Source organism: Parasphingomonas caseinilytica, assembly GCF_036663755.1.
Taxonomy (GTDB): domain Bacteria; phylum Pseudomonadota; class Alphaproteobacteria; order Sphingomonadales; family Sphingomonadaceae; genus Sphingomonas.
In genome coordinates this window covers 1,251,148-1,308,818 of record NZ_JAXOJL010000001.1, presented here as the reverse complement: position 1 = coordinate 1,308,818, position 57,671 = coordinate 1,251,148, and the positions used below count along the sequence as shown (strand labels likewise).

At 64.9% G+C, this 57,671-nt stretch carries 53 protein-coding genes (2 of these 53 only partly in view); 39 read left to right on the top strand and 14 right to left on the bottom strand.

All coding sequences use genetic code 11. The features are described 5' to 3' along the window. Window positions 1-1,002, top strand: partial view of a peptide chain release factor 2 gene (prfB, locus tag U1738_RS06235; protein ID WP_332788137.1) — the 3' portion only. It extends 126 nt beyond the left edge of the window; only the last 1,002 of its 1,128 coding nucleotides appear in the window; its start codon lies off the left edge, out of view; it ends in the stop codon at window positions 1,000-1,002. Further along, window positions 1,002-1,736: a class I SAM-dependent methyltransferase gene (locus U1738_RS06230; protein WP_332788136.1), complete on the top strand. Its 735-nt coding sequence runs from the start codon at window positions 1,002-1,004 to the stop codon at window positions 1,734-1,736. The genes prfB and U1738_RS06230 overlap by 1 nt, the downstream gene beginning before the upstream one ends. 3 nt (window positions 1,737-1,739) lie before the next feature. Here U1738_RS06230 and U1738_RS06225 read toward each other — a convergent pair whose 3' ends face one another. Further along, window positions 1,740-2,147: a JAB domain-containing protein gene (locus U1738_RS06225; protein ID WP_332788135.1), complete on the bottom strand. Its 408-nt coding sequence runs from the start codon at window positions 2,145-2,147 to the stop codon at window positions 1,740-1,742. Between the two features lie 86 nt (window positions 2,148-2,233). On the opposite strand from U1738_RS06225, the gene U1738_RS06220 reads away from it, so the two are divergent. From U1738_RS06220 to U1738_RS06185, 8 genes are all read left to right on the top strand, one after another. Continuing rightward, window positions 2,234-3,028, top strand: a complete 795-nt coding sequence (locus U1738_RS06220; protein ID WP_332788134.1) for a thymidylate synthase — start codon at window positions 2,234-2,236, stop codon at window positions 3,026-3,028. Between the two features lie 76 nt (window positions 3,029-3,104). Further along, the gene (locus U1738_RS06215) at window positions 3,105-3,623 is read left to right on the top strand and encodes a hemerythrin domain-containing protein (RefSeq protein ID WP_332788133.1); all 519 of its coding nucleotides are present in this window, start codon (window positions 3,105-3,107) and stop codon (window positions 3,621-3,623) included. A gap of 42 nt (window positions 3,624-3,665) precedes the next feature. Continuing rightward, the gene (locus tag U1738_RS06210) at window positions 3,666-4,133 is read left to right on the top strand and encodes a dihydrofolate reductase (RefSeq protein WP_332788132.1); all 468 of its coding nucleotides are present in this window, start codon (window positions 3,666-3,668) and stop codon (window positions 4,131-4,133) included. Between the two features lie 19 nt (window positions 4,134-4,152). Then, window positions 4,153-5,349 (top strand): dipeptidase, encoded by a 1,197-nt coding sequence (locus tag U1738_RS06205; protein WP_332788131.1) that lies wholly within the window; start codon window positions 4,153-4,155, stop codon window positions 5,347-5,349. An 8-nt stretch (window positions 5,350-5,357) separates the two neighbouring features. After that, on the top strand, window positions 5,358-6,290 hold the full coding sequence (locus U1738_RS06200) for a bifunctional riboflavin kinase/FAD synthetase (RefSeq protein ID WP_332788130.1): 933 nt from the start codon (window positions 5,358-5,360) through the stop codon (window positions 6,288-6,290). A 50-nt stretch (window positions 6,291-6,340) separates the two neighbouring features. Continuing rightward, window positions 6,341-9,196, top strand: a complete 2,856-nt coding sequence (ileS, locus tag U1738_RS06195; protein WP_332788129.1) for an isoleucine--tRNA ligase — start codon at window positions 6,341-6,343, stop codon at window positions 9,194-9,196. Next, on the top strand, window positions 9,193-9,735 hold the full coding sequence (gene lspA / locus U1738_RS06190; RefSeq protein WP_332788128.1) for a signal peptidase II: 543 nt from the start codon (window positions 9,193-9,195) through the stop codon (window positions 9,733-9,735). The genes ileS and lspA overlap by 4 nt, the downstream gene beginning before the upstream one ends. Then, on the top strand, window positions 9,728-10,147 hold the full coding sequence (locus U1738_RS06185) for a DUF3035 domain-containing protein (protein ID WP_332788127.1): 420 nt from the start codon (window positions 9,728-9,730) through the stop codon (window positions 10,145-10,147). The genes lspA and U1738_RS06185 overlap by 8 nt, the downstream gene beginning before the upstream one ends. Before the next feature lie 144 nt (window positions 10,148-10,291). Here the strand turns inward: U1738_RS06185 and U1738_RS06180 are convergent, their stop codons facing one another. The 3 genes from U1738_RS06180 to sseA all read right to left on the bottom strand — a co-directional run bounded on the left by U1738_RS06180 (window position 10,292) and on the right by sseA (window position 13,472). Beyond that, complete coding sequence (locus tag U1738_RS06180; RefSeq protein ID WP_332788126.1) at window positions 10,292-11,065, bottom strand: TorF family putative porin; 774 nt, start codon at window positions 11,063-11,065, stop codon at window positions 10,292-10,294. A 371-nt stretch (window positions 11,066-11,436) separates the two neighbouring features. Next, on the bottom strand, window positions 11,437-12,678 hold the full coding sequence (gene metC, locus U1738_RS06175) for a cystathionine beta-lyase (protein ID WP_332788125.1): 1,242 nt from the start codon (window positions 12,676-12,678) through the stop codon (window positions 11,437-11,439). Beyond that, entirely contained in the window at window positions 12,633-13,472 is an 840-nt protein-coding gene (gene sseA, locus U1738_RS06170) for a 3-mercaptopyruvate sulfurtransferase (RefSeq protein ID WP_332788124.1), read from the bottom strand. The genes metC and sseA overlap by 46 nt, the downstream gene beginning before the upstream one ends. Before the next feature lie 134 nt (window positions 13,473-13,606). On the opposite strand from sseA, the gene queF reads away from it, so the two are divergent. The 4 genes from queF (at window position 13,607) to U1738_RS06150 (ending at window position 18,398) form a co-directional block, all read left to right on the top strand. Further along, on the top strand, window positions 13,607-14,065 hold the full coding sequence (gene queF, locus U1738_RS06165; protein WP_332788123.1) for a preQ(1) synthase: 459 nt from the start codon (window positions 13,607-13,609) through the stop codon (window positions 14,063-14,065). Window positions 14,066-14,244: 179 nt separating this feature from the next. After that, a complete protein-coding gene (locus U1738_RS06160) occupies window positions 14,245-16,515 on the top strand; it encodes a glycosyltransferase family 4 protein (RefSeq protein ID WP_332788122.1) in 2,271 nt (756 codons plus the stop codon). A 46-nt stretch (window positions 16,516-16,561) separates the two neighbouring features. Continuing rightward, entirely contained in the window at window positions 16,562-17,848 is a 1,287-nt protein-coding gene (locus tag U1738_RS06155) for a glycoside hydrolase family 130 protein (RefSeq protein WP_332788121.1), read from the top strand. Between the two features lie 34 nt (window positions 17,849-17,882). Beyond that, the gene (locus U1738_RS06150; RefSeq protein ID WP_332788120.1) at window positions 17,883-18,398 is read left to right on the top strand and encodes a hypothetical protein; all 516 of its coding nucleotides are present in this window, start codon (window positions 17,883-17,885) and stop codon (window positions 18,396-18,398) included. A 46-nt stretch (window positions 18,399-18,444) separates the two neighbouring features. Here the strand turns inward: U1738_RS06150 and U1738_RS06145 are convergent, their stop codons facing one another. From U1738_RS06145 to U1738_RS06135, 3 genes are all read right to left on the bottom strand, one after another. Continuing rightward, on the bottom strand, window positions 18,445-20,427 hold the full coding sequence (locus U1738_RS06145) for an OPT family oligopeptide transporter (RefSeq protein WP_332788119.1): 1,983 nt from the start codon (window positions 20,425-20,427) through the stop codon (window positions 18,445-18,447). Window positions 20,428-20,515: 88 nt separating this feature from the next. Then, window positions 20,516-21,730 (bottom strand): M20 metallopeptidase family protein, encoded by a 1,215-nt coding sequence (locus tag U1738_RS06140; protein ID WP_332788118.1) that lies wholly within the window; start codon window positions 21,728-21,730, stop codon window positions 20,516-20,518. A 255-nt stretch (window positions 21,731-21,985) separates the two neighbouring features. Then, window positions 21,986-22,417 (bottom strand): copper chaperone PCu(A)C, encoded by a 432-nt coding sequence (locus U1738_RS06135; protein WP_332788117.1) that lies wholly within the window; start codon window positions 22,415-22,417, stop codon window positions 21,986-21,988. Window positions 22,418-22,590: 173 nt separating this feature from the next. Here U1738_RS06135 and dnaK point away from each other — a divergent pair, with 173 nt between their 5' ends. From dnaK to U1738_RS06120, 3 genes are all read left to right on the top strand, one after another. Next, complete coding sequence (gene dnaK / locus U1738_RS06130) at window positions 22,591-24,498, top strand: molecular chaperone DnaK (RefSeq protein WP_332788116.1); 1,908 nt, start codon at window positions 22,591-22,593, stop codon at window positions 24,496-24,498. A gap of 134 nt (window positions 24,499-24,632) precedes the next feature. After that, the gene (gene dnaJ / locus U1738_RS06125; RefSeq protein WP_332788115.1) at window positions 24,633-25,751 is read left to right on the top strand and encodes a molecular chaperone DnaJ; all 1,119 of its coding nucleotides are present in this window, start codon (window positions 24,633-24,635) and stop codon (window positions 25,749-25,751) included. 154 nt (window positions 25,752-25,905) lie between these two features. Then, the gene (locus tag U1738_RS06120) at window positions 25,906-26,208 is read left to right on the top strand and encodes a hypothetical protein (RefSeq protein WP_332788114.1); all 303 of its coding nucleotides are present in this window, start codon (window positions 25,906-25,908) and stop codon (window positions 26,206-26,208) included. Between the two features lie 150 nt (window positions 26,209-26,358). On the opposite strand, the gene U1738_RS06115 is transcribed toward U1738_RS06120, so the two are convergent. Both U1738_RS06115 and purB read right to left on the bottom strand, forming a co-directional pair. Next, window positions 26,359-27,867, bottom strand: a complete 1,509-nt coding sequence (locus tag U1738_RS06115) for a glycosyltransferase family 39 protein (RefSeq protein ID WP_332788113.1) — start codon at window positions 27,865-27,867, stop codon at window positions 26,359-26,361. Window positions 27,868-28,201: 334 nt separating this feature from the next. Continuing rightward, complete coding sequence (purB, locus tag U1738_RS06110; protein WP_332788112.1) at window positions 28,202-29,512, bottom strand: adenylosuccinate lyase; 1,311 nt, start codon at window positions 29,510-29,512, stop codon at window positions 28,202-28,204. A 125-nt stretch (window positions 29,513-29,637) separates the two neighbouring features. Here purB and U1738_RS06105 point away from each other — a divergent pair, with 125 nt between their 5' ends. Further along, window positions 29,638-30,213 (top strand): EF-hand domain-containing protein, encoded by a 576-nt coding sequence (locus U1738_RS06105; RefSeq protein WP_332788111.1) that lies wholly within the window; start codon window positions 29,638-29,640, stop codon window positions 30,211-30,213. Window positions 30,214-30,354: 141 nt separating this feature from the next. Here the strand turns inward: U1738_RS06105 and radC are convergent, their stop codons facing one another. After that, on the bottom strand, window positions 30,355-31,038 hold the full coding sequence (gene radC, locus U1738_RS06100) for a RadC family protein (RefSeq protein ID WP_332788110.1): 684 nt from the start codon (window positions 31,036-31,038) through the stop codon (window positions 30,355-30,357). 92 nt (window positions 31,039-31,130) lie between these two features. Here radC and U1738_RS06095 point away from each other — a divergent pair, with 92 nt between their 5' ends. The 16 genes from U1738_RS06095 to U1738_RS06020 all read left to right on the top strand — a co-directional run bounded on the left by U1738_RS06095 (window position 31,131) and on the right by U1738_RS06020 (window position 48,120). Next, window positions 31,131-34,283 (top strand): intermembrane phospholipid transport YdbH family protein, encoded by a 3,153-nt coding sequence (locus U1738_RS06095; RefSeq protein WP_332788109.1) that lies wholly within the window; start codon window positions 31,131-31,133, stop codon window positions 34,281-34,283. Beyond that, window positions 34,280-34,474, top strand: a complete 195-nt coding sequence (locus tag U1738_RS06090; protein ID WP_332788108.1) for a YnbE family lipoprotein — start codon at window positions 34,280-34,282, stop codon at window positions 34,472-34,474. The genes U1738_RS06095 and U1738_RS06090 overlap by 4 nt, the downstream gene beginning before the upstream one ends. After that, the gene (locus U1738_RS06085; RefSeq protein ID WP_443026971.1) at window positions 34,474-34,863 is read left to right on the top strand and encodes a YdbL family probable chaperone protein; all 390 of its coding nucleotides are present in this window, start codon (window positions 34,474-34,476) and stop codon (window positions 34,861-34,863) included. The genes U1738_RS06090 and U1738_RS06085 overlap by 1 nt, the downstream gene beginning before the upstream one ends. A 226-nt stretch (window positions 34,864-35,089) precedes the next feature. Beyond that, window positions 35,090-35,440, top strand: coding sequence for an AtpZ/AtpI family protein (locus U1738_RS06080; protein ID WP_332788107.1), 351 nt, complete (start codon window positions 35,090-35,092; stop codon window positions 35,438-35,440). Window positions 35,441-35,460: 20 nt separating this feature from the next. Continuing rightward, entirely contained in the window at window positions 35,461-36,219 is a 759-nt protein-coding gene (locus U1738_RS06075) for a F0F1 ATP synthase subunit A (RefSeq protein WP_201781333.1), read from the top strand. A 74-nt stretch (window positions 36,220-36,293) separates the two neighbouring features. Continuing rightward, window positions 36,294-36,506, top strand: a complete 213-nt coding sequence (locus U1738_RS06070; RefSeq protein ID WP_055777096.1) for a F0F1 ATP synthase subunit C — start codon at window positions 36,294-36,296, stop codon at window positions 36,504-36,506. 48 nt (window positions 36,507-36,554) lie between these two features. Next, complete coding sequence (locus U1738_RS06065) at window positions 36,555-37,049, top strand: F0F1 ATP synthase subunit B family protein (protein ID WP_332788106.1); 495 nt, start codon at window positions 36,555-36,557, stop codon at window positions 37,047-37,049. Beyond that, entirely contained in the window at window positions 37,042-37,596 is a 555-nt protein-coding gene (locus U1738_RS06060; protein ID WP_332788105.1) for a F0F1 ATP synthase subunit B family protein, read from the top strand. The genes U1738_RS06065 and U1738_RS06060 overlap by 8 nt, the downstream gene beginning before the upstream one ends. Window positions 37,597-37,860: 264 nt before the next feature. Further along, on the top strand, window positions 37,861-38,178 hold the full coding sequence (locus U1738_RS06055; protein WP_332788104.1) for a hypothetical protein: 318 nt from the start codon (window positions 37,861-37,863) through the stop codon (window positions 38,176-38,178). A 107-nt stretch (window positions 38,179-38,285) separates the two neighbouring features. Beyond that, window positions 38,286-40,211, top strand: a complete 1,926-nt coding sequence (gene uvrC, locus U1738_RS06050) for an excinuclease ABC subunit UvrC (protein WP_332788103.1) — start codon at window positions 38,286-38,288, stop codon at window positions 40,209-40,211. Between the two features lie 90 nt (window positions 40,212-40,301). After that, the gene (locus tag U1738_RS06045) at window positions 40,302-43,100 is read left to right on the top strand and encodes a DUF3857 domain-containing protein (RefSeq protein ID WP_332788102.1); all 2,799 of its coding nucleotides are present in this window, start codon (window positions 40,302-40,304) and stop codon (window positions 43,098-43,100) included. 276 nt (window positions 43,101-43,376) lie between these two features. Further along, window positions 43,377-44,327 carry a polysaccharide deacetylase family protein gene (locus U1738_RS06040; RefSeq protein ID WP_332788101.1) on the top strand — a complete coding sequence of 317 codons (951 nt, stop codon included), beginning with the start codon at window positions 43,377-43,379 and terminating at the stop codon, window positions 44,325-44,327. Continuing rightward, window positions 44,324-45,253, top strand: coding sequence for a GNAT family N-acetyltransferase (locus U1738_RS06035; protein WP_332788100.1), 930 nt, complete (start codon window positions 44,324-44,326; stop codon window positions 45,251-45,253). The genes U1738_RS06040 and U1738_RS06035 overlap by 4 nt, the downstream gene beginning before the upstream one ends. A gap of 27 nt (window positions 45,254-45,280) precedes the next feature. Further along, window positions 45,281-45,907 carry a DNA repair protein RecO gene (recO, locus tag U1738_RS06030; RefSeq protein ID WP_332788099.1) on the top strand — a complete coding sequence of 209 codons (627 nt, stop codon included), beginning with the start codon at window positions 45,281-45,283 and terminating at the stop codon, window positions 45,905-45,907. A gap of 51 nt (window positions 45,908-45,958) precedes the next feature. Further along, complete coding sequence (gene leuB, locus U1738_RS06025; protein WP_332788098.1) at window positions 45,959-47,023, top strand: 3-isopropylmalate dehydrogenase; 1,065 nt, start codon at window positions 45,959-45,961, stop codon at window positions 47,021-47,023. Further along, complete coding sequence (locus tag U1738_RS06020) at window positions 47,020-48,120, top strand: glycosyltransferase family 2 protein (protein ID WP_332788097.1); 1,101 nt, start codon at window positions 47,020-47,022, stop codon at window positions 48,118-48,120. Before leuB ends, U1738_RS06020 begins: the two co-directional genes overlap by 4 nt. A 9-nt stretch (window positions 48,121-48,129) precedes the next feature. On the opposite strand, the gene U1738_RS06015 is transcribed toward U1738_RS06020, so the two are convergent. After that, window positions 48,130-49,383 carry a phospholipid carrier-dependent glycosyltransferase gene (locus tag U1738_RS06015; RefSeq protein ID WP_332788096.1) on the bottom strand — a complete coding sequence of 418 codons (1,254 nt, stop codon included), beginning with the start codon at window positions 49,381-49,383 and terminating at the stop codon, window positions 48,130-48,132. A 220-nt stretch (window positions 49,384-49,603) separates the two neighbouring features. Here U1738_RS06015 and U1738_RS06010 point away from each other — a divergent pair, with 220 nt between their 5' ends. The 5 genes from U1738_RS06010 (at window position 49,604) to U1738_RS05990 (ending at window position 53,026) form a co-directional block, all read left to right on the top strand. Further along, entirely contained in the window at window positions 49,604-50,812 is a 1,209-nt protein-coding gene (locus U1738_RS06010) for a trans-sulfuration enzyme family protein (protein WP_332788095.1), read from the top strand. A gap of 118 nt (window positions 50,813-50,930) precedes the next feature. Beyond that, the gene (apaG, locus tag U1738_RS06005) at window positions 50,931-51,329 is read left to right on the top strand and encodes a Co2+/Mg2+ efflux facilitator ApaG/CorD (RefSeq protein WP_055777125.1); all 399 of its coding nucleotides are present in this window, start codon (window positions 50,931-50,933) and stop codon (window positions 51,327-51,329) included. 133 nt (window positions 51,330-51,462) lie between these two features. Beyond that, window positions 51,463-52,254, top strand: coding sequence for a LysR family transcriptional regulator (locus tag U1738_RS06000; protein WP_332788094.1), 792 nt, complete (start codon window positions 51,463-51,465; stop codon window positions 52,252-52,254). Then, window positions 52,251-52,769, top strand: a complete 519-nt coding sequence (locus tag U1738_RS05995; RefSeq protein ID WP_332788093.1) for a GNAT family N-acetyltransferase — start codon at window positions 52,251-52,253, stop codon at window positions 52,767-52,769. Before U1738_RS06000 ends, U1738_RS05995 begins: the two co-directional genes overlap by 4 nt. After that, a complete protein-coding gene (locus tag U1738_RS05990; RefSeq protein WP_332788092.1) occupies window positions 52,766-53,026 on the top strand; it encodes a hypothetical protein in 261 nt (86 codons plus the stop codon). The genes U1738_RS05995 and U1738_RS05990 overlap by 4 nt, the downstream gene beginning before the upstream one ends. 129 nt (window positions 53,027-53,155) lie before the next feature. Here the strand turns inward: U1738_RS05990 and U1738_RS05985 are convergent, their stop codons facing one another. From U1738_RS05985 to parE, 3 genes are all read right to left on the bottom strand, one after another. After that, window positions 53,156-54,472, bottom strand: coding sequence for a serine hydrolase (locus tag U1738_RS05985; protein ID WP_332788091.1), 1,317 nt, complete (start codon window positions 54,470-54,472; stop codon window positions 53,156-53,158). A gap of 279 nt (window positions 54,473-54,751) precedes the next feature. Beyond that, window positions 54,752-55,897, bottom strand: a complete 1,146-nt coding sequence (locus U1738_RS05980) for a hypothetical protein (RefSeq protein WP_332788090.1) — start codon at window positions 55,895-55,897, stop codon at window positions 54,752-54,754. Window positions 55,898-55,920: 23 nt separating this feature from the next. Continuing rightward, a protein-coding gene (parE, locus tag U1738_RS05975; RefSeq protein ID WP_332788089.1) for a DNA topoisomerase IV subunit B crosses the window boundary here: on the bottom strand, window positions 55,921-57,671 show its 3' portion. The gene runs 232 nt beyond the window's last position; the window shows 1,751 of its 1,983 coding nt (coding positions 233-1,983); its start codon lies beyond the right edge, outside the window; the stop codon is at window positions 55,921-55,923.

The window sequence follows — 57,671 nt, the reverse complement described above, 5'->3', positions numbered from 1 at the left end:
GCGCTGTGGAACGATCCCAAGGCCGCGCAGGAGGTGATGCGCGAACGCCGTCGCTTGGACGAGGCGATCGGCGCGACACGTGCGATTGAGAGCGAGTTGAGCGATACGGTCGAGCTGATCGAGATGGCTGAGGCCGAAGGCGATACCGAGATGGAGGCGGACGGCGTGGCCTCGCTCGCCGAACTCGCCGCGCGTGCCGACAAGGACAAGGTGAAGGCGCTGCTGGCCGGCGAGGCCGATGGCAACGACACCTATGTCGAGATCAACGCGGGTGCCGGTGGCACGGAGAGCCAGGATTGGGCCGGCATGCTCAGCCGCATGTATCAGCGCTGGGGCGAACGCCACGGGTTGAAGGTCGAACTGATCGATCATCATTCGGGTGAACAGGCCGGGATCAAGTCGGCCACGCTGTTGCTCAAGGGCGAGAACGCCTACGGCTATGCCAAGACCGAAAGCGGCGTTCACCGTCTGGTGCGCATCAGCCCGTATGACAGTGCGGCGCGGCGGCATACGTCGTTCGCGTCGGTCTGGGTCTATCCGGTCGTCGACGACAATATCCAGGTCGAATATAACGAGAGCGACCTGCGCATCGACACCTACCGCGCCTCCGGGGCGGGTGGGCAGCACATCAACACCACCGATTCCGCCGTGCGCATCACCCACGTGCCGACCGGCATCGTCGTACAGTGCCAGAACCAAAGATCGCAGCATAAGAACAAGGCCGAGGCATACAACCAGTTGCGCGCGCGCCTGTACGAACGCGAACTCGCGATCCGTGAAGCGGCGGCCAATGCCGAGAATGCCGGCAAGACCGACATCGGCTGGGGCCACCAGATCCGCAGCTACGTCCTGCAGCCATATCAGATGGTCAAGGATCTGCGCACCGGCGTCACCTCGACCGCACCGTCGGATGTACTGGATGGTGATCTCGACGCGTTCATGGCGGCGGCGCTGTCGCAGCGGGTGACCGGCGAGGCGGTCGAAATCGAGGACGTGGATTGATGGTGCGGGGGGCCGTCATCACCGTTCTGCTGGGCGCGCTGGCACTGCTCGCGGCTTGCGAGGCCGCGCCGGTGATCAAGACGGCCAAGGACAAGACCGGCCCGTTCCCCGCCGCCGACCGCCCTGTCGCACACATCGTATCGTCACGCTGGTCCACCGAGGAGGCGCGCGACCGTCTGAACGAAGCGGGTCAGGTGATGGCCAAATCCGGCATCACCAAGGGCATGACCGTTGCCGATATCGGTGCGGGCGAAGGCTATTACACCATCCGTCTCGCACAGCGTGTCGGCAAGGATGGACGCGTTTTGGCCGAGGATATCGTCGCGGCTGTACGTGATGCACTGGCCGAGCGTGTGGCGCGCGAACGGCTCGACAATGTCAGCGTGCGGCTGGGTAATCCGGCCGATCCCAAACTGCCCGACAACAGTTTCGACCGCATCTTCATGGTGCATATGTACCACGAGATCGACCAGCCGTACGAGTTCCTGTGGCGGATGCGCCCGTCGCTGCGCCCCGGCGGTCTGGTCGTGGTGGTCGATGCCGATCGCCCCACGCAGGATCACGGCACGCCGCCGGAACTGCTGAAGTGCGAATTCGCCGCGGTCGGCTACGTGCAGGTCGATACTGCCGACATGCCATCGGCGGGGGGGTATCTCGCGACATTCCAGGCGGTGGGCCCGCGACCCGAGCCCGAAGCGATCCGGCCCTGCCAGTTGGTGAGCCACGGCGCCTAACGCCTATAACAGCCCGATCGCCCGAAAGCTGCTCGCGCCGCCGCCCGCCGCCAGCACGAGATGATCGACCAGTCGCACTTCCACCGATCGTAGCGCGCGGGCCAGCCGGCGCGTCGCGGCCTGGTCCGCTTCGCTCGGCGCGGGATCGCCGCCGGGATGGTTGTGCGCCATCACCACCATCGCGGCATCGAAGGCCAGCGCATCGGCCACCACCAGCCGAACCGGCACCTCGGCCGAATCCACGCCGCCGGCCTGCGTGTGGCGCATGCCCAACAACATCCGTTTCGGATCAAGATAGGCGAAGGCGATCATCTCATATGGGAGTGCGGCAAGCGTGCCGAACAGGCCGAGCGCCGCATCCATATCGCGAACATGTCGGATTACCGTCGATATGGTGAGGACGGGGGCCATATGAGAACGCTGGGCAGGGTGCCCGTGCGGGGTAAAGCACCGCCGGGTCCATTGCTGCGCTAATCCCCATCGGCTAATCCGGTGCGATGCAGCCTTATCTCGAACTGATGCAGCGCGTGCTCGATTCGGGCGCGGAGCAGATGGACCGCACCGGCACCGGCACGCTGAGCGTGTTCGGTGCGCAGATGCGTTTCGATCTCGCCAAGGGCTTCCCGGTGCTGACCACCAAGAAGCTGCATCTGCGATCGATCATCGTCGAGCTTTTATGGTTCCTGCGCGGCGACACCAACGTGCAGTGGCTGCGCGATCGCAAAGTGAGCATCTGGGACGAATGGGCCGACGAGAATGGCGATCTCGGCCCGGTCTACGGTAAGCAATGGCGCGATTGGGCCAGCGCGGACGGCCAGCATATCGACCAGATCGACGGGCTGATCGACCAGATCAAAAACAATCCGGGTTCGCGCCGCCAGATCGTCACCGCGTGGAATCCGGGCGAACTGCACGCGATGGCGCTTTCGCCCTGCCATTGCCTGTTCCAGACCTATGTCGCGAACGGCAAGCTGTCGCTGCAACTGTATCAGCGCAGCGCGGACATCTTTCTGGGCGTTCCGTTCAACATCGCCAGCTATGCCCTGCTGACGCACATGTTGGCACAGCAATGCGATCTGGAGGTCGGCGAGTTCATCTGGACCGGCGGCGATTGCCATCTCTATTCCAACCATCTGGAACAGGCCCGCGAGCAATTGTCGCGCACGCCGGGGCCGCTGCCGACGCTGAACATCCTGCGCCGGCCGGATGCGATGGACGGGTATGAATATGAGGATTTCGAACTGAGCGGCTATGTCGCTCAGGCGCATATCAAGGCACCGGTCGCCGTCTGAGCGAGAGTGAATCGCAACAGGAACCGTCCGCCGTACATATGGTTCAGCCCTGTAACGATTGTACAGGAACGCCACGATGGACATAACGCAACTCATTCTCGACGAACACGCCCAGCAGCGCAGCCTGTTCGCGCAGATCGACAGTATCGACCCCAAGGATATCGAGGCGCTGACCGCGATCTGGGGACGACTGAAGAATTTGCTCGATTCACACGCCGAGGCGGAGGAACGCTATTTCTATCCGCGGCTGATGAAGATCGGCACCGGCGGCAACGATGCTCCGTCCGCGGCCGAAGAGACCGAGGACGCGATCGAGGATCACAACGATATCCGCGATACCGGCGAGGCGGTGCAGAAGCACAAGGTCGGTTCGAAAGCGTGGTTCGAGGCGGTCGGCGAATGCAACAAGGCGAACAGCGACCACATGGCCGAGGAAGAACGCCAGGGCCTGACCGATTTCCGCAAGCACGCCACGCTGGAGGAGCGTCACGCCCTCGCGGTGCAGTTCGCGACTTTCGAGGCCAAGCATCTGGACGGCGTGAAGGTGGTCGACAAGGATCCCGAGGAATATGTGAAAGAGCACGCGCCCAGCTGACCGCGGCTCGCCTTCTCGCGCCGTTGCGGGCATGAGGCGGGGATGATCACCTTCATTCTCGCGCGTGCCGATAACGGCGTTATCGGCATAGACGGCAAGTTGCCCTGGCACCTGCCGGCCGATCTGAAGCGCTTTAAGGCGCTGACGATGGGCAAGCCGATGATCATGGGGCGCAAGACCTTCGAGAGTTTTCCCAGCCCCTTACCCGGCCGGCGCCACATCGTGCTGACGCGCGATGCGGCTTGGTCGGCGGTGGGTGCGGAGGTCGTGCATGCGATCGAGGATGCGATGGCGCTGGCCGGGGAGGATGCGACGGTGATCGGCGGCGCTGAGATCTTCGCGCTGTTTCTGCTTCGCGCCGACCGTATCGAATTGACCGAGGTGCACGCCGCGCCGCAGGGCGACGCTCACGTCCCGCCCTTCACCGGCTGGCAGGAAGTGGCGCGGCAGGATATGCCCGACGAAGGAGATCGGCCCGCTTACAGCTTCGTGACGCTGGAGCGCGGTTGACCGGCAGGAGGGGCGCAGCATGAAGAAATGGCTTTACGGGATCGGCGCGTTGATCGTCGTCGGGGTCGGTGCCTTCCTGATCTTCGCCCCCGGTATCGTCGAGCGATCGATGAACAAGGTCGTGCCCGTCGCGCTGAAGATCACGCCGGAAGCGCGCGCGTTGCATGCGAAGTTGCAGATCGCCGACATGCATGCCGATACGTTGCTGTGGAAACGCGATCTGCTGACGCGGTCGACGCGCGGGCAGGTCGATCTGCCGCGCCTGCTCGAGGGCAATGTTGCGCTGCAGGTGTTCTCGTCGGTCACCAAGACGCCGAAGGGGCAGAATTACGACGCCAATTCCGCCGACACCGACAATATCACTACGCTGGCGATCGCCGATCTCCAGCCGGTGCGGACATGGGATTCCTTGCTCCAGCGCTCGCTGTGGCACGCGACTAAGCTCGATCGCTTCGCCGCCGCGTCCGATGGCAAGTTGCGGGTGATCCACACGCCTGCCGATCTCGACGCGTTGCTGGCGGCCCGCGCGCAGGGCAACAAAGTCACCGGCGGGATGTTGTCCATCGAGGGGTTGCAGGATCTGGAGGGTAAGCTCGCCAATCTGGATACGCTTTATCAGGCCGGCTTCCGCATGGCCGGCATGGCGCATTTCTTCGACAACGAAGTCGCCGGATCGATGCATGGCGAGAAGAAGGGCGGCCTGACCCCGCTCGGCCGGCAGGTGATCGCGCGGATGGAGCAGATCGGCATGATCGTGGACATCGCGCATTCCAGCCACGCGACGATCGCCGAGATCCTGAAGATCGCCACGCGCCCGGTCGTCGCCAGCCATGGCGGCGTGCAGGCGACGTGCAAGGTGAACCGCAACTTGACCGACGACGAGATCCGCGGTGTCGCGGCGACCGGCGGGGTGATCGGCATCGGTTATTGGGATGCGGCCGTGTGTGGCACGTCGCCGGTGCAGGTCGCCGCCGCTATCGCGCATGCGCGGGATGTGGGCGGGATCGATCATGTTGGGCTCGGCTCCGATTTCGATGGCGCGGTAACGACCGGCTTCGACACCAGCCAATTGGCGGCGGTGACGCAGGCGTTGATGGATCGCGGGTTCTCGCGTGGAGATATCGCCAAGGTGATGGGCGGCAACGTATTGCGCGTGCTGCGCGCGGGGATCGTGCCGCGTTCGTCCTCTAGCGCGGTGCCGCACGCGCCCGTATAGCCACGCACATGCAGCGGCTGGACGGCAGCGCAGCGGTCCCCGCCCACCTTGCTGGCGGCATCGTGGCGCTCGGTAATTTCGACGGGTTTCATCTCGGCCATCAGGCGGTGGTCGGTCGCGCGGTTCGGCGTGCGCGGGCCGAGGGGCGGCCGGCTTTGGTCGCGACGTTCGATCCGCATCCGGTGCGCTACTTCAAGCCGGATGCGCCGCCGTTCCGCCTCACCACGCTCGATCAGCGGCAGGAATTGTTCGCGGCTGCCGGTGCAGATGCGATGGTGGTGTTCGATTTCAACCAGGCGTTGGCCCAGCTGACCGCCGAACAGTTCGTGACGGAAAGGTTGATCGGCTGTCTGGGCATTGGCGGCGTAGTGACGGGCGAGGATTTCACCTTCGGCAAGGCCAAGGCAGGCGATGCGCGCGTGCTGGCCGAGTTCGGGACGGCGCTGGGCTTTTCGACGGAGACTGTCGGCGCAGTGATGCTCGATGGCGCGATTGTATCATCGACGCACATTCGCGATGCGCTGATCGCAGGCGATCCGCGCGAAGCAGCACGATTGCTGACGCGGCCGTTCGCAATCCGGGGGATGGTGCAGCATGGCGACAAATTGGGGCGCACGATCGGTTATCCCACGGCGAACGTCGACATGGGCAAATATCTGCGCCCGGCTTACGGCATTTATGCGGTGCGCGGGCGGTTGCCTGACGGGCGCGTGCTGAACGGCGCGGCGAACCTCGGCATCCGCCCGACCTTCGATCCGCCGAAGGAATTGCTGGAGCCGTATTTCTTCGATTTCGCCGAGGATCTGTACGGGCAGGAGATCGAAGTGGAGCTGATCGAATTCCTGCGGCCCGAGGCGAAGTTTGACAGTCTGGAGGCGTTGATGGCTCAGATGGATTCGGATTGCGCGCGGGCTCGCGAGATTTTGAAGTCGTCATCCTGAAACAAGTTCAGCATGACGCAGGAACGATCCCACGCTAAAGCCCGCCTCCTATGACCGACAGCCCCGCCCAAGATTACCGCGACACCGTCTTCCTGCCGAAGACCGATTTCCCCATGAAGGCGGGTCTCGCCCAGAAAGAGCCGGCGATTCTGGCGCGCTGGGCGGCGCTTGGCATCTACGACCGGCTGCGCGAACAGCGTGCCGGGCGCGAGCGGTTCATCCTGCATGACGGCCCGCCCTACGCCAATGGCGACATCCATATGGGCCATGCGATGAACAAGGTGCTGAAGGACATCATCGTCCGCAGCCAATCGTTGATGGGCAAGGATGCGCCGTACGTGCCGGGCTGGGATTGCCACGGCCTGCCGATCGAATGGAAGGTCGAGGAAGCGTATCGCGCGAAGAAGCTCAACAAGGACGAAGTACCGGTCGCGCAGTTCCGCGCCGAATGCCGCGCTTATGCCGAGAAATGGGTCGCGGTGCAGCGTGAACAGTTCGAGCGGCTGGGCGTGATGGGCGACTGGGCCGATCCGTATCTGACGATGAAGTTCGATGCCGAGGCGGCGATCGTGGGCGAGCTGCTGAAGTTCGCGGAGAGCGGCCAATTGTATCGCGGCGCGAAGCCGGTGATGTGGTCGCCGGTCGAGAAGACCGCCTTGGCCGAGGCCGAGGTGGAATATGAGGACGTGGTGTCGACGCAGATCGACGTGGCGTTCGAGATCATGGACGCGCCAAACGCGCCGGAACTGGTCGGCGCGCATGCGGTGATCTGGACGACGACGCCGTGGACGATCCCGGTGAATCAGGCGCTGAGCTATGGGCCGGAGATCGAGTATGTTTTGGGTGAGTGGGAAGGTAGAACTTACCTGTTCGCAGACGATCTAATCGAAAAGGTTTATCAGCGGATCGGACCGGTGCGACTTACTGGCTTCGGATTGGTGGGTAGTAAACTTGAAGGCGCGACCGCGCGCCATCCGATGCACGCGCTTGGCGGTTTCTTCGCCAAGCCGCGGCCGTTCCTGCCCGGCGATTTCGTCACCACCGATGCCGGTACCGGCCTCGTGCACATGGCCCCCGATCATGGCGAGGACGATTTCCTCCTTTGCAAGCAATACGGCATCGATCCGGTCTTTGCGGTCGATGGTGCGGGGATGTACCGCGCCGATTGGGCGTGGCTCGGCGGGCAGGGGAGCGTGATCAATAAGAAGTTCGTCGCTGCCGACGGACCGATCTGTTCGGATCTGCGCGCGGCGGGCGCTTTGCTCGCGGCGAGTGACGATTTCGCGCATTCCTATCCGCATAGCTGGCGCTCGAAGGCGAAGGTCATCTTCCGCGCGACGCCGCAATGGTTCATTCCGATGGATCGGGATACGTCCGCCGCCCCCAACACCGTCATCCCAGCGCATGCTGGGATCTCAGGCGATGGCGCGGGACAGGAGCCGCACGGGACCCCAGCCTTCGCTGGGGTGACGAACGTGGGTAATGGGGCGACCCTGAGAGAGGTGGCGCTAGACGCGATCGCCCGCACCCGCTGGGTGCCGGCGCGATCCGAGAACCGCATCCGCGCGATGGTCGAGGGGCGGCCGGACTGGGTCATCAGCCGCCAGCGGGCGTGGGGCGTGCCGATCGCCTTGTACGTCAACCGCGCGAGCGGCGAATATCTCAACGACGCCGCCGTCAACGCCCGCATCGTCGCCGCATTCAAGGCTGGCGGCGCGGACGCTTGGTTCGCCGCCGATCATCAGGCATTGCTCGGGGCCGACTACAACCTCGCGGATTATGATGTCATCACCGACATTCTCGACGTGTGGTTCGACAGCGGCAGTACGCACGCCTTCGTGATCGAGGCGCGCTATGGCGAGGGCACGCGCGCCAACCTGTATCTCGAAGGGTCAGACCAGCATCGTGGCTGGTTCCAATCCTCGCTGCTGGAATCCTCCGGCACGCGCGGGCGTGCACCGTACGATGCGGTCCTGACCCACGGCTTCGCGCTGGACGGGCAGGGGCGTAAGATGTCGAAATCGCTCGGGAACGTCGTCGATCCGCTGAAGATCATCCAGGAATCGGGTGCCGATATCCTGCGCATGTGGGTCGCCTCGACCGATTATTTCGACGACGTGAAGATCGGCAAGGAAGTGCTCGGCACGGCCAGCGATGCCTATCGCAAGCTGCGCAACACTTTCCGCTATTTGCTCGGCGCGCTGGACGGGTTCAGCGATGCCGAGAAGGTCGCGGTCAAGGACATGCCGGAGCTGGAGCGCTACGTCCTCCACCGCCTCGGCATGATCGACGTCGAACTGAAGACGGCGGCGACGGGGTATGAGTTCAACCGCTATCTGCGCCTGCTGACCGATTTCGCGCAGGACGATCTGTCGGCGTTCTTCTTCGATATCCGCAAGGATTCGCTCTATTGCGACGCCGCGACGGACATCAAGCGGCGGTCGTATCGCACCGTGCTGGATATCCTGTTCCACGCGCTGGTGCGCTATGCTGCGCCGATCCTGTGCTTTACCGCCGAGGAGACTTGGCAGGCGCGTTACCCGAGTGAGGACGGGTCGGTCCATTATCTCGAATGGCCGGAACTGCCGGCGTTGCCCGGGGACGACGCGGCGCTGACGCAATGGGGCGACGTGCGGGCGTTGCGCGTGCAGGTGACCGAGGCGATCGAGCCGTTGCGGCGTGAGAAGCGCGTGCGGTCCAGCCTGGAGGCGGAAGTAACCGTGCCGAAGGCGACGCTGTCGAACGAGGCGCTCGCCGAGCTGTTCATCGTCGCGAAAGTGACGACGGCCGATGAGATCAGCGTGACCCCGACCGACTTCCACAAATGCGGCCGCTGCTGGCGCCATCTGCCCGAGGTGACGGCGGACGGGACGCTCTGCGATCGCTGCACGGAAGTGGTGGCATGAGCGCGCTACCGAAAGCCGGCGTGATCGCCGCAGCGACATTGTTCGTGATCGATCAGGCGGTGAAATATGCCGTCACCGGGCCGCTCGGCATCGATCATTTGGGCGCGTACAGGGAGATCGTGTCGTTCTTCGATCTGCGCTTCGTGCCTAATATCGGCATCTCGCTCGGGCTTTTGCCGGCGGGCGGCGATACGATGCGCTGGGCGCTCGTCGCGCTGACGGCGGCGATCGCGTTCGGCGTAGGCATCTGGATGACGCGCGAGACCAATCGGCAGGACCAGATCGCATTAGGCCTCGTGCTGGGCGGGGCGATCGGCAATATTCTGGATCGTATCCGGTTCGGCTATGTGGTCGATTTCGCCGATCTGCATTTCGGCACATGGCGACCGTTTTTGGTCTTCAATGTCGCGGATGCGGCGATTACGATCGGCGTGCTGGTCTTGCTCGTACGCGCGCTTCTGATACGCGATAAATCCGGGACTGATTCCAGCGACAAGCAGGGGGCCGGTGCGGCACCAGTGGAGAATTCTAATGCGTAAGTTCGTTATAGTCGCCACCGGCCTGGCGCTGGCCGCCACGCTCTCCGCCTGCGGCAAGCGCGGCTACGATCGTGCGCGGCCCGACGAATTCGCCGTCGCGCGCCAGGCGCCGTTGGTGATCCCGCCCGATTTCTCGCTCGTCCCTCCATCCGCCGGGGCGGCACCGACAACGGCGGGCAATCCCAACGCGCAGGCGCTCGACGCCCTGTTCGGTGGCACGGCGGCACGCAGCGCGTCCGAGGGCGCGGTGGTCGATGCGGCGGGCGGCGATACGGCAGCGGACGGCATCCGTTCGGATGCAGGCGATCCCGGCACAAACGTGGTCGACAAGGCCGGCACGACACGCGACATCGTCGCGGCACCGGAAGGCGACGGGCAGGACGCCCGCGCGAGCACCCCGCCGAAGAACTGATCCTGAGCCTGTCGAAGGGCGCGTTCGTGGCACGTGCTTCGGCAAGCTCGGCACGAACGGTCTGTGTGAGGGCAGGCTCACCGAACTGGCACGAAAAAGGGGACGGCCCGTGAGGCCGTCCCCTTCTTTGCGTGTCGGCGATGCTTAGAAGCTGACGCCGATCGAGCCGACGAAGCCGCCGGACGTGATGTTGCGATTGTGGCCGAGGCCATCGACGATGAAGTAGTTCTTGTTGGTGTCGACATAATTGGCACCGACCGTGACGTGGTTCCAAGTGTAGCTCGCGCCCAGCCCCCAGTCGGTATAGCCCTTATACCCGAGCGACAGCACGCTCGGCCCGAAGGTGTGGCCGAGATGCGCGGTCACGCTGAACGGGGTCTTGGGGATCGCGGCCGACAGATCGCCGGCGAGATAGGTGCTGTCCTGGTTATGGACACCGTCGAGCGACTGCGCCGATTGCTTGGGCGTGTAGTTGGCCGTGATCTTGCCGGTCAGCGGGCCATAGGTGGCCGAGACGTCGATATAGGGCTCGACGAAATCGGTCTTGTTGTGGCCGCCGCCGGGATAGTAATAATAGAGTACGCCGCCATCGATCTTCACACCGCTTTTGAAGGTGTGCGAATAGCCGGCGATCAGATCGATCTCCTGATCACTGCCGAAAGCGACATAATCGTCGATCGAGGAGCCCCAGACCGACGCGTACAGGCCGGATTCGTGCGTGATCGTGAAGGTGCCCTGAAGAGCGACCTTCTTGTCGGTCTGCGAGATGCCGCGGAAGCGGTAATCGGAGACGACCGTCGCGCCGCCGGTGACGGTGATCGCCGGCGGAGGTGCGGTCGGCCCAGCCGCATCCTGTGCGAATGCGGGGGTGGCGGTGGCGAGCAGCAGTGCGCTCAGGCTTAGCGTGGAAATGCGCATCAATGTCCCTTTCGACGTAGAAATGCGTGTAGTCCCCGCCTGCTTCGTCAAGATTTGCCGCATCTGTCGGGCGCTGGAAGCACCCCGCGCGGCTGATCCCCGACGCAACGCAATTGCCGAATGACGCTGCACTGCACAACTTAATTCTGAAACGTGTCCGAAACATTGCTGTTGTGTTGCTGGCGCGCCACAGTGGCGTGGTGGCTCATCGCGCATTCATCTTTGGCGGTTGGTGCGGCGCGGTGGGAGCTCGCTAAGCTGCCGAGCCACTCTCCACCGTTTCTCCGCCGTTCGTGCTGAGCTTGTCGAAGCACGTGCCCTGAGCACGCCTTTGACAGGCTCAGGACGAACGGTTGGGTTATTCGAGGGTGTTAAGCTGTAGCCGCGTCGAACCGTGCGAGGCCGGCGGCAAGGTCTGCGATCAGATCGTCCGGGTCCTCTAGGCCGATCTGCAGACGGACTATCGGCCCGGCATCGTCGCGCTTCGTGACGCTGCGATAGCGCTGCGGATCGACCGGCAGCGCGAGGCTTTCGAACCCGCCCCAGCTATAGCCGATGCCGAACAGGTCGAGCCCGTCGATCAGCGCCGCACGGCTTTCTTCGCTGCCACCGTTCAGGACGAAGGAGAACAGCCCGGACGCGCCTTTGAAGTCGCGCAGGAAATGTTCATGGCCAGGACAGCCGGGCAGGGCGGGGTGCAGCACCGTTGCGACCTGGGGCTGTTCGGCCAGCCAATGCGCGATCCTGAGCGCGCTTGCCTCGTGCTGCTTCAGCCGTATCGCCATCGTACGCAGGCCGCGTGAGCCGAGCCAGCAATCGTCGGGGCTGGCGACCTGGCCCAATTGGAAGCTGGTGTCGCGCAGTCTGGCGAAATGCCCCGCTGCGGCGGTGACCGACCCGAGCATCACGTCCGAATGGCCCACGACATATTTGGTGCAGGCGAGGATCGTCAGGTCCACACCCTTCGCGATCGCCGGGAAAAGCAGCGGCGTGGCCCAGGTGTTGTCGAGCAACGTCGTGACGCCGCGCGCTTTCGCTGCAGCGACGATGGCGGGCACGTCCTGCACCTCGAAGGTCAGGCTGCCGGGGCTTTCCATCAGGATCGCACGGGTGTTCTCGCCGATCAGGTCGGCGATGCCGGCCCCGATCAGCGGATCGTAGAACCGCGTCCCGATCCCCATCCGCTTGAGCAGGCCCATTGCCAGCCCGCGCGTCGGATCATAGGCGCTGTCGGGCGCGAGCAGTTCGTCGCCCGGTGACAGGACCGCCAGCAAGGCGGCGGCGATCGCCGCGACGCCCGAGCAATAGAGGAAGGTGCCGTCCGCACCGGGCTCCAGCTCGGTCAGCGCGTCGGCCAGCGCCCATTGCGTCGGCGTGCCCTTGCGGCCGTAGAACAAGCGGTGGTGCGTGTTCGACCCGCGCTCGCGCAGGCTGGCGACGTCGTCGTACAGGATCGTCGACGCGCGCCATACCGGCGGGTTGACGATCCCGCCGGTCCATTCCTTGCGGCGGCCCGCATTGACGACGCGCGTAGCGTCCTCGACGGGCCGGTCGCCGTCGTCGCTGTTCACGCCGCGCCGGTCGCCTTGGGCGTGTCGCTCGCCGCACCCCATTCGGACCAGCTGCCGTCATAGACCGCCGCTTCGTTGCCGAGCAGGTGTGCGCCGAAGGCCAGCACCGATGCGGTGATGCCCGAACCGCAGGTGGTGACGAGCGGCTTGGCGAGATCGATCCCCGCGCCTTCGAATTCGGCCTTCAGCGCGTCGCCGGTCTTGTAGGTGCCGTCTTCGTTGAACAGCTCGCCGACCGGCAGGTTCTTCGAACCCGGGATATGCCCGGCATGCGTCGCTGCGCGCGGATCGGGTTCCTCGCCGGTGAAGCGCGCGGCGGAGCGGGCGTCGAGCACCTGTTCCGCCTTGCTGTCGATATTCGCCTTCAGCTGATCCTTGCTGCGCACGCCCTTGTCGTCGGCCCAGACGGTGAAGTGGCGATGGCGCAGTTGTTCCTTGCCGCTGGCGACCTCGCGGCCCTCGGACTGCCACTTGGCAAGGCCGCCATCCAGGATCGCCACGTCATGCGCGCCGAAGGTGCGGAGCATGAACCAGGCGCGCGCGGCGGTGTGATAGGGGGAATTGTCGTACAGCACGATGCGGCTGCCATCGCCCAGGCCGAGCGATTGCATGCGGCTGGCGAACTTTTCCGGTGCCGGCAGCATCGAGGGCAGATCGCTGGACGTGTCGGCGATCTCGCCCAGATCCATGAACACTGCGCCGGGGATATGCGCCTTCTCATATTCGGCCGCCGCGTCGCGATCTCCGAAGCCGGCGAAATAGGTCGCGTCCACGATGCGCAGATCGTTCGCGCCCAGTTCGCCTGCCAGCCATTCCGTCGTTACCAGCGAGTCCATGCAGTCTCTCCAAAGTGCCGTTTGAGCCTCCCTAGCCAGTGCCGGGCGCGCCGTCGAGTGAAGCCGGGGGTCGATAGACGCGGAATGTGGCGCATGCGTTCCAATTTGGCGTGCGATTGCTTAGATAGGTCCGCATGACACCCCCGAACTCCTTGGCCCATCTCGGCAAGACCAGCGCGCTCCCGGCCTCTCCGGAGGAGGCGATCCTCGATTACGTGCCCAATCCTCGTACCGGGCGGCCGTATCTGGTGCGTTTCACCGCGCCGGAATTCACCTCGCTTTGCCCGGTGACGGCGCAGCCTGATTTCGCGCATCTGGTGATCGATTACGCGCCCGCCGCGACGATCGTGGAATCGAAGTCCCTGAAGCTGTTCCTGGGCGCGTTCCGCAATCATCAGGCGTTTCATGAGGATTGCACCGTCGGCATCGGCGAGCGTCTGTTCGCGGAGATGCAGCCGTTATGGCTGCGCATCGGCGGCTATTGGTATCCGCGCGGTGGCATTCCGATCGACGTGTTCTGGCAGTCTGGCGCGCCACCCCAGGGGCTGTGGCTGCCGTCGCAAGATGTGCCGGGGTATCGCGGGAGAGGCTAAATCAGAATCGTTTCGTCGCGCGAATCCGTTCATCGGGCGTCAATATTGATCGCAATCAATCAGAATCCTTCCCATTCCCGCGTTGCACTGCAACATCATTGCAACCATATTGTTTCCAGGCCGTTCGAGGGAGGCAGAGTCGGGGCTCCCAGTCCCAATTCCACATCAGAGGTAGCATGATGGCGTACGCGGCAGAGGCAGGTTCCGGCATCGATCACATCGCGCTGATCGGCAATTTCCTGCCGCGTAAATGCGGCCTTGCAACATATACCACCGATACGTTCACGGCGCTGAAGGCGCGTTTCCCGGACATGCAGGTCGACGTCTATGCCATGGACGACCATCCGGGGCTGTATGACTACCCGTCCGAAGTGACGATGAGCATCCCCGATCAGGATCGTATGTCCTACCTCGCCGCCGCCCGTGCGATCGAGACGAGCGGGGCCAAGGCGATCTGGTTGCAGCACGAATATGGTATCTTCGGTGGCGCGGCGGGGGAGATGATCCTCCAGTTGCTTGATCGCGTATCGATTCCGGTGATCGTCACGTTGCACACGATCCTTGAAAAGCCGAGCGCCGACGAGCGCCGTGTGATGGAGGGCCTGTTGCGTCGCGCGTCGCGCGTCATCGTGATGGCCGAGCGTGGGCGCGAGATCCTGGAGCGCGTCTATGGCGCGAGCGGTCGAAGCGTGGTGATGATCCCGCACGGTGTGCCGGATCGCGATTTCGTCGATCCGAACAGCCTGAAGGCGCAGTTCGGCTGGGAAGGTCGCAAGGTCGTACTGACTTTCGGCCTGCTCGCACCGAACAAGGGCATTGAGACGTTGATCGAGGCGATGCCGGCGATCGTCGAGGCGCACCCGGACGTGTTGTATGCCGTGCTCGGCGCGACGCATCCGAACCTCGTCGCGCATGAAGGCGAGAAGTATCGCGACCGGTTGAAGACGTTGGCCGCCAATCTTGGCGTCGGGGCGAACGTCGAGTTCATCGATGCGTTTCTAGAGCATAACGAGTTGATCGATTATCTGCAGGCGGCTGATATCTATGCCACGCCGTACAGCAATCCGGCGCAGATCACGTCGGGCACGCTCAGCTATGCGGTCGGTGTCGGCAAGGCAGTGGTTTCGACGCCTTATGTGCATGCGACGGAAATATTGGCCGATGGCCACGGCGTGTTGGTCGATTTCGGGGACAGTGCGGCCTTCGCGCGCGAGATCAACCTGTTGCTGGGCAGCGATCGTAACCGCACGCGCCTGTCCGAGCGTGCCTATGCGCGCGGCCGCACGATGATCTGGCCGGTGCTGGCCGAAACGGCGGTGCGTGAGATCGCCGGGATGGTCGCCGCCAAACCCCGGCGCCTGCCAAAAAGCGCCAGCGTCGCTGCGCTCAAGCCCGACTTTTCCGCCGTCGAGCGGATGAGCGATTCGACCGGCATGTTGCAGCATTCGATCTATTCGATCCCGGATCGCCGCCACGGATATTGTATCGACGACAATGTCCGTGCGCTGATGCTGCTGACGCGGATGGACGATCTCGACGAGACGACGCGAGACAAGTGGATGACGATCTATCAGTCATTCATCCAATATGCCTGGAACCCGGATGTGCGGCGTTTCCGCAATTTCATGAATTTCGATCGCACCTGGTGCGAGGAATTCGGGTCGGAGGATTCGAACGGTCGTACGCTCTGGGCGCTCGGCGTCACCGCGCGCGATGCGACGCAGGCGAAGCATCGCGACTGGGCGATGTCGATGTTCGACATGACGGCGTCGCTGGCGCTCGATCTCGGTTCGCCGCGCGCGCATGCCTTCTGCATGCTGGGTGCGGCGGCGGTGCTCGAGGCGCATCCCGGCCATGCGCTCGCGCAGCAGATCCTGGCGCGCTTCTCCGACGAATTGCTGGCCTTGCTCGCCGTGGCGCGCCGCCCGGAATGGGAATGGTTCGAGATCGTGCTGGCCTATGACAATGCGCGTCTGCCCGAAGGCATGATCCGCGCCGGCATCGCGCTGAAGCGCGACGATCTGGTCAAGTCCGGCCTCGATACGCTCGACTGGATCATCGGCAGGCAGACCTCGCCCGAAGGACGTTTCCGCGCGGTGGGCACCGAAAGCTTCGGACGTGTCTATGCCGAGCCGCTGCCGTTCGATCAGCAGCCTCTGGAGGCACAGGCCACCGTCGATGCGTGTGTCGCGGCCTATGATGCGACCGCCGATCTGCGCTGGGTCGAGGAGGCGAACCGCGCGTATCGCTGGTATCTCGGCCAAAACGATCTCGACATGCCGTTGGCGACGAAGGCCGATGGCGGCTGTTTCGATGGCCTGATGCCGACCGGATTGAACCGAAATCAGGGTGCGGAGTCGATTCTGGCACTGCAATTGGCCTCTTGCGCCATTTCTGGGCTTTCAAAGCGCGTCGAAAGCGTGGCAGGACCGTCTAGCGCCGTCGCTTAGCCTCGCTAGCGACGCCGCGTTTGAAGGCGTCGAAGCGAGGAAGTCCGTGTCAGAGTTGTTCCATCACGCATTGCGTCTTCACGCGGACCCGTCACGGGTCGTTGTGCGTCCGTTCCATTTGGCCTGGGCCGGCAATGGCGGCAGCCGCACCGAGCGCCTCGTGCGCGAAGTGCTGGAGATGGACACGCAACAGACGCGCGCCGAGCTGGAAATCGTGCTGAAGGATTTCGAGGCGCGCCACTGGCAGACGCGCCGCGTGTTCATGACCCGCTATGACGAGATCGAAGCGATGCTCGATCTGGATGGCAGCGAGATCGGCGACGAGAAGCGCCAGCTGATCGGTGCCTATTTCTGCCACGAATATTCCTATGCCGCCGCGGCGCTGATGAACCCCAGCGCGACGCCGCATTTCGATCAGTCGGGCATGCCGGCGGGATCGCTGCGTATCCTGATGTCCTTACGGGCGGTGGGCGAGGGGCACATTTCTTCGGTCGCGTTCCGCGAAGGGATCATTACCGACCAGAACCAGTTGAAGCTCGCGCCAGAGCCGCCCTTCGCCACCGCCACCGATGCGATCGGCGTGGAGGAGGAAGCGATACCGGCTGGGCCAATCACGGTGTATCGTCACCGCGACTCCACGCTGTCGGGCACGGTTATCTTCCCGATCACTGCGGCGCAATCGAAGGGGCTGGAGGATCTGCGCCTCGTCCAGTTCACGCATGATGACGGATCGATCGAATGGCTCGGCACCTACACGGCTTATAACGGCTCGCAGATCCAGTCGGAGTTGATGCGGACGCGCGATTTCCGGGCGTTCGATCTGGTGCCGATGTCCGGCCCGGCTAGCCGCAACAAGGGCATGGCGCTGTTCCCGCGCAAGGTGAACGGCAAATATCTGATGATCGGGCGGCAGGATGGCGAGAACCTGTTCCTGCTCGAATCCGACACGCTGACGCACTGGGAGGAGGGCACGCGGCTGCTCGAACCCAAATATCCGTGGGAGCTGGTACAGATCGGCAATTGCGGTCCGCCGATCGAGCTGGACGAGGGTTGGCTGCTGCTCACCCACGGTGTGGGCGCGATGCGGAAATATTCGATCGGCGCGGTGCTGCTGGACAAGGACGATCCCTCCAAGGTGATCGGCCGGACGATCCAGCCGATCCTCGCGGCGGCGGATCAGGACCGCGAGGGGTATGTGCCCAACGTCGTCTATACCTGCGGCGCGATCCGGCATGGCGATACGTTGTTCGTGCCCTACGGCGTGGCGGACAGTTCGGTGGCGTTTGCGTTCATTCCGATCAGCACGATGCTGGCGGAGATGGCGGCGGGGTAAGGAAGCCAGCCTTGGTGCAGCCTGGGAAACATCATTGAGCGCGATAGTCAGTAGTCTTATTGGAGGCGTCATTGCTGTCGGCTTTACTGCCCTTGCGGCTCGAACGCATGGGAAGGGGCAGCTAACGCCAGATGGCTGGAAGAGATTGCGTGCGGGCTGGCTGCTAAAAGGGACCATTTTCGGAAGCGCTTCACTAGTTGCGGTAATGGCGTACCTGTTGCTCAGCGGTGGGTCCACGCGGCCCGATGCTGCCGAACAGAACGGCTATGTGGCGATCCTTGTTGTCGGGTTCGGCGCGATAGCTTGTTATACGTTTTGGTCCGCATATGGGCGAGTGATTGCTTGGCGGGGAAACGAATTGCGCGTGCGTAGTTTAACGGGGCGCGAATTTTCCCAAAAAATTTCTGACATCACCGGGATCATAAAGAGCGAGATGCGAGGCGAATATCGTTTGTCGTTCCAAGATGGCTCAAGGCTTTGGCTATCGGCTTATTTACACGGCGCGGAAGAGCTTGTCGCCACCCTGCCACTGTCGACGGACGATTGCTGAAAATAAGATTTGCTGCTGGCCAAGGGAAGGCGATGCTCCTTATTCGCTAGGCCGACAACCCCCGCGTCCGCCGATACAAACCCCAGATCAGCACCACGAACAGCACCGGTGCCGCCCACAGTGCCGTCCCCTCGAACCCCGCGTCCACCACGGCCAGCGGCGCGTCGATGGCGGGGATGGGGCCGGAGCGGTTGGCCCAGGCGACAATGCCGGCGAAGGCGACGCCGAACAGGCTTTCGCCGACGATCAGGCCGGTTGCGGCGAGCACACCCATGCGTTCGGCGAAGTCGGGGTTGGGCGAGGCCTTGGCCCAGCGGTTGTAATAATGGCCGATCACCGCGCCGATCGGAATCAACAACGTGAGCGACATCGGCAGGTAGATGCCCATGCCGACCGCGAGCGGGGGCAGGCGCATCTTGCCGGTGCGGCCAAGCAGTTCGTCGAGCGCGATCACCACCACGCCGATCAGCGCGCCCGATCCGATCAGGCTCCAGTCGAGATCGCCGCCCAGCACGCCCTTGGCGAGGCTGGAGATGAGCGCCGCCTGCGGGGCCGACAATGCGTTCGGCCCGGCATTCGGCATGCCAACGAAGCCCAACGTGTCCTTGAGCAGGTTGAGCACGACCGGGATGACCAGCGAGCCGAAGATCACGCCCAGCACCAAAGCGACTTGCTGCTTCCACGGCGTCGCGCCAACCAATTGGCCGGTCTTCAGATCCTGAAGATTGTCGTTGGAGATCGTCGCCACCGAGAACACGATCGCGGTGGTGAACAGGGCGTAGGCAACCAAGGCGTTGGCGCGCGACGGATCCACGCCGTGCCCGAACACCGCGACCAGCAGCAACGATGCGCCCAGCACCGCGAGGATGCCGACGCCCGACACCGGCGAGTTCGACGCGCCGATCAAGCCGGCCATATAGCCGCATACCGCCGCGATCAGGACGCCCGCGATCAGGATGAAGATCAGCGTCCCGCCGATCACGGCAAGCGGATGTTCGTGCACCGGCCCGCCGGCGGAGAAGGTCCATAACAGCCAAGCGATCGGCGGCAGGGTGAGCAGGACCGAGATAGCGACGATGCCGATCGGCAGATCGCGTTCGGTCAGCTCCAGCGTCTCGCCATCCGAGCGGGCGCGCGACGCGGCCATTGCCGAGCGCAGACCGCCGATGATCGGCCCGACGATGCGCAGCAGCGACCAGATCGCCGCCACTCCGATCGTGCCCGCGCCGATGAAGCGCACCTGGCCGCGGAACACGCCGCTGACCACGGTATCGATCGGCGCGGTGAAGGCGTTGCCGGCGGTGAGATACGGCACCAGCCCGACCCAGGCGATCAGCAGCCCGACGAACATCGCCACGCCGACCGACAGGCCGACGAGATGCCCGACGCCGATCAGCGCCATCGAATAGCTGCCCGAAACCCCGCTCGCGCTGCCGCCGACGCGGAAGTTCTTGGCGGCCTCCGCCGCGACCAGCTTCATCGCGGCGAGCAGGGCGAAGCCCGCCGAAACGACCGATCCGAAGACGATGACGCGCAGGCCCTTGGCGTTCTCGACATCGCCCGCAGCGGATTCGGTGCCGACCTTCAGCACTTCGGCAGCGGCGACGCCTTCGGGATAGGGCAGGTCCGATCCCGTCACCAAAGCGCGGCGGAGCGGGACGGAGAACATCACGCCCAGAATACCGCCGGCCATGCAGACGAACGCGGTGGTCCAGAACGGAAAGCCGCTCCACCACCCGACCAGAATGAGGCCCGGCAGCACGAAGATGATCGCCGCCAGCGTGCCGGCCGCGCTGGCGATGGTCTGAACGATGTTGTTTTCGAGGATGTTCGAATTGGGCAGGAAACGCAGGATCGCCATCGAGATCACCGCCGCCGGGATCGACGTGGCGAAGGTCAGCCCGATCTTCAACCCGAGATAGACGTTGGCCGCAGTGAACAATACCGTGATCAGCGCGCCGAGGACGATACCCCGCAGCGTCAGTTCGGCGAGCGGGCGGGCGGGGGTAGCGGTGCGCGTGTCGGTCATGATGCTATCGTGGCACAGCGGCGGGGCGGGGGGACAGTGTTTTTTCGGCGGCGAGACCACCGTCTAACCTCTACGCCTGCACGCGATCTTACTCCCCGAAGCCGTCGTTCAGGAACGCATCGGCGAGCGCGCAATGCATCGCCACGCCCTTGGCCATCACGCTTTCGTCGATCGTCATCTTCGTATTGTGCAACGGCGGATTGGTGCGCGGATCGGTGCCCTCCGGCGCGACGCCGACGAACGCCATAGCGCCGGGAATATCGCGCAGGACGTAGGAGAAATCCTCGCCGCCCATCATCGGCGCGGGCATCGTGACATAGCCGCCGTCTCCGCCCATGCGCGTTGCGATGTCGCGGATCAGCGCCACGGCGCGCGGATCGTTCTGCGTCACCGGATAGCCTTCGTCGATGCGCAGATGGCCGGTGCAGCCGTGCGCGGCGGAGACATGTTCGACGATGCGGGCCAGACCGTCCTTTGCTTTCACGCGGGTCGCGTTGGAGAGGGTGCGCAGGGTGCCGAGCATCTGCACCTCGTCCGGCACGATATTATAGGCCGAACCGGCGGTGATCTTGGTGATCGACAGGACGGCGGGATCGGTGACCGCGATCTGCCGCGCGACGAAGGTGGAGAGCGCGGTGACGATCTCGCATGCGACCGGGATCGGATCGAGCCCGTCCTGCGGCATGGCGGCATGCGCGCCGGCACCGCGAACGGTGATGTTGATCGCATCGGTCGAGGCGAGCAGCGGGCCGGCGCGGCTGACGAACACGCCGGACGGCATGTTGGGCGAGATGTGCAGCGCGAATGCCGCCTCGGGCGCTGGATTCGCGAGCAGGCCATCCTCGATCATGAAGCGCGCGCCGTGATGGCCTTCCTCGCCGGGCTGGAACATGAAAACGATCGTGCCGGGCAGGTCGTCCTTCCGTGCGCACAAGGCCCGCGCCGCGCCGACCAGCATCGCAGTGTGCGAATCATGGCCACAGGCGTGCATCGCGCCGGGCACCTGGCTGGCGAAGGGCAGGCCGGTTTCCTCCTGCATCGGCAGCGCATCGTGGTCGCCCCGCAACAGGACGGTGCGGCCATTGTCGCGCCCGCCGCGCAGGATCGCAACGAAGCCGGTGGTGCTGGTGCTGTCGCGGATCTCGAGTGGCAGCCCGGCGAGCGCGGCCTTGATCTTGTCGGCCGTGCGCGGGCAGTGCAGCCCGATCTCCGGATCGGCATGAATCGCGCGGCGCAGGGCGATCGCGTCGGTCAGTTCGGCTTCGCCGATGGCGGTCCAGTCGATCGGGGATTGGAGGGTCATGATTGGAATCCTTGCGGGAATTTCCGTCAGACTAGGCCCATCTGGCGCGCGGCGAAAGTATCGGGTTCGTATCCGGTTTGGGTGGCGCGAAATGCGGCTATGTTTTTAGCGGCCCTCCCAAATCATGCTGAACTTGTTTCAGCATCCAGGCGCGTTCGTACGCCACGAAGACCTTGTCAGATTTGGTTGCTGGCCGCGCATGGATCCTGAAACGAGTTCAGGATGACGTCGTTTTTGGGACGAGCGAGGTGCGCCTTACTCCGCCGGTGGCGGATCCCCGGCGGCGATGGCGATGGCGTTGGTGCGAACGCGCTGGCCGTTGGTGAAGGTGAACAGCAACGGCACTTTCGAACCACGCTTGATGCCGGGGTTCATGTCGAACAGCATGACGTGCTTGCCGCCGGGCGCGAACTTCACCTCGCCGTGCGCGGGGAGGGGGACGGGCTGGATCGGCTTCATCGACATCATCGTGCCCGACTTCATCGATTCATGCATTTCGGATCGGATTGCGACCGTGCTTTCGACGCTCATCAACGTCACGTCGGCGGGGCCGCCCTTGAGCGTGAAGTAAGCGGCAGCGGGATTGCGCGGCACGGCCGACAGCCGGACATAGGCGCCCTCCGCAGCGATCTGAGCGGGCGGGCTGCACCCGGCGAGTGCAAATGTCGTGACGAGGATGGGCAACAAGGCGCGCAAAGCTGGCTCCCGCTTCGGGATGGTTCAAGCGACTCTAAGGCCGCGACAATCTTGCGGCAAGCGAAAGCCCCCCTATATCGCCTTCAGCAGCGTGCCGCGGGCCCTTGAAAAAGGTTCCGTGGCCAAGAGGCATTTTTTAGACAAGACGGGGACCCTACAGGACCATGGCTAAAGTAATCGGTATCGATCTCGGCACGACCAATTCCTGCGTTTCGGTGATGGAGGGCGGCAAGCCCAAGGTGATCGAGAATGCGGAAGGCGCACGCACCACGCCGTCGATCGTCGCATTCGCCAAGGATGGCGAGCGGCTGGTCGGCCAGCCGGCCAAGCGCCAGGCGGTGACCAATCCGGAAAACACGGTGTTCGCGGTGAAGCGCCTGATCGGCCGTCGTTTCGACGATCCCATCACCAAGAAGGACACCGAGCTGGTGCCCTATCACATCGTGAAGGGCCAGAATGGCGATGCGTGGGTGCAGGCCGGCGGCAAGGATTATTCGCCGTCGCAGATCAGCGCGTTCACGCTGCAGAAGATGAAGGAAACCGCCGAGGCGTATCTCGGCGAGACCGTGACGCAGGCGGTGATCACCGTGCCGGCGTACTTCAACGACGCACAGCGCCAAGCGACCAAGGATGCCGGGCAGATCGCGGGCCTCGAAGTGCTGCGCATCATCAACGAGCCGACGGCGGCGGCGCTTGCATACGGCCTCGACAAGGACACCAACAAGACGATTGCGGTCTATGATCTTGGCGGCGGCACGTTCGACATCTCGATCCTCGAGATCGGCGACGGCGTGTTCGAGGTGAAGGCCACCAACGGCGACACGTTCCTGGGTGGTGAGGATTTCGACAACAAGCTGCTCAACTTCCTGGCGAGCGATTTCCAGAAGGCCGAGGGCATCGACCTGACCAAGGACAAGCTGGCACTTCAGCGTCTGAAGGAAGCCGCGGAAAAGGCGAAGATCGAGCTGTCTTCGGCCGCGACGACGGAAGTGAACCTGCCGTTCATCACCGCCGACCAGAACGGGCCGAAGCATCTCGTCAAGCAGATCACCCGCGCCGATCTCGAAAAGCTGGTCGAGGATCTCATCCAGCGCACGCTGGAGCCGTGCAAGAAGGCGCTGGCCGATGCCGGCGTCAAGGCGGCGGACATCACCGAGGTCGTCCTCGTCGGTGGCATGACGCGCATGCCCAAGGTGCGCCAGGTGGTGAAGGACTTCTTCGGCAAGGAGCCGCATTCGGGCGTCAACCCGGATGAGGTCGTGGCGATGGGTGCCGCGATCCAGGCCGGTGTGTTGCAGGGCGACGTGAAGGACGTGCTGCTGCTCGACGTGACGCCGCTGTCGCTGGGCATCGAGACGCTGGGTGGCGTGTTCACCCGAATGATCGATCGCAACACCACGATCCCGACCAAGAAGAGCCAGACCTATTCGACCGCCGACGACAATCAGGGCGCTGTGACGATCCGCGTGTTCCAGGGCGAGCGCGAGATGGCGGCCGACAACAAGATGCTCGGCCAGTTCGATCTGGTCGGCATTCCGCCGGCACCGCGCGGCGTGCCGCAGATCGAGGTGACGTTCGACATCGACGCCAACGGCATCGTCAACGTCTCGGCGCGCGACAAGGGCACCGGCAAGGAACAGCAGATCCGCATCCAGGCCTCGGGCGGCCTCAGCGACAAGGACATCGACCAGATGGTCCGCGACGCCGAGCAGTTCGCCGAGGACGACAAGAAGCGCCGTGCGGCGGCCGAGGCGAAGAACAACGCCGACAGCCTTATCCACACGACCGAGCGCCAGCTGGCCGACAATGGCGACAAGGTGGACGCTGCGCTGAAGGGCGAGATCGAGGCGGCGATCGCGGAAGCGAAGACCGCAGTCGAGAGCGGTGATCCGGAAACGATGAAGACCAAGTCGGATGCGCTGGCCCAGGTCGCGATGAAGCTCGGCCAGGCGATCTACGAGAAGCAGGCCCAGGCCGAAGCTTCGCCGGAAGGCGAGGCTGCTGCAGAAGTGCCGAAGGAAGACGTGGTCGATGCCGAGTTCTCGGAAGTCGACGACAACCACAAGGCGTAAGTTGAAGTGAACTTCACCCGTCATTCCCGCGAAGGCGGGAATCCCGCTTCTTCTTCTGCCGGTCGTTCGGCACGGAAGACGAAGCGGGACCCCCGCCTTCGCGGGGGTAACGGGGTGAATGCGGGGGCTGGGGCGTGACCACCGAGATCGATTTTTACGAACTGCTCGAAATCGAGCGCAGCGCCGACGATGCGACGATCAAGACGTCGTATCGCAAGCTGGCGATGAAATACCATCCGGACAAGAATTCCGGGTGCAAGGATAGCGAAGGCAAGTTCAAGGCGATCAGCGAAGCCTATGACTGCCTGAAGGATCCGCAGAAGCGCGCGGCGTACGATCGCTTCGGCCATGACGCGTTCCGCAATGGCGGCGGCGGTGGTGGCGGGCAGGGTGCCGGCTTCGGCGACTTCGGCGACATCTTCGAGAACATCTTTGGTGAATTCATGGGCGGGCAGCGCGGGCAACAGCGCGGGCCCCGGCGCGGCGCGGATTTGCGCTACGACATGGAAATCACGCTTGAGGATGCGTTCCAGGGCAAGTCGACCGAGATTACGGTCGACGTCTCGGCGCAGTGCGATTCGTGCAGCGGCACGGGTGCGAAGCCCGGTACGAGTGCCAAGGGCTGCGCGACGTGCGGCGGGCATGGCAAGGTGCGTGCGCAACAGGGCTTCTTCGTGGTCGAGCGGACCTGTCCGTCTTGCCACGGCGCGGGCCAGGTGATCGCCGATCCGTGCGGCAATTGCCATGGCGAAGGCCGGGTCGAGAAGACCAAGACGCTGACCGTCAACATCCCGCCCGGCGTGGACGAGGGCACGCGCGTGCGCCTGACCGGCGAGGGCGAGGCGGGTGCGCGGGGTGCGCCGCCGGGCGATTTGTACATCTTCCTGCACGTCGCACGACATGCGCTGTTCGAGCGCGAAGGGACGACGTTGTTCGCGCGCGCACCGATCAGCTTCACCACCGCGTCGCTCGGTGGAGAGATCAGCATTCCGGGGCCGGATGGGGTGAACCATGCGATCAAGATTCCGGCTGGCACGCAGAGCGGGCGCGAGCTGCGTCAGCGCGGCGCGGGCATGCCGGTGCTGCAAGGGCGCGGGCGTGGCGATCTGGTGATCCGGCTCGAGGTGGAAACGCCGACCAAGCTTTCGGCCAAGCAGAAGGAATTGCTGGAGCAGTTCCGCGCGACCGAGAATGGCGACTGCAACCCGCAGAGCGAGGGTTTCTTCCAGAAGATGAAGAGCGCCTGGGGGTGAGGGTTGGGGGCGGGTGATGTGTGTCGTCCCCGCCAACCTGTAGTGCCTCCCCGGCGAAGGCCGGGGTCCAGTCGCGCTGATCGATGTTACTTGCGCAGCACCCGATCACTAATGTGTCCTGACTGGGCCCCGGCCTTCGCCGGGGAGGCGGTGTGTGCAGGGGAATCTTGCGAACCACCAATACCGTCATCCTGAAATTGTTTCAGGATCTATTCCTCCACGGGGCAAGACGGGACTGGCTGCACGATGGATCCTGAAACGAGTTCAGGATCACGGCAGCTTTATACAAATAGCGTGGGGAAAAAATCTTGACCCCGCCGGCCGTGTCCGCCCCTTTCGATTCTTCGAAAAGGGCGGGCTGGCCGATGGGTCAGAAGGCGAAGATCGCCCCGACCACCAGCGCTTGAGCCGCAAGGGCCAGCATTCCGCTGACCACGGCTTCGAAATTGCGCATTGATAGTCTCCGAGAGTGCCGGATAAGTCCGGTCCGGCTCAAATAGGATTATTTCGCCATCACGCAATATTGTTGCGTGCAAGTGCGAGTGCAATTTTTGCACTTTTGTTACGGCGGGCGGTTTGCCGGGCGATGGCTGCCGCATGAGCGACGTCAGCGTGGCAAATGCAGCGTCAGATCGCCGGCCTGTTCGCGGCGCGGATAGGCGGCGTCGATCGCGTCGGCGACGACCGGATTGAAGCGCTGATCGTAGAGCGTTCTGCCCCGATCACCGCGTGTGACGAAGAAGCCGAAATCACCGCGGCGGACGCGCGCGGCGAGCGCCCGTTCGTCATACACGCCGGCCCCGCCCAGTTCGGCGACGATCGCGGGTTCCCACAGGATCGGCTGCCCCGCCCGCAGCAGCAGGACCATGTCGTCCGTGATAACCGGTTTCGGGCTGGCGCGAATGCGGGCGACGATGGCGTCGAGCGCCGGGCGGTCGCACGCGGCCTTGGCGGTATCGGGCGTGAGCGGCGGGTCGCTCATCTGCACGGCGATGCCGAGACCAACCAATGCGAGCAGCAACAGGCTGGGGCGGGCGGGCAGGCGGGTGGCGGCGCGGAGCAGCGGGACGACGGCAATGCCGATCAGCACGGCGATGCCGGAGAACCAGTCGATCAGGTAATTATCGCTCGCGCCCGATTTCAGGATCGCGGGGAGCATCAATGTCTTGAGTGCTAGGGTGAGGACGACGAGGGCGAGCGTAACGAGGTTCGGATCGGTCGGAAGCCGCTCGCGGAGGGTCCGCCAGCCGAGGCTCTTACTTGCCGCGACGAGGCCGATCGTGCCGAGCGCCAGCGTGACGATGCTGGCGAGCAGGACCGCGCCGAGCATAGTCGCATGCGCCCAGACGATGCGGTTGATGTTGTAGAACAGGATGTTGACCAGGAAATAGCCGCCACTCATCGCCTCCAATATCGCCAGCGCGATACCGCCGGACACGATAGCGGCGGCGAGCATCGTCCAGGCCGCGCGGCGGTTGGCGAACACTAGCACGAGGAAAGCTGCGGCGGGCGCGGGCAGGTTGGTTTGGCGCGTGTAGAGCGCAGCGGCGAAGGCGATGCCGGCCGCAATCGCGAGCTTCGGCCGCCGGATCGAGGCGGCGGCGAGCGCCATGCCCGCGAGCGTGATCGCGCAGGCGAGCATGTCGATGCGCATCAGCAGCGCCCAGGTGAGCACTACGGGCAAAGTGACGAAAGCAAGCGCGGCGAAGGCAGCGGCGGCGCGGCGGATGCGGCGCGGCTGGTCCGGCGGAATCGCGCGGGCGGTGAGCAAGGCGATCAGCAGCGCGCAGATCGCGGTCGCGACGAACGATACGAGCCGACCGGCATAGAGTTCGTCCAGCCCGAACACGCGCGCAGTGCCGGCGGTGACGAGCGGGTAGACCGGGGGATATTCGAACACGAAGGCCGGAAAGGCCTGCAACGGCGCATAGCCATGGCCGGCGAGGATGTAGCGCATCTGCTGCCACACCACGCCCTCGCCATAATCGAGATCATAAGGGTAACCGAAGGCGAAGGCGGCGTGCGCGGCGAGGCGGGCGAGGCCCCAGGCGAAGGCGAGCGTCGCGGCGGTGAGGGCCGCTCGGGCTGGCCAGGGGTTTTGCGACTGGCCTGTCAAGGTACTGACGGTGCGTGGTGCGGTGCTTCCCCGGCAAATGCGAGGCCTCTGCGAAACTCCTCCGTCACCCCGGACTTGTTCCGGGGTCCACCGCTCCGCATGCTCGCAGGGCACTGATTTTGCGTCACGGTGGACCCCGGAACAAGTCCGGGGTGACGGTAAATGGCGAAGTTGCGTGACTTTCGCAGAGGCCTCGCGAAGGCCGGGGCCCAGTCGGGAGACAGAAGTCGTCGGGTGCTGCGCGAGGTGACATCCACCTCCGCGACTGGGCCCCGGCCTTCGCCGGGGAAGCGGCTTCTTTCGACAGTCGAGACGAAACCGCCCCCGATCATCGTCAGCCGAAGACCCGCGCGAAGATCGTGTCGACGTGCTTCAGGTGATAGCCGAGATCGAACTTGTCCTCGATCTCCGCCACCGACAGTGCGGCGGTCACTTCGGGGTCGGCCTTGAGCAATTCCATCAGCGACAGTTCGCCGTCCGAATCCCACACCTTCATCGCGTTGCGCTGGACGAGGCGATAGGAATCCTCGCGGGATACGCCGGCTTGCGTGAGCGCGAGCAGCACGCGTTGCGAGTGGACGAGGCCGCCCATCTTGTTGAGGTTCTTTTCCATCCGCGCCGGATAGACGACGAGCTTGTCGATCACGCCGGTGAGGCGGGCGAGCGCGAAATCGAGCGTGATCGTGGCGTCGGGGCCGATATAGCGCTCGACCGAGGAGTGGCTGATGTCGCGTTCGTGCCACAGCGCCACATTCTCCAGCGCGGGCGTGACATAGCCGCGGACCATGCGGGCCAGGCCGGTGAGATTCTCGGTCAGCACCGGGTTGCGCTTGTGCGGCATCGCCGACGAACCCTTCTGGCCGGGCGAGAAGAATTCCTCCGCCTCCAGCACTTCGGTACGTTGCAGGTGGCGGATTTCCGTGGCGAGGCGTTCGATCGACGAGGCGATCACGCCCAAAGTCGCGAAGTACATCGCATGGCGATCGCGCGGGATGACCTGGGTCGAGACGGGTTCGATCGCGAGGCCCATCTTCTCGGCGACGTGCGCTTCGACCGCCGGATCGATATTGGCGAAGGTGCCGACCGCGCCGGAGATCGCGCAGGTGGCGATGTCGGCGCGCGCGGCGACCAGGCGGGCGCGGTTGCGGGCGAATTCGGCATAGGCCTGCGCCAGTTTCAGGCCGAACGTGACCGGCTCGGCATGGATGCCGTGGCTGCGGCCGATCGTGGCGGTCAGCTTGTGTTCGCGCGCCTTGCGTTCGAGCACGACGAGCAACGCATCGAGATCGGCGATCAATATGTCGCTGGCTTGCGCGAGTTGGACCGACAGGCAGGTGTCGAGCACGTCGGACGAGGTCATGCCCTGGTGCATGAAGCGCGCCTGATCCCCGACATTGTCCGCGACCCAGGTGAGGAAGGCGATCACATCGTGCTTGGTGACGGCCTCGATCGCGTCGATCGCTGGGACGTCGATCTCGGGATTGGTGTTCCACCACGCCCACAAGGCGGCGGCGGCTTCTTTCGGCACGACACCGAGATCGGCCAGCGCGTCGGTGGCGTGCGCCTCGATCTCGAACCAGATGCGGAAGCGCGCCTCCGGCGTCCAGAGCGCGGCCATTGCGGGGCGGGAATAGCGGGGGACCATGCGGGTTCCTCTAACAGGCGAGACGAAAGGCGGCGCGGTCCGGAGCGGGATTCGCGGTGAGCCGGGCGTTAGCAGGGACGGGCCGAAGCTTCAAACGGAAGCGAAATGAACAAAGCGGCAGGATGATGGTTGGTATAGGCAAGCTCGATCAGGTGGATGCGGAAGCATTCGCCGGGCTTCGACAGATTAATATTCGGAGAGAAACCATGTTGAAACATATTTTTCTAGCCAGCGCCGTAATGATTTCTGCACCTGTTCTGGCACAAAACAAGCCGGTTCCTGCGGAAGCCGCTCCGGTGACTCAGGCGGCACCGGCGCAAGCTGCGCCCACCACTGCAACACCGTCTTCGGTCGAGGCGGCACCTGCGCCGGATAACGTCGCGCAGGCCGCGCCGGCCACGGATCCGGCGGCTGCACCCGCAAGTCAGGCGGCGGCCCAGCCAGCCCCGGCCAAGGCGGAACAGGTTGCTGCGGTCGTCGGCAAGGAATTCCCGACCTATGACAAGAACAAGGACGGGAAGCTCGACAGTGCCGAGTTCGCATCGTGGATGGTCGCGCTAAAGACCGCGAGCGATCCGGCGACCAAGGCGGATAGCCAGGACACCAAGACCTGGATCGGGCAGGCCTTCGCCAGCGCGGATACCGACAAGAACAAGTCGGTTTCGATGACCGAGCTGAATGCGTTTCTTGCCCAGGGGTGATGTGCCGCTGATGTGAGATACGGAAAGGCCGCCGGACCTTTGGGTTCGGCGGTTTTTTTGTGCGGGCGAGGATTGCGCTTCTTTCACTGCATGCGGGGAAGAAGGCAGCGGGATCCCGGATCAAGTCCGGGATGACGGGGGCTAGATCAGTCCCATCGCCCGCAAGCTCGCATGGCCGCCGGTGCCGATGATGATATGATCGTGGACCGCGATGTTCAGGCGCTTGCCGGCTTCCATGATGTTGCGCGTCAGATCGATATCGGCGCGGCTTGGGGCGGGGTCTCCGCTGGGGTGGTTGTGGACGAGGATGATCGCGGCCGAGCCGAGATCGATCGCGCGGCGGATCACTTCGCGGACATAGACGGCAGCCTGGTCGATCGAGCCTTCGCTCATCAATTCGTCGCGGATCAGCATGTTGCGGGTGTTGAGGTGCAACACGCGGACGCGCTCGATCGGGTGGTGGGCCATGTCGGCGCGGAGATAATCGAGCAGCGCCTGCCAGTTGGCGAGCACCGGCCGATCGGCGATTTGGGATTTCACCAGCCGGATCGCGGCGGCATGGGCGATCTTGATTGCGGCGATCGAGGTTTCGCCCATTCCGGACACGCGCGACAAGGCTTCCGGGTCGGCGGTGAGCAGCCCGCCGATGCCGCCGAATTCCCTGAGCAACTGCTTGGCCAGCGGCTTGGTGTCGCGGCGGGGGATGGCAAGCGCGAGGAGATATTCGATCAGTTCGTGATCGAGCAGCCCGTCGCCGCCGGTCTCGACCAGGCGCTGGCGCAGCCGGGCGCGGTGGCCGGCATTGTCTTGATCGGGAACGCTCATCGGCGCGGAGGATTACGCAGGCAGGACCGCGCGCGCAATTGCATGACGCGGCTCCGCCCCTATGCTGGCGATGATTTGGAGAGTGCGACGGCGTGACGGCGAGTAGCGACGAAAATGAAGGGCGACGTCGCCGCCTGCCGCGATTGGGGCGGGGCGCACGGATCGCGGGCGTGATCGCGATCGTGCTGCTGGTCGGGCTGATCGCGTTTTGGACGCAGCGCAAGCCGATCGCGAGCGGATATGTGAACCGCTATCTGGCCGAGCATGACGTGCCGGCGACGTATGACATCGCCGAGCTTGGGCTGGGTCGGCAGCGGCTGACCAATGTGGTGATCGGCGATCCGGCGCGGCCCGATCTGGTGGCGGACTGGGTCGAGTTGCGCACCGAAGTCGGCTTTTCGGGTGCGAGCGTGGATGCGGTGCGCGCCGGGCGGGTGCGGGTGCGTGGCAGGCTGGTGGATGGGGTGCTGTCGTTGGGCGCGGTCGACAAGTTGCTGCCTGCGCCGAGCGGGAAGCCGTTCGCGTTGCCGGCGCTGAGCGTGGACGTGGCGGATGCGCGGATGCGGCTGGAGACGCCGCAGGGGCTGCTGGGCCTGAAGCTGAGCGGGCGCGGGCGGTTGAACGACGGGTTCAGGGGCAATCTGGCGGCGGTGTCGGAGCGGCTGAAGGCCGGCGGGTGCGTGGCAGACAAGGTCGCGGCGGCGCTGGCGATCGGGGTGAGCAAGGCCGCGCCGTCGTTGAAGGGGCCGGTGCGGGCGGGCGCGGTGTCGTGCGGTGGTGCGAACCTTCGTGCGTTGGGTGCTGACCTGACGGTAGCGCTGGGTGCTGCGCTGGATAGCTGGAAGGGCGAGGTGCGGCTGGCGAGCGGGGCAGCGTCGCATCCGCTGGTGCGCGCCGAATCGGTGACGGGCTGGATCGGGTTTGCGGGCACTAAGGCAGGCACGTCGGGCCGGGTGAAGCTGGATACCGGACGCTTTGCCAGCGCCGAGGGATCGGGCGCGCGGCTGGGGTTCGGTGGCGAGTATAAGATCGGCCCGGGAATCGAGATCGCGCCGGGCGGCTATGTGGATGCGTCGGACGTGACGATTGCGCCTGGGCGATTGGCGGCGATTGCGCGGCTGGGTGGTGCGGGGGCGGGAACGCCGGTTGGGCCGCTTGCCAAGGCGTTGGCGCAGGCCGGGGTCGCGGCGGGGAAGTCGATCGGCGGACAGGTGCGGTTTGGGTGGCGGAGCGATGGGCCGGTTCGAGTCAGTCAAGTCACGCTGTCCTCGCGGTCTGGGTTCAATGCGGCGCTGAACAATGCGGATGTCGTATATGATCCGAAGGGCGGCGCGCTGCGGGTCGCGGGGGCACTGGCGATGGGCGGGGGTGGCTTTCCGGGTTTGAAGGCCACGCTGGCACAGGCTGCGCCGGGGGCGGCGGTGACGGGTGTGGTGTCGCTCGACCGGCCTTATCAGGCAGGCGGGGCGAGCCTGGCCTTCACGCCGTTGCGGTTCAGCGCCACGCCGCGCGGGAACAGCCGGTTTGCGACGCGGATTACGCTGTCCGGGCCGCTTGGAGACGGACGCGTCGAGGGGCTGGATGTGCCGCTGGACGGGATCTGGAACGGGCGTGGGCGGGTGGCGATCAATCCGGATTGCGCGGCGGTCGGGTGGCGGACGCTGGCGGTGTCGGGGCTGAACCTGCGCCCGGCCAGCCTTCGACTGTGCCCGGTCGGCGGGGCGATGCTGGCGATCGATGGCACAAGGATGAGCGGTGGCGCGAGCATCGCCGCGCCGCACTTGTCCGGCACGCTGGGCAGTTCGCCGGTGACGCTGGCCGCGTCGGCTGCGCGGTTCGGATTGGCGGACCTCAGCTTCGCGCTGAGCGATATTGCGGTGCGGCTGGGTGCGCCGGATCGTGTGACCCGGCTCGATTTCGCTCGGATCGAGGGCAAAAAGGAACGCGGCGGGATCTCCGGCACGTTCGCGGGCGGCGGGGGGCAGATCGGCGCAGTGCCCCTGATACTGTCGGCGGCGAGCGGCATCTGGGGGTTCGACGGGCGACTCGGCCTGACCGGTGCGATGACGGTGAGCGATTCGGCGGCGGTGCCACGGTTCAAGCCGCTGGCCGCGCGCGATGTCGCGCTTGGATTGGACAAGGGCGTGATCGGGGTGGCGGGTCTGCTCTACGAACCGAGCCGCAACGTGTCCGTCGCGCAGATCGCGTTGCGGCATACGCTGGCGAGCGGCAGCGGAAGCGCCGATATCGCGGTGCCGGGGCTCGTCTTTGCCGATAAGGGGTTGCAGCCCGACGAGCTGACTCCGCTGACGACCGGCGTGATCCAGAACGTCGTCGGCACGGTGACGGGCGAGGGGCATATCCGCTGGTCGCCGGACGGCGTGACGAGCGACGGCGTGTTCCGTACGACCGACATGAATTTGGCCGCGGGACTTGGCCCGGTGACGGGAATCACGACCGAAATCCGCTTCACCGATCTGCTCGCGCTGCAAAGTGCGCCGGGGCAGGTGGCGACGATCAAGACGATCAATACCGGCGTCGTCGTCAGCGACGGAGTGCTGCGATACCAGACCTTGCCCGAGGCGCGGATCCAGGTGGAGGATGCGCGCTGGCCGTTCGCCGGTGGCAGTCTGGTGCTGGAGCCGACCCTGCTCGACTTCTCCGACAAGCAGGAGCGGCACATGACGCTGACCGTCACCGGCATGGAGGCGGCGAAATTCCTGCAACAGTTCGATTTCGAGAACCTTAGCGCGACCGGCGTGTTCGACGGGCGGCTGCCGATGATCTTCGATTTCACCGGCGGGCGAATCGAAAACGGTACGCTGAAGTCGCGCCCCGGCGGCGGGACGATCGCGTATCTGGGCGAGGTGTCGAAGGAGAATCTCGGCGTCTGGGGCAATCTGGCGTTTCAGGCGCTGAGATCGCTCCGCTACCGCGATCTGGACCTGGTGATGAACGGGCCGCTGGCCGGTGAGATGATCACCGAGGCGCATTTCGCAGGGCTTAACCAGGGCGAGGGCGCGAAAAGCAATTTCCTGATCCGGCGGCTGCAACGCCTGCCGTTCGTATTCAATGTGAAGATCAAGGCACCGTTCCGTGGTCTGTTCGATTCGGTGCGATCGTTCTACGATCCGCGCCTGCTGATCGAGCGCAACCTGCCGGCGTTGATCCAGCGGCGCGACCAGCAGATCCCCAATTCCGCGAAGACCCCCGTTCAGCCTCAAGAAAGCGAGACCGTGCCATGACAGCATCCGTGCAGTGGAGACGAACCTTCGTGGTGGTGGGATTGATCGCGACAAGCACCGGATGCGTGAACGTCAGCGCGCCGGACAAGCCGATCGAGATCAATCTCAATATCAACGTGAAGCAGGAAGTCGTATACCGCCTCGATGGTGAGGCGAAAGCGACCATCAAGGCGCAACCGGGAATATTCTGATGATGAAATTTTCTCATGTTCGGGGCAACATATTCGCGGCGAGCGCGGTGCTGTTCGCCTGTGTGTCCAGCGCCGCATTCGCGCAGCGCGATCCGGCCTATGCCGCGGCGCGCGAGGCGGGGCAGGTGGGCGAGCAGCCCAACGGCTATCTCGGCGTGGTGAGCGGCGGGGCGAGTGTTCAGGCGATCGTCGACAAGATCAACATCCAGCGCAAGGCGACCTATGCGGAAAAAGCACAGGCGGCGGGCGTGACGATCAACGATTACGGCGTGACCTTCGGCTGCAACCTGATTGCCAATACGCAGCCGGGCGAGAAGTATAAGGCACCGGATGGTTCGTGGAAGACGCGCACGGCGGCTGCTCCGGAGCGTAGCCCGAGCTGCGTGTGATTCGCTGACTATGTGGCTGTTCCCCGGCGAAGGCCGGGGTCCAGTCGGGAAGCGGAAATGATCTTGCGCTGCGTGTGGTAACCCGGTCCATCGCGACTGAGCCCCGGCCTTCGCCGGGGAATGGCCAGCCATAACCTATCCCATTGGTCTAAAGCCCGATCCCCACAGCGGTTGACTTGGCCACCCCCCTTTTCTAAACGGGCGCCGCAACGGGGGCGTCGCTCCCATGTCTCTCGTCGCTGCGCCTTTGGTGTGGCGGCGTTTTCTTATCAGGACTTTTCAAGCGTTGGCCGACGATCGCCAGACCGATGACCTGAACAGCCGCATCGCAAACGCGCGTGCGGCCGAGCAGGCGCGTGCTGGCGGGACGGTGTTGGGCAAGCCGGCAAAGGGCTATTCGCAAGGGTCGCGCGTGCTGGCGATGCTGCTGGGTGCATTGTTCGGCGGCGGCGTGCTGGGCTGGGCGATCGACCAATGGTTCGGCACCAGCCCCTGGGGCCTGCTGATCGTACTGACGCTCGCCGTAATCGGGGCTTTCATGAATATCATCAAGATGTCGAAGGAGCGCGCAGAGTGAGCGCCGGCAAAATCGATCCGATGGAACAGTTCATGGTCGAGCCCTTGTTGGGCCGCCATCTGGAACTGTTCGGCTACGACGTGTCGTTCACCAATTCGGCGCTGTTCATGTTCGTCGTGCTGGCGCTGCTGGCCGTGTTCATGGCCGGCGGCATGAAGCGCGCGCTGATCCCCGGCCGCTGGCAGGTGATGGCCGAGGGCGCGGTGAGCTTCATCGACAATATGGTGACGACCAGCATCGGTTCGGGCGGCAAGAAGTTCGCGCCGTACATCTTCTCGCTGTTCTTCTTCATCCTGTTCGCCAATTTCGTCGGCATCCTGCCGCTGGCGATCGTGCCCGGGCTGCACACCTTCGCCGTGACCAGCCACATCACGCTCACGGCGGTGCTGGCGTTCGTGTCGTTCGGCATCGTGCTGATCGTCGGCCTGGTGAAGCATGGCTTCAAGTTCTTCTCCCTGTTCGTGCCGCACGGCGCGCCCTTGTGGCTGATGCCGGTCATCATCCCGGTCGAGTTCGTGTCGTTCATGGTACGTCCGTTCTCGCTGGCGCTGCGACTGTTCGTCGCGATGACCGCCGGGCACATCCTGCTCGAAGTGTTCGGCAGCTTCGTGGTGCAGGGCCTGAACGCAGGCGGTCCGCTCGGCTGGCTCGTCAGTGCGCTCAGCTTCGTGATGATCATCGGCGTCAGCGCGCTGGAACTTCTGGTGTGCGCGATCCAGGCCTATGTCTTCGCGCTGCTCACGTCGCTGTACCTGCATGACGCGGTGCACCTGCACTAGGTTCTCGAGTTTCAAGTTTTCTACCAACCATACTGAATTGATTAGGGAGTTTTGACATGACTGATACGGGTTTGATGTACATCGGTGCCGGCCTCGCAGCGATCGGCGTTGGCATGGCCGCACTCGGCGTGGGCAATGTGTTCGGTTCGTTCCTCGAAGGCGCGCTGCGCAATCCGGGCGCTGCCGACGGCCAGCAGGGCCGCCTGTTCATCGGTTTCGCAGCGTCGGAACTGTTGGGCCTGATCGCCTTCGTCGTCGCGATCCTGATCCTGTTCGTCGTCAAGTAAGGTCGGGCCGACCGGCCCGATGACGACTTAAAGAAAGAGCATCCTCCAATGCCGCAGCTTTCCCAGATCGGTGAGATCTACGCCTCGCAGCTGTTCTGGCTCGCGATCGTGTTCGCGCTGATCTATTTCGGGATCGGCAAGGCGATGGTGCCCAAGATCGAACGGACGATCGACGATCGTACCGCGCGTATATCGGGTGACCTCGCCGCGGCGGAGGCGGCGCACCAGAGCGCGACCGGGCTCGAGACCAGCTATCAGGCTGGTCTCGACGCGGCCCGCGCGGTTGCGTTCAAATCGGCGGCCGAAGCCAAGGCGCAGGCGACTGCCCGCGCCGAGACGACGGTGAAGGCCGGCGATGCGACGGCTGCGGCGAACGTCGCCGCGGCGATGACGCGGATCGATGCGGCCAAGGCCACCGCTGCGGCGGACATCGAAGCGGCGACGGTGGATGCGGTGCAGGATATCGTCGCCAAGCTGTCCGGCGTGCAGGTCGATCGTGCATCGGTCGAGCAGAAAGTGAAGGCGGAACTGGCGCATGGCTGAGGCTCATCCGATCGAGACTGTGGCGCAGACCGGCGTGGTCGAGGTGCATCACGAACCGTCGGCGTTCGGCATCAGTGCGCCGGGCTTCGTCGCGCTGTCGATGCTGGTCGTGATCGGCATCATCCTGTGGAAGAAGGTGCCGGCGATGATCGGGCGGATGCTCGACGCGAAGATCGCCACGATCCGCCACGATCTGGACGAAGCGGCCAAGCTACGCGCCGAGGCCGAGGCGCAACTGGCCGAAGCGAAGACCCGCAATGCGGCGAGCGCGGGCGATGCGGCGGCGATTGTCGCGCATGCCGAAGCGGAGGCGAAGCAGATGCTCGCCAAGGCTGAAGCGGATGCAGCCGAACTGGTCGCGCGTCGCGGCAAGATGGCCGAGGACAAGATTGGTGCGGCCGAGCGCCTCGCCATCGCCGAAGTGCGTGCCCATGCGGCGGATGCGGCGGCCAAGGCGGCGGCCTCGATCATTGTCGAGCGGCATGATGCCGGTGCGGACAAGGTGGTGGTGGATCGCACGATCGCCGGGCTGGGCCGTCTGAACTGAGTTGATCTAAGCTTTCGAGGGCGGGGAAAACCCCTTTCCCTTCTGGATGCTTCCCCGGCGAAGGCCGGGGCCCAGTCGGGAAGGTCAATATCGTGAAGCGCACCGCCCGATAACTTCGGGTCTCCCGACTGGGCCCCGGCCTTCGCAGGGGAAGCGTTGAGGGCAGGTGGGCTGGCCTTGATCTCACGCATTTCGATTTGCAATCAAATCGCGCTAGACCTTCGGCCAATGGCGAATCGTGCCATTGTTCGGAGAGCCCGCCCCATGAAATTCATCGTACTCGCCGCTGCCCTGATGTTGCCTGCCGTCGCTTCGGCCCAGACTGCGGCGCCTGCCCCTTCGGCACCTGCTGCTCCCGCTGCGGCCACCGCAAAGTTCACGCTCGACACGCCGATCGAGGCGATCGTCGCCGATCCGGCCGGCAAGGCGGTGATCGAAAAAGATCTGCCGGGCACCACGACCCACCCGATGTACGACCAGTTCAAGGCGATGAGCCTGAACCAGGTCGCGCCGATGGCCGCTGATAAGATCACGCCGGCGGTGCTGGCCAAGGTTCAGGCCGATCTGGCGACGATCAAGTAACGACTGCCGCAATATCCACCGTCATCCTGAAACAAGTTCAGGATGACGGTGGAGGTTGAGACGGGAACGGGTGGTTTGCGGGATGGAAAGTCCCTAAATCACCCGCAATGTCATCCCCCAATGCCCCCGACCGGTTCAACGAAGAGAAATCCGCCTTTGCCGTGCGCGGCGGGGGCGATGCGCCGGATATCGAGGCGGGCGTCGCGGCGATCCGCAACGTGCTGGCGACGCTGCCGACCCGGCCCGGTGTGTACCGGATGCAGGATGCGCGCGGCGACGTGTTGTATGTCGGCAAGGCGCGCGCGCTGAAGAACCGCGTGACTAACTACACGCAGATCGACCGACTTTCGAAGCGGTTGCAGCGCATGGTTGCGCAGACGCGGTCGATGACGATCGTGACGACCAACAACGAAGCCGAGGCGTTGCTGCTCGAGGCGCAGCTAATCAAGCGCTATCGCCCCGCCTATAATGTGCTGCTGCGCGACGATAAGAGTTTCCCGTTCATCCTGCTGCGCTCCGATCACGAATTTCCGCGCATCCAGAAACATCGCGGGGCGCGGCGGGCGAAGGGCAATTATTACGGGCCGTTCGCCAGCGCAGGATCGGTCAACAATACGCTGAACGCGTTGCAGAAGCTGTTTCTGCTGCGATCTTGCACCGACGGCTTTTTCAAGACGCGCGACCGGCCGTGCCTGCTGTACCAGATCAAGCGTTGCTCGGCACCGTGCGTGGGGCGGATCTCGAAGGAGGATTATGCCGATCTGAACGACGATGCGAAGGCGTTCCTCGGCGGCAAATCCACGCAGGTTCAGGCCAAGCTCGGCAAGCAGATGGAAGCGGCGGCGGAGGCGATGGACTTCGAACTCGCCGCTATCCTGCGCGATCGGTTGCGCGCGCTGACCTTCATCCAGGGCACGCAGGCGATCAATGCGGAAGGCGTGGGCGACGCCGATATCTTCGCGATGGCTAATGCCAATGGCGTGATGGGCATCCAGGCGTTCTTCATCCGTGGCGGGCAGAATTGGGGGCATCGCAGCTTCTTCCCCGCGCACACCAACGATGTCGCGGAAGACGAGGTGCTGACCAGCTTCCTGATGCAATTCTACGAGGAAGTGCCGCCGCCGCGCACGATCCTGCTGGATCGCGACCTGCCCGAAGCGGAGTTGCTGGGCGAGGCGCTGGGCGGGTCGGTCGGGTTCAAGGTGAGCCTGTCGGTGCCGCAGCGGGGCACGCGGCGGCGGCTGCTCGAACAGGCGCAGCGCAATGCGGTCGAGGCGCTGGAGCGGCGGCTGGCGGAAAGCACGACGCAAGCGAAATTGCTGCGCGAGGTGGCCGAACTGTTTGATCTGGCCGAGCCGCCGGACCGGATCGAGGTCTACGACAACAGCCATATCCAGGGCACCGCCGCGGTCGGCGCGATGGTCGTCGCCGGGCCGGAAGGGTTCCGCAAGGGCCAGTATCGCAAGTTCAACATCAAGAATCCGGACACGCTGCCGGGCGACGATTTCGGGATGATGCGCGAGGTGTTCCAACGCCGTTTCGCGCGCGCGCAGGCTGAGGATCCCGATCGCGATGCGGGCGACTGGCCCGATCTGGTGCTGATCGACGGCGGGCGTGGGCAGCTCAAGGCGTGCAAGGCGGTGCTGGAGGAGATGGGGATCGAGGACGTGTGCCTGGTCGGTATTGCCAAGGGGCCGATGCACGGGCGCGACGGGCGTGAAGTGTTCCACATGCTTGACGGACGCGAGTTCCAGTTGCCGGTGAATGCGCCGGTCCTGTTCTACCTCCAGCGGCTGCGCGACGAGGTGCACCGCTTCGTGATCGGCGCGCATCGCGACAAGCGCTCCAAGGCGATCGGCGCGTCGCCGCTGGACGAGGTTCCGGGGATCGGCCCGGCGCGCAAGAAGGCGTTGCTGATGCATTTCGGCACCGGCCGCGCGGTGCGCAATGCGAGCCTCACGGATCTGCAGCAGGCACCGGGGGTGTCGGCGGCGGTGGCGCAGCAGGTTTACGATTTCTATCATGGGCGGTGAGGGGCTTAATGCTGGGAATAATCTTTCCCCGACCCGCTTGCCGCCCATCCGAGCCGCGCTAGACTGATCCCCGTATCTGGGGGTAAATTCATGTTTCGGCGTACGATCTTCTTCGCCCTGCTCGCATCGGCCGGGGTGGCGCATGCGGGCGACAAGCCGCTGTATGCGCCGGCGCCGGATTGGGTGAAGCCCGCGCCGCCGATCGACACGGCGAAGATCAAGGACGATTCGCCGATCTTCCTGATCCTCGACAGCCAGCAGCGGCTGAAGGATGGCGAAGTGACCGTCTATGCCGAGACGGCGGCGCGTGCCGCATCGACGCAAGTGCTGGATTCGCTAGGCACGGTGACCTTGCCGTGGCAGCCCGACAAGGGCGATTTGATCATCCACAAGGCGGAGATCGTGCGCGGGACGGAGCGGATCGACCTGCTCAAGAGCGGCGAACGCTTTTCGGTCCTGCGGCGCGAGGAGCAGTTGGAGCAGCGCATGCTGAACGGCGTGCTGACCGCGACGATGGCGGTGGAGGGGCTGCGCGTCGGCGATGTGCTGCACCTCGTCTTTTCGACCACGCAGAAGGATGCGGCGTTGCAGGGCAATGTGCAGGCCTTCGCGCAACTGGCTACCGATCCGGTGCGCGCCGATTTCGGCCGCGTGCGCATGCTGTGGCCCGAGGGGCGGGATGTGCGGTGGCAGGCGGATGGCAGCGGGGTGACGCCGGTCGTGACCAAGACCGGCGGCTATAACGACCTGACGATCACCGTGCCGCTCATCAAACAGCCCGAGATGCCGGGCGATGCGCCGCCGCGCTATCGCCATACGCCGTTGCTGGAGGCGACGAGCTTCGCCGATTGGGCGGCGATCTCGAAGGTGATGGCACCGTTGTACGATACCAAGGGAGCGATCGTGGCGGGGAGTCCGCTGGCGGCGGAAGTTGCCAAAGTTGCCGCGCAAACGCCCGATCCGCTGAAGCGGGCGGCCCTCGCGCTGCAACTGGTGCAGGATCAAATACGCTATCTTTTCAAAGGCATGGACGGAGGGAACTATGTGCCGCAGACGCCGGCCCAGACCTGGTCGGTGCGCTATGGCGATTGCAAGGCCAAGACCGTGCTGTTGCTCGCGATCCTGCGCGAGTTGGGGATCGAGGCGGAGCCGGTGCTGGCCAACAGCAAGTTCGGCGATTGGGTGCCGCAGCGGTTGCCGACGCCCGGCGCGTTCGATCATGTCTTCGTGCGAGCGACCGTGGGTGGCGAAAGCCTGTGGCTCGACGGCACCGGTGCCGGTGCGCTGCTGGCCGATATTCGCGATACGCCGCCGTTCCGCAACGTGCTGCCGCTGCGCGCGGGCGGCGCGGGGCTGATGCCGATCCCATTGCGCTTCAACGCCCGGCCCGATCTGGCCGCGACCCTGACACGCGACGAATCCGCCGGGGTGAATCTGCCCGCGCCGTTCACGCTGGCGATGACGATGCGCGGACCGCTGGCCCAGATCCTGCGATCGGCGCAGGGGCAGGCGAGCAAGGATCAACTGACCCAGATGGCCGCCAAGATGAGCGAAGGCTATGTCGGATCGGGCGCCACGATCGTCACGCGCACGCTGAAGTTCGACGAGGCCAGCGGCACCGCGACCGTTACCGCGACCGGCGTGACCTATCCGTCCTGGAATCGCGAGAACGAACGCTATCGCACGACGATCGACGCCGCGCTGGACGGGCTGAAGTTCGAACCCGATCGCAGCCGTACGGCGTGGCGCGACATTCCGGTGAGCAGCGGCGACAAGGCGACCTATACGTTGCGTACGCGGGTCCACCTGCCGGAAGAGGGCAAGGGTTTCACGCTGGAGGGCAATCCCAAACTGTCCGAAATGCTGGCCGGGGCGCAGATCGATCGCACCTCGTTACTGGCCGATGGCTGGTTGACCAGCGACGTGACGATGCAGACGAATGGTGCGGAGATCGCCGCCGCCGACATTCCGGCGGCGCGGCAGAAGCTGGCGCAGGCCAAGCAGCATCTGCTCCGCGTGATCGCGCCCGAGGCCTATCCCGCCGAGTGGCAGGTGATCCAGGCGGGCAAGGCCGCGCACCGGTTCGACGCGATTCTGGCGGTATACAAGGCGGGGATCGCGGATCAGCCGGACAAGGCTGAACCGTTCACCAACCGCGCCTGGTTCCTGGAGCGGATCTATGACTGGCGGCCGGCGATCGAGGATATCGGCCGTGCGATCGCGACCGATCCGACCGCCGACAGCTATCTGTGGCGCGGGCGGCTGTACTGGACCGTCGGCGAGAAGGACAAGGCGCTGGCCGACATGCTGGAAGCGCGCAAGGTGGACCCGGCGTCCGACGTGGTGATCCAGCGCCTCGCCGGCCTGTATGCCGATCGCAAGGAATACGACAAGGCGCTGGCGCTGCTCGACACGCGGATCGAGGATGGCGGCAAGGACAAGGCCGATTTCATGCTGGGCAAGGCCGACGTCCTCAGCCGGGCGGGGCGGAAGGACGATGCGATCGCGACGATCGATGCGGCCGTCGCCGCCAAGCCCGGCGCGCCCGATCTGCTCAACCAGCGCTGCTGGCTGAAGGGAACGCTGAACGTGATGCTCGATACCGCGCTGAAGGATTGCACCAAGGCGATCGCGCTCAGCGATTCGTCGGAAAAGGTGCTCGATAGCCGGGCGATGGTCTATTTCCGCATGAACCAGATGGAGGACGCGCTGTCGGACCTGAACGCTGCGCTGGACCAAGATCCGGGCCTTGCCGCCAGCCTGTATATGCGCGGCGTGATCCGCAAGAAGCAGGGCGATGCGAAAGCGGGGGAGATCGATCTGGCGGGTGCGCGGCTGATGCGGCCGACGATAGACCAGACCTATGCGCAGTTCGGGATCGTGCCTTGAGAAGGTGATGCGAGGTGAGGTTTTAGCTTAGCCCCTCCCCTTCAGGGGAGGGGTTGGGGTGGGGCCGTGCCGCATATTCTGGCGCTGGTCTCTTCGAGACGGGACTGCCCCACCCCAACCCAGCTTCGGGTAAACCGTGCCCCGCACGGTTTAGGTCATGCCGGGGGCATGACCGACCCGAAGCTCCTGAAGGGGAGGGGCTAAGAGTGGCTAAGTTAGAAATCCAATCCACCCATATTGGGGAAATCTTCACCCTCGCGTGCCTAAGCCTGGGGCATGACCCAAGTTTTTCTGACCGTGGACACCGAGATCGCGTGGCGGCATCATGCGGCCGGGCTCGAGATGCCAACTTTGTTCGAACGTTCGATCGAACCCGCCGGGGTCGGCATCAGCTATCAGCTCGGGCAATTGGCGCGATATGGGTTGAAGGCGTGCTTCTTCGTCGATCCGATGCCGGCCCTGCTGTTCGGGCTGGAACCGTTCCGCCGCCTGATCGGGAATATCCGCGAGGCAGGGCAGGAGGTGCAGTTGCACCTGCATCCCAATTGGACCGGCGCGCGGGCGGACGATCAGGGGCGCACGCATGCGCGGTTCGAGATGGTCGAATATACCGAACAGGATCAGGAGGCGCTGATATCCGGCGCGCGCGATCTGCTCGTCGCGGCGGGGGCGGAGGCGCCGGTCGCGTATCGCAGCGGGTCCTATGCCGCGAACGACGCGACGTTGCGCGCGCTGCACCGGCTGGGGCTGAAATACGACAGCAGCCATAACGGCGCGGAGCATCCGTGGCCCAGCCTGATCGACCTGCCGGTGCGCCAGATCGCACCGGTCGAACATCAGGGTGTGATCGAGGTACCGGTGACGGTGATCGAGGATCGGCCGGGATCGCTGCGCAACTTCCAGATCTGCGCCTTGTCGAGCGGCGAGATGCAGGCGGCGCTGGATCATGCGGTGGACCAGCATCATGCGGCCGTGACGATCGTCAGCCACAGTTTCGAACTCGCCAACCGATCGGGCACACGCCCGAACAGCGTGCATGTGCGCCGGTTCGAGGCGTTGTGCACGATGCTGGCCGAACGGATGGGCAGCCTGCCGACGACGCACTTCGCCGATGCCGATCTGCGGCTCGACAGCCCGGACGTGCCGCTGGGGCCAAGCCCGCTCCGGTCGAGCTGGCGGCAGGCCGAGCAATTATGGTCGAACGTGATCGAGGAACGCGCGGCTTGAGCGCGCTTCCCCAGATGTCGGTGCCTTCACCCTTGCGGTTCCAGATCGGGGCGCGGACGCTGGGATCGATCCAGCGCAATCTGGTGCGTGTGCCGCTCGATCTGGCGGATGTGCTGGGCGGACGGTTGCCGATGCTGCCACCGCTGGATGCGGCGGCGGACGGATATCAGGTGACGTCGCTGCCGGCCGACCGGCAGGAGGCGATGGGGTTCGTCGGTGCGGGCATGATCGCCTTCGTGCGGCAGACTTACGTGCGATATTATGCCGATCTTTCGATCGGTTACGATCGATATCTCGAAACGCTGTCGGGCAACACGCGCAACGGATTGAAACGCAAGACCAAGAAGATCGCCGGCCTTTCGGGTGGCACGCTGGACGTGCGAGCCTTCCGCACGCCGGACGAGCTGGTGGCGTTCCATGAAGTCGCGCGGGGGATTTCCGCGCGGACCTATCAGGAAAAGCTGCTCGGATCGGGCCTGCCCGAGGATGGCGGCTTTTTGCAACGCATGTATGCGATGGCGGCGGCGGATCAGGTCCGCGCGTGGCTGCTGTATGTCGGCGGCGAGCCGGCGGCGTACCTCTATTGCCCGATCCATGATGGCACGGTGATCTATCAGTTCGTGGGGCACGATCCGGCGTTCGGCGATCTGTCGCCGGGCAGCGTGCTGCATCTGGCGGCGATGCGCGACTTGCAGGACGAGGGAAACCTGACGCGGTTCGACTTCACCGAGGGCGAGGGGCAGCACAAGCGCCAGCTATCGACCGGCGGCGTGGCGTGCGTCGATCTGCTGCTGTTGCGACGGTCGATCGCCAACCGTGCGACGATCACGGCGCTCGGCACGTTCGACGGCGGCACGGCGCTGGCCAAGACGCTGGTGCAAAAATACGGGCTGGGCGATCTGGCGCGGAAGATCCGGCGGGCGTGATCGGAGCGCATGGTGTAAGGCGGGCGCATGCATCTGCGCGCCGAAGCCCTGATCCTCGCCGTCCGTCCGCATGGCGAGAACAATGCGATCGTGCGCACGCTGACCGCCGAGCATGGGCTTCAGGCGGGGTATGTGCGCGGCGGGCGATCGCGGCGCATTCGCCCGATCCTGCAACCGGCCAATCTGGTGCTGGGCGAATGGCGCGCGCGGACCGAAGAGCAACTCGCCGGGCTGACGCTGGAACTGATCCACAGCCGCGCACCGTTATATGGCGAGCCGTTGCCCGCCGCGGCGCTGGAATGGGTGACGGCGCTGACCGCGACGGCCTTGCCCGAGGGGCAGCCCTATCCGCGCCTGTACGGCGCGCTGGACGGGGTGATCGGGGCGATCGAGGCGGCGCCGGCGGCGCGGGGCTGGGCGGTGGCGCTCGCGCGCTACGAACTGTTGGTGCTGGCGGAACTCGGCTACGGGCCGGAGATGGACGATCTGCCCGACATCTTGCGCACCGGCGGCGAGGCGGGGTGGGACGATATCCTGGCCGCGTTGAAGGTGACGGGCCGCGCGCTGGAGGCGGATGTGCTTACCGATCGGCGGGCGGAGACGCTGGCCGGGCGCGCGCGTCTCGTGGAGCGGCTGAAAAGGGCGGTTGCGTGAGGGCGGACGGGGCGGCAAAGGCAGCACCACGCATCGGGGTGGGAATTTGATATGCCATTGATCGCAATTCTGGCCGGCGACGGGATCGGCCCGGAAGTGACCGCCGAGGCGCGGCGCGTGCTGGATGCGCTTCACCTCGATCTGACGTTCGAGGAGGCATTGGTCGGCGGCGCGGCCTATCATGCCACCGGGCATCCTTTGCCGGCCGAGACGCTGGCGCTGGCGAAGCGTGCCGATGCGATCCTGTTCGGCGCGGTCGGCGATCCGTCCTGCGATGCGCTGGAGCGGTCGCTGCGGCCGGAACAGGCGATCCTGGGGCTGCGCAAGGAACTGAGCCTGTTCGCCAATCTGCGCCCGGCGAAGCTGTTTCCGGGGCTGGAGGATGCCTCGGCGCTGAAGCCCGAGGTGGCGGCGGCGATCGACATGGTGATCGTGCGCGAACTGAACGGCGACGTCTATTTCGGCGAGAAGGGCTTCCGCACCAGCGCGGGCGGCCTGCGCGAGGGCTATGACGTGATGTCCTATGACGAGGCCGAGGTGCGACGCATCGTCGTCGTCGGCTTCGAAATGGCCAAGCGCCGCAAGCAGAAGATCTGTTCGGTCGACAAGGCCAACGTACTGGAGACGTCGCAATTGTGGCGCGACGTGGTGAACGAGATTGCCGTGGATTATCCGGAAATCGCGCTGACCCATATGTACGTCGACAATTGTGCGATGCAGCTCGTGCGCAATCCCGGACAGTTCGACGTGATCGTCACCGGCAATCTGTTTGGCGACATATTGTCCGATCAGGCGAGCATGTGTGCCGGGTCGATCGGGATGCTGCCGTCCGCATCGTTGCGGGCCTGGAGCGGGGATAATGGCCTGTACGAGCCGATCCACGGCAGCGCGCCGGACATTGCCGGACAGGGCAAGGCCAACCCCTGTGCGACGATCCTGTCGGCGGCGATGCTGCTGCGGCATTCGCTGGGGCTGGACGATGCCGCCGAGCGGATCGAAGCGGCGGTGGGCAAGGCGCTGACCGATGGCGCGCGGACGGTCGATCTTGGCGGGACATTGTCGACCAGCGCGATGGGCGATGCGGTGCTGGCCGCTCTCGAGGAAGTGCAAGCGTGAGCGAAACCCTGGAACTCGCGGTCGTCATCCCGACCTTCAACGAATCGAAGAATGTGCCGTTGCTCGTCGCCAAGCTGGATGCGGCGCTGGCGGGGCGCAATTGGGAAGCGATCTTCGTCGACGACAACAGCCCGGACGGCACGGCGGATGCCGCGCGCGAGATCGGACGGCGCGACCCGCGCGTGCGGGTGATCCAGCGGATCGGACGGCGCGGGCTGTCCTCGGCGTGCATCGAGGGGATGTGCGCGACGGCCGCGCCGGTCGTCGCGGTGATCGACGGCGATCTTCAACATGACGAGACGATCCTGCCCAAGATGCTGGATGCGTTGCAGGCCGACGGGACGCTGGACGTGGTGATCGGATCGCGCTTCGTCGATGGCGGAGGCACGGGCGACTGGGACAGCGACCGGGTGGCGAAATCCGCTTTCGCGACAAAGCTTTCGCGGCAGGTGTTGAAAGCCGATCTCAGCGATCCGATGAGCGGGTTCTTCATGATCCGGGCCGGCATCGTGCGCGATCTGACGCCGCATCTGAACGCGATCGGCTTCAAGATCCTGCTCGATCTGATGACCGGTTCGCCCCGTCCGCTCAAATTCCTCGAACTGCCCTACACGTTCCGGGTGCGCACCGAGGGCGAGAGCAAGCTCGATCACGTCGTGGCTATGGAATATCTGATCGCGATCTACGACCGGATGTTCGGGCGGATCATTCCGGTGCGCTTTGCGATGTTTTCCGCGATCGGCGCGCTGGGGGCGCTGGTGCATTTCATCGTGCTGGGTCCGTTGTTCAAGGAAGGGATTCTGAGCTTCCTGTGGGCGACGATCGTCGCGACCGTCGTGGCGATGACGTTCAACTTCTTCCTGAACAACGCGCTGACGTATCGCGACAGCCGGTTGAAGGGCGCGAAGCAATTGTTCGACGGATGGCTGACCTTCTGTCTGGTCTGTTCGGTCGGCGCGGTGGCGAATATCGGGGTTGCGGCGTTCCTGTACGATGCGAAGGCGGATACCTGGGCGCTCTCGGCGCTGGCGGGGATCGCGGTGAGCGCGGTGTGGAATTATGCGCTTTCGTCGCGGTTTACGTGGGGGCGGTATTAAGGCCCAGATTTAGGGCCAGGTCGGGAACCACATCCAGCGCTGGAAGGCCTGGGGATCGGGCAAGGCTGCCGCCGAGATGATCGGGTAGAAGATCAGGAACAGCCCGGCGCTGAGCGCGAGGAACGCCTCGTCCCAATGCGGGTGCCGCACGCGCAGATCGTCGAACGCCGCGGCGAGCGCGAGGCACAGGAAGATCGTCGAGGGGTAATAATAATAGAAGAATCCCAGCGATTTGGGGATGATTGCCCAGATCAGTAATGAAGCGAGCCAGATCGCCGCCACGCCGGCCAGCCTGCCCGAACCGCGTTGCCACCCAGCCCACAGGCAATAGCCCACCGCGATCAGTCCACCCCACAGAATCGCCGGATTGCCGAGCAGCAATATGCCGCGTTGCGCGCCGTCGACCGCCTCATAAAGATACCAGATCGGGCGGACCATCAGCGGCCAGGTCCACCAGGTTGACTGATAGGGATGCGGGGGCAGGATCTGGGTCTGCTGCTGATACATGATATGCTGGAATGGCAACAGCTTGCCGAGGGTCATTGCGTCTTGCGCGTAAAAGAAGGCGGGTGCGAAGGTGAGCAGATAGACGAAGATGCTGACCCCGCCGAGCGTCGCCAGCGCGGGAATGGTGCGCATTCCACGCCAGTGCGCGCCACCGTTTCGGGCGTCGCGCCAGCGTATCACAAGGAACGCCATGCCGGCCCACGCGACATAAGGCGCCGCCGCCCATTTCACGCCGACCGCCAGGCCGAGCAGGACGCTACCGAGGATCCAGTGCCGCCACACCCGATCCGGCGGGGCATAGGCCGAGCGCAGCAAAGCGAGGATGGCGAGCAGCAGGAATGCGGCCATGAATCCGTCGAGCATGCCGATCCGCGCCTGGATGAAGACGGTGAAGTTGAGCATCGCGAGCAGCGCGCCGACCACCGCCGGGCGCACGCGGTGGAACAGCACCCACAGGATCCAGAACACCGCAAGCACCACCGCCGTCGCCGCGATGGCCGAGGGGATGCGCCAGCCATATTGATTGTCGCCGAACAGCAGGATGCCGAGCGCGATCAGCATCTTGCCGAGCAGGGGATGTTCGATGTTGGTCGGCGCATCGAGCGTGAGCAGGATGCGCGCGGCGCGGACGTAATGCACCTCGTCGAACACAAGAATGCTCGGGCGCGAGATGTTGAGCGTGAACAGGAACTGCGCCGCCACGCCGATCGCCGTCGCGGTGAGGATCGGGCGGGGCGGGGCTGGGGTTTGGGGCATCTCGTCAATGCTTACCGCGCACTTCGTGCTGCGTCATCCCGTCCGGCGCACTGTTCCCCGGCGAAGGCCGGGGTCCAGTCGGGAGGTGCAAGTTGGCAGACGCTGCGCTTCGTAACCACAACCTTAGCGACTGGACCCCGGCCTTCGCCGGGGAACAAGAAGCACGAGGAAAGCGCATAGCCATTGACGGAGGGCGACCCCTCCCGGCAAAGCGTGCCCCATGAAACGCCGTACCGGACAGAACCGCGACATCACCGCCAAATGGCGCCCCGCCACGCAGGCCGTGCGCGGCGGCACCGCGCGCAGCGAGTTCGGCGAGACGTCCGAGGCGCTGTTCCTGACCTCCGGCTATGCGTACGATTGCGCCGCCGATGCCGCCGCGCGCTTTGCCGGCGAACAGGTCGGCATGACCTATTCGAGGTTGCAGAACCCCACCGTGCAGATGCTCGAGGAGCGCATCGCCTTGCTCGAGGGTGCGGAAGCGTGCCGCACGATGACCACCGGCATGGCGGCGATGACCGCAGTGTTGCTGTGCCAGCTCGAACAGGGCGACCATCTGGTCGGTGGGCGTGCGGCGTTCGGGTCGTGCCGCTGGCTGACCGATACGTTGCTGCCCAAATTCGGCATCCAGACGACGATCGTCGATGCGCGCGACCCGCAGGCGTTCGCGGATGCGGTGCGGCCCAACACCAAGGTGTTCTTCTTCGAGACGCCGGCAAACCCGACGATGGACGTCGTGGACCTCAAGGCGGTGTGCGACATCGCGCGCCGGCACGGCATCATCTCTGTGGTCGACAACGCCTTCGCCACTCCCGCCTTGCAGCGTCCGATGGATTTCGGCGCGGACGTGACCGCCTATAGCGCGACGAAGATGATGGACGGGCAGGGCCGCGTGCTGGCCGGGGCGGTGTGCGGGACGAGCGCGTTCATCAACGACGTGCTGCTGCCCTTCACGCGCAACACCGGGCCGACATTGAGCGCGTTCAACGCCTGGGTGGTACTGAAAGGGCTGGAGACGCTTGATCTGCGCATCAACCGGCAGAGCGAGAATTCGCTGAAGGTCGGCCGCTTCCTGGAAAAACGCGTTCCGCGTATCCTGCACCCCGGCCTGCCGAGCCATCCGCAGCATAATCTGGCGATGAGCCAGATGAGCGCGTGCGGCCCGATCTTCGCGTTCGAGGTCGCGGGCGGGCGCAAGCAGGCGCACGGGCTGCTCGATGCGCTGGAACTGGTCGATATCTCGAACAACATCGGCGATTCGCGTTCGCTGATGACGCATCCGTCCTCGACCACGCATTACGGCGTCGCGGAGGACAAGAGGATCGAGATGGGCGTGACGGAGAACCTGTTGCGCCTGAACGTCGGGCTGGAGGATCCGGACGACGTGATCGCCGATCTCGACCAAGCGCTGACGGCGGTGGGGTTGTGAGCGCGGCTTTCGCCGTTTTCCGTTCTCCCGCGAACGCGGGAGCCCAGAGCCAAGAAGCGTTGCGCTCGCGGCCCTGGACTCCCGCTTTCGCGGGAGAACAGTTTGGGCGGGTGGGCCTGTGAAAGCGCTGTTCCCCAACGTCGCCGAGACGCGGGGGATCGTCGTGCGGGTGTCGGTCAGCTATCTGCCCGAACAGTCAGAGCCGCAGCGCGGGCGCTGGTTCTGGGCCTATCACGTGCGGCTGGAGAATGAGGGCAATCAGGCGGTGCAATTGCTCACCCGGCACTGGATCATCACCGACGGGCGCGGCGCGCGGCATTCGGTCGAGGGCGAGGGCGTGGTCGGCGAACAACCGCTGATCCTGCCGGGCGCGAGCTTCGATTACGTCTCGGGCTGCCCGCTGGCGACGCCCAGCGGCAATATGCAGGGCAGCTATCACATGATGGGTGAGGACGGCGCCGCGTTCGACGTGGACATCCCGAAATTCGCGCTGCTCGCGCCGGCGGTGGGGGCATGAGCGCCTTGTTTCTCGCTACCTACCATCGTCATCCCAGCGCAGGCTGGGATCTCGTGGGAACCGGCGCGCGTGAGCCGCTTGAGATCCCGGCCTTCGCCGGGATGACGGGTGTTGCGGCCGGAGTCTCCGAGCGATGAAACGCACGCACCTCCCGCTCAACGGGCTGCGCGTGCTGGACGCCGCCGCGCGGCATCTGTCGTTCACCCGCGCCGCCGACGAACTCGCCGTGACGCCCGCCGCCGTCGGGCAGCAGATCCGCGCGCTGGAGGATACTTTGGGCGTCGTCCTGTTCCGCCGCACCACCAAGGGCCTCGAACTGACTCCGGAGGGCGAGGCGGGCCTCGGCCCGTTGCGTCAGGGGTTCCTGGAGTTCGAGGAAGCGGTGCGCGCGATGCAGGCGGGCCAGACGTCGAAGTCGCTGACGATCGCCGCGCCGCGCGATCTGACCGAGAAGTGGCTGATGCCGCGCCTCGCCGCGATTGCGCGGGCCGACGCCGAACTGCGCTTCGCTCTGGTCTCCGCCGACGAGGATATCGATTTTACCGAGGCCAATCTCGATCTCGCGATCCGCTGGGGCGACGGGCCGGGCGCGCATGAGGGGGAGGCGCTGGAATCGGAGGGCATGGTGACGATCGCGCGGCCCGGCGGCGGGGTGGATACGCGGATCTCGTGGCCGGGCTGCCTGAACGACGATGCGGTGTCGCTGGTGCGCGTCGGCGATGCCGGCCTTGCGCTGGATGCCGCCGCCGAGGGGCTGGGACGCGCGACGGTGCCGGAACTGCTCGCCGCCGGCGATATCGCGGCGGGCCGCGTGGTCGTGCTGGGCGATGCGCAGCCTTCCGCCAAGGGATACTGGCTGGTCGCGCCGTTGCCGCAATGGCGGCAGAAGAAGGTCAAGGCGCTGGTGGAAGCGTTGACGGGGTGAGCGACACGTTCGAGACCGAACGGCTGCGGATTCGACCGCAGCGGATCGAGGATGCCGAGGCGCTGCATGAGGCGTATCGCGATGCCGAGCTGATGCGATACTGGTCGAGCGGTCCGCACGCCGATATGGCCGAAACCCGCGCCTATTTGGCGTTGCGGGGCGACCAGCGCGGCTGGGTGATGATCCGCAAGGATGACGATAAAGTGATCGGCACACTCTGGGCGGGCGCGCGGCGGCCCGGCGTGGCGGAGATCGGCTATATGCTGGTCCGCTCGGCCTGGGGGCAGGGTTTTGCGCGCGAGGGCGTCTCGCGTGTGATCGACCTGCTGATCCGCGACGAGGGGCAGCGCAAGATCTTTGCCGATACCGATCCCGACAATGAAGCTTCTAACGCACTGCTCGCATCGCTCGGTTTCCAGCGCGAAGGTTTGCTGCGCGCGGAATGGGAAACGCATATCGGCGTGCGCGATACCGTGGCGTGGGGCCTGCTTGCCGACGAATGGACCAGCCGATGATGCCTCCGCCCGATCTGAAGGATGCGGCGCAATTGGCCGCCTACAAGCGCGAACTGCGCTACGTCGCGCGGCCGTTGCGGCTGGCGGGGCTGGCGTTTGCAGTGCTTGGCGTGTTGCTCGTCGTGGGGCGTTTGCTGTGGTGGCCCGCGATGCCGGTGGCGATTCCGGGCGCGGCACTGGCGCTGGGCGCGTTCAACATGGTCGCGGGGATGGCGTTCCGGACCTTGTATCACGCGCGGCGGATGCGCGGAGAATAAGGGGCCAAAACTACCCCTCCGTTCGTCCTGAGCCTGTCGAAGGGCGTGTCCCGAGCGGACGAGTTGTTTGGAGCACGTGCTTCGACAGGCTCAGCACGAACGGAGGGGCGGCGGATAGCTATTCGGCCCTCAATCCCCTGCCGCGAGTTCCACGGCGCGGGCCATCAAGCCGGTGAAGCGGGCCTCGTCCACCGCCGATTTGTTGTCGTTCCAGCTGGCTGACATGGCGAACCACGTCCCGTCTTTGGCCTGGGCGAGCAAGGTCATCGCGATCACGCCGGGTTCGGAGCCACCTTTGTAGCCAAGATATTTCCAATGTCCGGCGGCCTCCGCGCCGACGCCTGAATTCTTGCCGAGGATCGCACGGACGCGCGCCGCCGGGCCGGTTTCGCTGTGGCGGCGGAGCCAGTCCATCACGCGGATCATATCGGCGGGGGTAGCGAACCATTCGATCTGGTCGATCAGCACCGGCTTGCCATCGGCGAACAGCGCCGTGTCGATCGCGGCATTGGGCATGGACGCGACGTCCCGGGCGAGAAACGCGCGCCGGCCCGCCGTGTCGAGGCTCGCCCAGCGCGCGCCCAATGGGCTGCCCTTCAGCTTGAACATCTCCAGCGCCCCCAGGAACGGCGTCATGCCCCGGAAGTCGCGGATGCCGACCACCGGCAGCATCGTCTCGACCTGCTCGCGGCCCAATGCCTTGAGCAGGATATCCGCTGCGCTGTTGTCGCTGACCGAGATCATCCGTTCGGCGAGATCGTGGAGCGATACCTTCGTGCCCGCCGGAGCGTGGGTGTACCCGCCGCCGGGCAGGGCGCTGCCGTCGAGCGTGACGGTATCGTCCCAATGCCGCGTGCCCGCCTCGATTCCGCGCACCAGTTCGGCGAGGATGACCAGCTTGAATTCCGATCCGATCGCGAAGGTCGCATCGGCACCGTGCGCGGTGAGGATTTCGGGCGCGTCTTTCCCCAGCTTCGCGAGCGCGAAGCCGGTCTTGCCGGACAGTTTCGCCAATTGGGCATCCACCTCGGCGAGCGAGGCTTCGTCGGTCGACATGCCGGTGATGCGTAGCCCCGTAACCTGCTGGGTCTGCGGGTCGACAGCGATCTGCGCGCTGGCGCGGCCGCGTTCATAGGCGATGACGATGGCGGCGCTCCAAGGATTGACCGGAGTGATGCTGTCCACGCGGAGCGCCATGCCGCCGGTCGCCGCAAGTTGGTGCGCGAAGCCGTCGAACGCGGTTTTGGGGACCGCGCCGATGAACGCGGGCGAGAAGGTGGCGCCGTAATCGCCGCGGCCGTTGAGCAGGGGGACGAGGTCGTCGATCCGGCGCTGCAGTTCCGGGGCGGGCTGGATTGGGGCCGGCGTCACGGCAGGGGGCTGTTGCTGGGCGGTGGCGGGGAGGGCGATCAGTAAGGCGGCTAGGCTGGCGAGTGCGTGGCGCATCGGGTGCTGCATCCTTGGCGGTGTTGCGTCGCGATAAGCGGCTGGCTTGCTGGACACAACGGTCCTTTGGGAGAGCGGACGTGTTCCCCTCCCTGGAAGGGAGGGGCAGCGCAAGATCTTTGCCGATACCGACCCTGACAAGCTGCTTCCAACACGCTGCTCGTCTCGCTCGGGTTCCAGCGCGAAAGGTTGCCGCGCGCGAACTGCGCTACGTCGCGCGGCCGTTGCGGCTGGCGATCCGGACCTCGTATCATGCGCGGCGGATGCGCGGGTAATGGCTCAGCGCGTCAGATCGAGCATTTCCAGTCTCGGCGCCGGATCGCGTGTGCGCAAATGCGTGCTGGTGCCACCTGTCGTCCAGAACGCGGTCATCGTGTACCGTTCGACGCGTTGCATGCCCGTTTGGCCCGACATGGGCGAAAAAGCCGAATATTTGCGGCCTGCGATCGAATTGGTCACAAGCTTCGGCCAGCTACCCGAAACGGACTGACTCTGCCGCAAGATGTCGACATCGCTCACCTTGCCGTCCGCTGAAATCCAGAAGCCGACATCGATCCATTGATCATCGACATCGGCCATCTGCACCCGGTTCATATTGCCCCGGGCCAGCCGGGCATGCGTATCGACCTCGATAACGGGCGCATATAACAGCAGGGGGGTTTTCCCGCCGGATAATTTGGCGTTGGCGATCAGCTCGTCCACGGCGGTCATGTTGCCGCGCTTGACCGCCATGCGCGCCTGCAAGACACGGGCGGCCATGACGAAGCGGCTGAGGCGCGGATCGCGATCTTCGATCAGATCTTGCAACTCCTGCTCCGCCAACGGGCGGTACGCGGTGTTCTGGCTGGCCATTGCCGCATATAAACCCGCGACGCGCAACCGGGCATAGCCCTCGGTCACCGGCAGATCGCGTTTTCGGGCCTGTTTCGCGACGTCGCGGTAGATTTCCACTGCCATGCCGATATCGTCGACCCGTGCCCTGCTATCCCCGACTTCGATCCGTGCATCGAGGATGCGAGGATCGTTTTCGGGCAGGTTGTCCTTCAGGATGCTCGCGGCGTCACGGGTGGCGGCGAGATAGCTTGTTTTCTCGCCGAGATGTGCGGCAACCCGTCCACTGGCGCGCAATAGGTCGGACACGTCCACCGGCAAGTCCTTGGCGTGTTGCCGGTTACGCCTGATCGACTCAAGCAGGGCCGTGCGCGCCATTTTGTATTCGCCGGCCACGAAGGCATTTTCGACAAGCGCCAGTGTCGCATCGATATCTTCTTTCGGCGGGCATCCGCGTGCCAGGCAGGCCGCAAGCCGCGCCCGGGTGGTTTCGAGCGGAATACCGGTTACTACGATACCGCGCTCCGCCGTGCCGGCGGAAGGCGCGGCGTTCTGCGCGGCTGCGGGTACCGAAAGCGTGACGATCGTCATCATGACAAGCGGTTGAAGCATCATTCTCATGCGTCGATTGCCTCCTCGTCGATCCTCGCGGCATTTTCCTGGATGAAGGCGAAGCGGTGGGCGGGGTTGTTGCCCATCAAGCGATCGACCAGATCCTTCACGCCCGCGCGCTCCTCATATTCCTGCGGCAGGGTGATGCGCAGCATGCTCCGCGTCTTCGGGTCCATCGTCGTTTCGCGCAATTGCATCGGGTTCATCTCGCCGAGGCCCTTGAAGCGCGCGACATCGACCTTCTTGCCCTTGAACGCGCCGTTCTCGATTCTGGTCCGGTCGGCATCGTCCATCGCATAGAGCGATTTCGTGCCGGCGGTGAGGCGATAGAGCGGCGGTTGCGCGAGATACAGGTGCCCGCGCCGCACCAGTTCCGGCATCTCCTGAAAGAAGAAGGTCATCAGCAGGGTGGCGATATGCGCGCCGTCGACATCGGCGTCGGTCATGATGACGACGCGTTCGTAGCGCAGGTTTTCCGCCACGCAATCCTTGCGCGTGCCGCAGCCGAGCGCCTGGATCAGATCGGCGATTTCCGAATTGGCGGCGATCTTCTGCAGCGTCGCCGAGGCTACGTTGAGGATCTTGCCACGAATAGGCAGGATCGCCTGCGTCTTGCGATCGCGCGCCTGTTTCGCGCTACCGCCGGCGCTGTCGCCCTCGACGATGAACAGTTCGGTGCCCTTGGGATCGTTGGCCGAGCAATCGGTGAGCTTGCCGGGCAGGCGCAGCTTGCGTGCGCTGGTGGCGGTCTTGCGCTTGACCTCGCGTTCCTGCTTGCGGCGCAGGCGTTCGTCCATCCGTTCGAGGATATAGCCGAGCAAGGCCTTGCCGCGTTCCATGTTGCGGCTGAGCCAATGGTCGAAATGGTCGCGCATCGCCTTTTCGACCAAGGCGGCGGCCTCCGGGCTGGTCAGGCGATCCTTGGTCTGGCTCTGGAATTGCGGTTCGCGGATGAAGACGCTGAGCATCAATTCGCTGCCGACCATCACGTCATCGGCCGTGATGTCCTTGGCCTTCTTGTTCCCCACCAGATCGCCGAACCCGCGCAGGCCGCGTACGAGGGCGGCGCGCAGGCCCGCCTCGTGCGTGCCGCCGTCGGGCGTGGGGATGGTGTTGCAATACCAGCTATAGGAACCGTCGCTCCATAGCGGCCAGGCGACCGCCCATTCGGCGCGGCCCTGATTCTCGCCCGGGAAATCCTGCGATCCGGCGAAGAAATCGGCCGTGGCGCATTCGCGGCCGGCGATCTGATCCTTGAGGTGATCGGCGAGGCCGCCGGGGAACTGGAACACCGCGTCGGGCGGTGTTTCATCGGTGATCAGTTCCGGCGAACATTTCCAACGGATCTCGACACCGGCGAACAGATACGCCTTGGAGCGCGCCAGTTTGTACAGCCGCGCCGGTTTGAAATGCAGTTCCGGGCCGAAGATCTCGACGTCCGGCACGAAACTGACCGAAGTGCCGCGCCGGTTGGGGGTGGGGCCGAGTGCCTCCAGCGGCCCCTGCGTGATCCCGCGCGAGAAACGCTGGCGATAGAGCGTCTTGTTGCGCGCGACCTCGACGATCGTGTCGGAGGACAGCGCATTGACCACGCTGACGCCCACGCCGTGCAGCCCGCCGCTGGTGGCATAGGCCTTGCCGTCGAACTTGCCGCCGGAATGCAGCGTGGACAGGATCACCTCCAGCGCGCTCTTGTCCGGGAATTTCGGATGCGGATCGACCGGGATGCCGCGCCCGTTATCGACGATGGTCAGCC

Coding starts and splice junctions, on each gene's coding strand:
- U1738_RS06010 (WP_332788095.1), top strand. CDS start 49,604: ATGAAACGCCGTACCGGACAGAACCGCGACATCACCGCCAAATGGCGC.
- radC (WP_332788110.1), bottom strand. CDS start 31,038: ATGAGCGTTCCCGATCAAGACAATGCCGGCCACCGCGCCCGGCTGCGC.
- dnaK (WP_332788116.1), top strand. CDS start 22,591: ATGGCTAAAGTAATCGGTATCGATCTCGGCACGACCAATTCCTGCGTT.
- U1738_RS06000 (WP_332788094.1), top strand. CDS start 51,463: ATGAAACGCACGCACCTCCCGCTCAACGGGCTGCGCGTGCTGGACGCC.
- U1738_RS06210 (WP_332788132.1), top strand. CDS start 3,666: ATGATCACCTTCATTCTCGCGCGTGCCGATAACGGCGTTATCGGCATA.
- U1738_RS06090 (WP_332788108.1), top strand. CDS start 34,280: ATGACAGCATCCGTGCAGTGGAGACGAACCTTCGTGGTGGTGGGATTG.
- U1738_RS06145 (WP_332788119.1), bottom strand. CDS start 20,427: ATGACCGACACGCGCACCGCTACCCCCGCCCGCCCGCTCGCCGAACTG.
- U1738_RS06045 (WP_332788102.1), top strand. CDS start 40,302: ATGTTTCGGCGTACGATCTTCTTCGCCCTGCTCGCATCGGCCGGGGTG.
- leuB (WP_332788098.1), top strand. CDS start 45,959: ATGCCATTGATCGCAATTCTGGCCGGCGACGGGATCGGCCCGGAAGTG.
- recO (WP_332788099.1), top strand. CDS start 45,281: ATGCATCTGCGCGCCGAAGCCCTGATCCTCGCCGTCCGTCCGCATGGC.
- U1738_RS06070 (WP_055777096.1), top strand. CDS start 36,294: ATGTACATCGGTGCCGGCCTCGCAGCGATCGGCGTTGGCATGGCCGCA.
- U1738_RS06075 (WP_201781333.1), top strand. CDS start 35,461: ATGGAACAGTTCATGGTCGAGCCCTTGTTGGGCCGCCATCTGGAACTG.
- U1738_RS05980 (WP_332788090.1), bottom strand. CDS start 55,897: ATGATGACGATCGTCACGCTTTCGGTACCCGCAGCCGCGCAGAACGCC.
- purB (WP_332788112.1), bottom strand. CDS start 29,512: ATGGTCCCCCGCTATTCCCGCCCCGCAATGGCCGCGCTCTGGACGCCG.
- U1738_RS06080 (WP_332788107.1), top strand. CDS start 35,090: ATGTCTCTCGTCGCTGCGCCTTTGGTGTGGCGGCGTTTTCTTATCAGG.
- sseA (WP_332788124.1), bottom strand. CDS start 13,472: ATGGACTCGCTGGTAACGACGGAATGGCTGGCAGGCGAACTGGGCGCG.
- U1738_RS06215 (WP_332788133.1), top strand. CDS start 3,105: ATGGACATAACGCAACTCATTCTCGACGAACACGCCCAGCAGCGCAGC.
- U1738_RS06200 (WP_332788130.1), top strand. CDS start 5,358: ATGCAGCGGCTGGACGGCAGCGCAGCGGTCCCCGCCCACCTTGCTGGC.
- uvrC (WP_332788103.1), top strand. CDS start 38,286: ATGTCATCCCCCAATGCCCCCGACCGGTTCAACGAAGAGAAATCCGCC.
- metC (WP_332788125.1), bottom strand. CDS start 12,678: ATGGGGTGCGGCGAGCGACACGCCCAAGGCGACCGGCGCGGCGTGAAC.
- U1738_RS06220 (WP_332788134.1), top strand. CDS start 2,234: ATGCAGCCTTATCTCGAACTGATGCAGCGCGTGCTCGATTCGGGCGCG.
- U1738_RS06040 (WP_332788101.1), top strand. CDS start 43,377: ATGACCCAAGTTTTTCTGACCGTGGACACCGAGATCGCGTGGCGGCAT.
- U1738_RS06105 (WP_332788111.1), top strand. CDS start 29,638: ATGGTTGGTATAGGCAAGCTCGATCAGGTGGATGCGGAAGCATTCGCC.
- U1738_RS06180 (WP_332788126.1), bottom strand. CDS start 11,065: ATGCGCATTTCCACGCTAAGCCTGAGCGCACTGCTGCTCGCCACCGCC.
- U1738_RS05990 (WP_332788092.1), top strand. CDS start 52,766: ATGATGCCTCCGCCCGATCTGAAGGATGCGGCGCAATTGGCCGCCTAC.
- U1738_RS06060 (WP_332788105.1), top strand. CDS start 37,042: ATGGCTGAGGCTCATCCGATCGAGACTGTGGCGCAGACCGGCGTGGTC.
- U1738_RS06140 (WP_332788118.1), bottom strand. CDS start 21,730: ATGACCCTCCAATCCCCGATCGACTGGACCGCCATCGGCGAAGCCGAA.
- U1738_RS06230 (WP_332788136.1), top strand. CDS start 1,002: ATGGTGCGGGGGGCCGTCATCACCGTTCTGCTGGGCGCGCTGGCACTG.
- U1738_RS05985 (WP_332788091.1), bottom strand. CDS start 54,472: ATGCGCCACGCACTCGCCAGCCTAGCCGCCTTACTGATCGCCCTCCCC.
- U1738_RS06065 (WP_332788106.1), top strand. CDS start 36,555: ATGCCGCAGCTTTCCCAGATCGGTGAGATCTACGCCTCGCAGCTGTTC.
- U1738_RS06055 (WP_332788104.1), top strand. CDS start 37,861: ATGAAATTCATCGTACTCGCCGCTGCCCTGATGTTGCCTGCCGTCGCT.
- queF (WP_332788123.1), top strand. CDS start 13,607: ATGACACCCCCGAACTCCTTGGCCCATCTCGGCAAGACCAGCGCGCTC.
- ileS (WP_332788129.1), top strand. CDS start 6,341: ATGACCGACAGCCCCGCCCAAGATTACCGCGACACCGTCTTCCTGCCG.
- U1738_RS06205 (WP_332788131.1), top strand. CDS start 4,153: ATGAAGAAATGGCTTTACGGGATCGGCGCGTTGATCGTCGTCGGGGTC.
- U1738_RS06225 (WP_332788135.1), bottom strand. CDS start 2,147: ATGGCCCCCGTCCTCACCATATCGACGGTAATCCGACATGTTCGCGAT.
- U1738_RS06015 (WP_332788096.1), bottom strand. CDS start 49,383: ATGCCCCAAACCCCAGCCCCGCCCCGCCCGATCCTCACCGCGACGGCG.
- U1738_RS06160 (WP_332788122.1), top strand. CDS start 14,245: ATGGCGTACGCGGCAGAGGCAGGTTCCGGCATCGATCACATCGCGCTG.
- lspA (WP_332788128.1), top strand. CDS start 9,193: ATGAGCGCGCTACCGAAAGCCGGCGTGATCGCCGCAGCGACATTGTTC.
- U1738_RS06185 (WP_332788127.1), top strand. CDS start 9,728: ATGCGTAAGTTCGTTATAGTCGCCACCGGCCTGGCGCTGGCCGCCACG.
- U1738_RS06085 (WP_443026971.1), top strand. CDS start 34,474: ATGATGAAATTTTCTCATGTTCGGGGCAACATATTCGCGGCGAGCGCG.